Below are 57,671 nucleotides of genomic sequence, written 5' to 3' on the forward strand. Positions count from 1 at the left end.
ACTGGAGACAGGTTGTAGAGGACTTCAGCAAGGTCAGGTTCTTTGTAGATGATATGGAAGAAAGAGGGCTTGTAAAGAACGTATTCTGGAATGTGGAAGGAATCGTTACGTTCGATATACCGGATAATTTCGGATATAGAAATTTCATTTATTGCAGGATCAAAAGCTATCTTGAGAAACTGTATGCCCCGGAAAAATAATATAATAACTGATCCAACAAGCTTGTCAAACCAGTGAAGTTACTGCTTCAACAACGCCAATAGCTACAGAAAGGGCAGTATAGTAGAGCGGGCCTGCCGGGAATCGAACCCGGGTTCTAAGCTCCGGAGGCTAAAGTGATATCCACTACACTACAGGCCCACGATAGGAGCGTCTTAAGCTCTCATCAAGTGTTTTCAATTGTAACTGGTTCTAGGATAAACCAGTTATTATATTATTGTTTTGGAATACGCACTTAAAGGACAAACAAGAAGATTCAAAGTGAAGATCTTGAAGATGCATCCCGAAATTAGTTCAGTAATATAACTTTATTCAATCGAATACCATAGTTTATTGATATAATTTTATTGTTGAAAACATATTAATACGCAATTCAATACATTAAAGCATGGATATAATGGAGTCATTGCCATACAATATTTACAAAAACGACCTAATTCATACAAAAAATGACAATGAAAAAAGAAGAACAAGCCTCTGAAAATTCTCAACAGATTGCAGAACTGCAACAAACTATAAGGGAACTCAAAGATGAGATGGACCTTGTTAAAAGAAGGTCCACTGAGAAAGAAGAGTTCTACAAACTGCATCTTGAGAACCTTAACGATGTTGTTTTTAGTATCAACAATGAGGGCAATTTTACATACATCAGCTCTGCTATTGAGCACTTCACCGGCTATCTTCCAGAAGAAGTGATCGGTACTTCTTTTTCAAAATACATCTATCCTGATGACCTTCCGGGCCTTATTGAAGATATGGACAGGACAATTAAAGGTGAACATAAACCTTACATGTTCAGGGTGATCGCAAAATCCGGAAAGATAACTCACGTACACACATCTTCAAAAGTGATGATCAAGGATGGGGAAATTACCGGCCTTAACGGAATAATGGTAAATATTGATCGTCTCAAAAAGGTCGAATTTGAGCTGATGAAGGAAAAAGAAAAAGCTCAGCATTATTTGAATGTGTCAAATGTGATTTTCGTCGCTATTGACAGAAACCAGAAGATCACACTCATAAACAGGAAAGCTGAGGAAATCCTTGAGTATTCTGAAAATGAGATTCTTGGAAAGAACTGGTTTGATCTGTTCATATCTGAAGACATCTCAGAAGAAATGAAAGATATATTCAATAAAATAATGGCAAAAGATGCCGAAATTTTTGAATATCACGAAAATCCCATCATCGTAAGATCAGGTCATGAAAGAATCATTTCCTGGCATAACTCTTTGCTTTATGACAGTAAAGGGTATATCACAGGAGTACTTGCTTCGGGCATCGATGTTACTGAGAAGAAGATCGCAGAAAAGGAACTTATATCTGCAAAACTTGAAGCTGAGACTGCAAATCAGGCAAAGACTACATTTATTGCAAACATGAGCCATGAGCTGCGCACACCTCTTAACGCAGTTATTGGTTTTTCGGAGATTCTTCTTGAAAGAAAATTCGGAGATGTCAATGAAAGGCAGGAAAAATACCTTTTAAATATAAATTCCAGTGGAAAACGATTGCTTGATGCATTTAATTTAATGCTGGAGCTTTCAAAGATCGAATCCGAAGTTTTTGAACTTGAATACAACACAATTGAAGTAACCGAATTTATCAACGGGCTAAGGGAACACTTCGTACCAATAATCCGGGAAAAGCAGCAGGAACTGTCATTTGTCATCAACACAGATGTAAAATATATTATAATCGATATTGAAAAAGTAGAACATAGTATCACCCACCTTATCGAGAACGCAAGTAAATTCTCACAAAATGGCGGTTCTATTGAGGTAGAGGTCCACGATACCGGTAAAGATATTGTTTTCGAGATCTCAGACAAAGGTATCGGAATATCTGAAGAGAACATCGATAGGCTTTTCAACCCATTTACTCAGATCGATTCATCTTCAACAAGAGCCCACGGAGGAATGGGTCTTGGACTATGCCTTGCAAAAAAGCAGTCAGAACTGCATGGTGGATCACTCAGTGTAAGCAGTGAGTTGAATAAAGGTAGCACTTTTACTTTTACGATACCAATAAAACCTGAGATCAAAAAGTAAATCGGTCTGAAAAAAAGAAGATATAAAAAAGGATCATTCCTTTGAAACATCGTAGTAGCATCTTTTAGGAGAATATACCAGGCCTTTCTTTTTCAGGGATGCAATTGTTTTACTAACAAGTTTGCTTTCAAGACCTGTGGACTCTGCAATGTCACCTGGTCTTAAGGATTTGTCTGAGCTTTCCAGAGCATTCAGTACTGCAGATTCTGTTTCAGTTAATGTTTCTTCACTCATGATTCAACCTCACACTGATATGGAAATGTGATGATATAAACGTTTTCTAGAGATGATAAAACCAAACGATAAGGATAGCTTGAGCTCACACTCAGAATTTTAGAAAATAAATTAAGAAATAGGGAGGAGAGATGTTACAGATAAATATCTGTAACGTTGTTCCATTTCGTTTTGAACAATATCGATGTACTTAGTTCTGAAGTACGATCTCGATATTGATGTCTTTTGGAACCTGAATCCTCATGAGCTGCCTTAATGCGCGCTCATCAGCTGCGATGTCAATAAGTCTTTTGTGGACACGCATCTCCCAGTGGTCCCATGATGCTGTACCGTCGCCGCTAGGGCTCTTCCTTACAGGAACTACCAATTTCTTTGTTGGCAGAGGTACTGGACCGGATATGCTTACTCCAGTGCGGTTTGCGATGGCTTTCACCTGCTCACAAACACCGTCCAGATTCACAGGACTTGTTCCTGATAATCGTATTCTTGCTTTCTGTGCCATTTTAATCTCCTCTAAAAAGAAAGAGAAGAGTGTTACTGCTTATCTTTAACACTCATGCACATACCGGCAGCGATTGTCATACCCATATCACGGATAGCGAATCTGCCGAGCTGTGGAATCTCTTTTACAGGCTCAATGCACATTGGCCTGGTTGGTCTGATTGTAACGATTGCTGCATCTCCAGCCTTGATGAAGGTTGGGTTCTCTTCCTTGACCTGACCGGTCTTTGGATCGAGCTTCTTGTCAATGGACATGAGAGTACATGCAGTCTGGGTGGTGTGGCAGTGGAATACAGGTGTGTATCCGACTGTGATAGCGGATGGGTGCTGAAGGACAACGATCTGTCCGGTAAACTCTTCAGCTACCGATGGTGGCTTCTCTGCAGGACCACATACGTCACCTCTCCTGACATCGTTCTTTCCGATACCTCTGACGTTCCAACCGATGTTGTCACCAGGTACAGCCTGATCGACTTCCTCGTGGTGCATCTCAATGGATTTTACTTCACCGGTTGCGCCACTTGGCATGAATGCGACCTTCTGGCCTTTCTTCATGATACCGGTCTCTACCCTACCTACTGGAACGGTACCGATACCGGAAATGGTGTATGCATCCTGTACTGGGATACGGAGTGGAAGTGTGTCTGGCTTTTCTGGTGTCTTAAGATCGTTAAGGCAGTCAAGAAGGGATGGGCCAGTGTACCATGGGGTGTTTGAACTGGATTCTGTAATGTTGTCACCCTCGAATGCAGATGTTGGGACGAATGGAACTTCGTCTGCCTTGAATCCTACCATACCGAGAAGCTGACTTACTTCGTTCTTAACCTCGTTGTACCTGTCTTCGCTGTATTCAGCTGCATCCATCTTGTTAACAGCAACGATAAGCTGGTTGATACCAAGGGTCCTTGAAAGGAACACGTGTTCCTTTGTCTGAGCCATTACACCATCAGGTGCTGCTACGACAAGAACAGCTGCATCTGCCTGGGATGCACCGGTGATCATGTTCTTTACGAAGTCACGGTGACCTGGACAGTCCACGACTGTGAAGTAGAACTTGTCTGTGTCGAATCTCTTGTGGGAGATATCGATGGTTACTCCTCTCTCACGCTCTTCCTTGAGTGAGTCCATAACCCATGCGAAAGCGAAGGATTCTTTTCCTTTCTCTTTTGCTTCTGCCCTGTATTTCTCGATAAGGTGAGCAGGTACTGCGCCTGTCTCGAACATTAATCTGCCGACAAATGTTGACTTACCGTGGTCAACGTGACCAATAACTGCTAAGTTCATGTGTGGTTTCTCAGCCATAATATATTCTCCTTTATTTTTTGATTGTTAGATGCAATATCTATAATTTTGACCTAAATTGTTGTTTCTGCTTTTAAACCTTTCCAACGGATAGGACATTTCATAGCAAAAAGATGGATTTAGTATCCATCTTACATGCTCATAAAGTCCTGTGCCTGTGGAAGATCCTTCTTGAGTCCTTTGCGCTCACGGATACCTGAAACTACTTCAGTGATCATATTGGTTGGGAGTGGTTCAAATCCTGCGAACTCTGTGCTCCACATTGCACGACCCTCTGTTGCAGACCTGATGTCACCGGCAAATCCGAACAACTCGGATACTGGTGCCTTGGACTCAATGATGGTTGTGTCACCCTCGGAGGTCATGTTGATGATAATACCACGACGTCCCTGAATCTCCTTTGTAGCTCCACCCATCTGTTCCTGTGGGGTCTGGATGAATACCTTCTGGTATGGCTCGAAGAGTGTATCTTCTGCCATGAGCATTGCTGCCTGGATTGCCTGCCTTGATGCAGGAATTACCTGTGCAGGACCTCTGTGGACAGCATCCTCGTGGAGCTTTGCGTCCATGAGCTTGACCTTTACACCCATGCATGGTTCCTTTGAAAGTGGACCGCCTTTCATAACTTCGACGAATCCTTCAAGTACAAGCTCCATTGTTTCGTTCAGGTGCTGGATACCTTTGGTCATGTCAAAGTAAGCGTTGCTCTCAAAGATGTCAGCAATCCTCTTTGCTTCTTCTTTGTCCATACCTGCTGCAATGAGCTTCTCCCTTCTTTCAAGTTCAGGCATTCTCATGGAGATCTCGCCTCCACGGATAAGCTCACGTACTTCAGGCTCAAGTGGTTCGACAACAACATAGAATCTGTTGTGTCTGTTAGGGGATTTACCCTCAACAGGACCTGCTACACCTGTAATAGTTTCACGGTATACCACAATAGGTGGTGTTGTTGTGATCTCTACACCCTTGTCACGCTCGATCCTGTGAGCAATGACCTCAAGGTGAAGTTCACCCATACCTGCCATGAGGTGTTCACCGGTCTCTTCGTCCAGTGTGATCTTAAGTGTTGGGTCTTCCTTTGCGACCTGACGCAGAACCTCAACGAGCTTTGGAAGATCTTTCATGTGTTTTGCTTCCACAGCTACGGTCACTACAGGTTCACTTGCGTGTCTGATACTCTCAAATGGAGACATGCCTTCAAGAGAAGTTACAGTAGAACCTACAATAGCATCTCTGAGACCTGTTACTGCAGCAATGTTACCTGCAGGGATCTCGTCCACTTCAAGTCTCTCAGGGCCCATGAAAACACCGACCTGCTGGATCCTGTTCTGCTTTGCTGCACCTGTTACGTAAACTTCCATTCCACGTGAAAGTGAACCACTGAAAAGCCTGCCTGTTGCAACTTCTCCTGCGTGTGGGTCCATGGAAATATCAGTAACCATGAATGCAAGATCGCCCTTTGCATCAGCATCAGCCATCTGCTTTCCAATACCGGTCTCAAGATCGCCGTGCCAGATGACACCGACCCTGTCTTCCTGAGCATCGATAGGACTTGGAAGGAACCTGATGACCATGTCGTTGACAGCTTCGTGGAGCGGACATTTCTCTGCAAGTGCTTTCATATCTTCAGCACGGCAGAAGTCATATACCTCACCAAAACTGACACCGGTCTTCTGCATCATAGGAACACTGATAGCCCAGTTGTAAAGAGCTGAACCGAATGCTACTGTACCTTCTGCAGCATTGACCTTCCAGCCTTCGTTGTAGCGCTCTTCGTTCATGCCTTTGATAAGCTTGTTGACGTGGTCAATGAGCTTACCGAGCCTGATCTGCATTTCCTGTGCATCTACCTGTAACTCGTTGATAAGACGGTCGACCTTGTTAATGAAAAGTACTGGCCTTACGTGCTCTTTAAGTGCCTGTCTCAGAACGGTCTCGGTCTGAGGCATGGTACCTTCCACAGCATCAATAACTACGACAGCACCATCTACTGCACGCATTGCACGTGTAACGTCACCACCAAAGTCAACGTGACCTGGTGTATCAATAAGGTTGATAAGGTATTCCTCGTCCTCGAACTCGTGAACCATTGATACGTTCGCGGAGTCGATTGTGATACCTCTTTCCTGTTCCTCTTCATCAGAGTCCATGAACAACTGGCGACCTGCAAGATCCTTGGAGATCATTCCAGCACCTGCAAGAAGGTTGTCTGAAAGTGTGGTCTTTCCGTGATCGATGTGAGCGATGATTGCGATGTTCCTTACCATTACCGGGTTGCTCATCAGCGCTGTTACACGCTCAACCATTTTTTTCCTTCGTCCCATAATAAAACCTACAATTGAATCTTTATGATAAAATAAAGAACAACACGATTAACGTGCTGCCTTTGCGACTCTTTCCTTTCCGTCCTTTCTGTTAATAGAGAAGCACTTTGCATCACGGTTTGAAGCTGCAATGAGCTCAGATGCAAGGCACTCGGAAGCAGAGCGCTTTGATTTGAATGATGCCTGGTTTGCACCCATTGTTATGTATCTCAGTGCGTTGTCAACACGCCTCTGTGGTGCGGTATCTACTGCTTTCGGTACGGAGATACCACCGTATTTGAGCCTGACGACCTCTTCCCTTGGACCTGCATTAGCAATAGCTTCCACAAGTACCTGAACAGGGTTCTTCTGGGTCCTCTTGTTGATGATATCAAAGGACTCGTTCACAATACGAAGAGCGAGCTGCTTCTTACCGGTGTTCTGCTCATTGCGCATAACGTTGTTGACGAGACGCTCAACAATGCAAAGATCGGATTTGTTGAACTGCTGCCTTGCGTGCTTACCTGATGTGTGTGGAATGACAACAGGGTCAAGATTTACATATCTCTGGATACCAGCATCAGCAACCTCTACCTCTGTAAGGTCCCATTTTCCGAATAACTTGTACATGGAATTATCTCCTTGGCTTTTCCTTTCTTCCAATGACCATTTCCCTAAGGCTGACATTGTTAACTGCAGTGACCTTGAAGCGCACTCCTGGAATATCACCCATTGCACCACCCATACGGCCACCGATCCTTTCTACGGTCACTTCGTCGTGTTCATCGATGAAGTTGATAGCACCGTCACCAGGACAGAATGCTGTTGCCTGACGACCGTTCTTGATCAGCTGGATCCTTACACATTTCCTGATAGCAGAGTTTGGCTGTTTTGCTTCCACACCTACTTTCTCAAGTACTATTCCACGACCCTGTGGTGCTCCGCTGAGCGGGTCAGATTTTACATCCAGACCTAAGGTACGCCTGCTGTAACCGGTGTCTTTCCACCTGGCGTCTTTACGGACCTTTTGAAGTCTGTGAGCTGCATATTTTCCATTTGGCATATATTATCCTCCCAATAATGTTCCGTACATAATGAGTTGAATTTATTATAATCATATGTGAACGATGTTCACTGTAAGATCACATCATCGATATCGTGATGGCGACTAACTACCATTTTTACTTTTTCGATATTACTTCCGTTGCGTCCGATAGCAAGACCTTTTTCACTTGCAGGCACATCCACGTAGGCGACCTTCTTGCCACCTTTCTCAGATATATTAACGGACTTGACAGACACTGTACCGAAAGCATTCTTTATAAATGTAACCGGCTCATCTGCGTATTCGATGAGCTCAATGTGTTTGTCAACGGATTTTTTAACCCGATTTATGTTGTCTCCACGTTTTCCAATAGCAGCACCCATGTCACCAGTGTTCACGACATAGATGACTCTGCCATCATCGATAATACAATCCTTAATTGCGGCGTGAGTCACACTTTCGAATAAGGCAATATACCTTACACATTCTGTTGAAAGCCTGATCTCGCCCAATTAATACAACTCCTGATCTTAAGCCACTGCAAGTATGTCTGATTCTCCTGCATCCATTATAGCCATTGCTGCAATTGTGAATGGCTTACCACATGCAGGACCAAGATCTACACTTGTTCCACCATAGTTCAGGACCGGCACGCTTGTTGCTTCGATCTGCTCTCTCACATCTGCAGGACAGTTGGATGCAAGAACTATCATCTTTGCCTCGTTCTTGACAGCTGCATCAATGGTGCGGTTAGCACCGATGATAACAGACCCTGTCCTGATAACTTTGATAAGTGCTTTATCAACATTAATATCCATTTTACATCAACTCATATATTTGTAAATTTGAGATTTGTATTCTAATAACTGATTCCTTATATCTACTTTCTGGTTGTGCTCATTGCTCCCCAAGGTCTTCAAGAGGATTCCTGGCCACCAGATGAACGTCACCGGTACCAAGTTTTATTGGCTGGCCAACAATGATGTTCTCAGTGACACCATTAAGTTCATCCACATCACCGCGCATTCCTGCATCAAGCAGGTGGTTCACAGTAACCTCGAATGCTGCACGGGCAAAGACACTGGCCTTTTCTCCGGAAATACCATGACGACCGATCTGTTTTACTTCACCATCACAGGTCATGATATCTGCCACAAGCATGATGTGACGAATATCAACAGTAAGACCCTGCTCACGCAGAGTGTCACTTGCTTCCTTTATGATGGAATTACGAGCAGCTTCGATGCCGAACACCTCATAGATCTCACCAATGTTGTTGGTGTAGGTTCTTGTGATATCAACACCCTCAACGTTGAGAACTTCCCTGAGCACGGAGCCTTCCGTATAAAGAGTATACTCTTCGCCATCTTTCCTGATAACTACCCTCTTGATACCTTCAATACCTTTGAGAGTAATAGTGTGGATCTTCTTGGCGAGCTGAAGTAATTCCCTGTATGATGGCTCATTTGGCTGGACAATGATCTGATTGCTCACAGCACTTGAGATCTTGACAGCAACTCCAAGCTCATCCTCAAGCTTCTCTGCAATAGAATCTACAGAGATGTCCCTCTGAATGAGCATTTTCTCGTTCAGGTCAACGACAAGGTTCATGTTTGCAAGATCGGTGGTTACATCTGCAAGATGTGCAATGTGAGTTGCTTCGATCTCCCAGGCAACCTTCCTTGCAAGATCCCTGTCAGTTGCATATCCTTCTTCAAGAGCAACGGTCATCATAGGAGTACTTGGTGTTTTCCTGGCATCCACAATCTCGATCAGACGTGGAAGACCAAGCGTAACGTTAATCTCTGCGACACCAGCGTAGTGGAAAGTACGCATGGTCATCTGAGTACCCGGCTCACCAATGGACTGTGCGGATACAACACCCACAGCCTCACATGGTTCGACACAGGCATAGTTATAGTCTGCCATTACACGCTCGATGATCTCTTCGAGCTCTTTCTTGGTAACACCGACCTCCATCACATCTTTCTTGAGGGTCGCAAGTGTGGTCATCGGAAGTGGGAGACCACCTATCATGGAATCAATAGTTGCTTCACTGATGGACATCATGCCACCTCCTTTCCTGTAACAGCCCTGACAACACGATGTATCGCCTCAGGCTTACTGTAATCACTCTTTGTGGAGTCGATACCATCTTCTCCATACTTGAACTGGACAATGACACCTCTGGTCTCACGAACAGATCCGTCATACTGGACCTCAAGATCCTGAAGTGCGTTCACAAGACGCCTCTGCAGGTAACCTGACTGTGAAGTACGTACCGCAGTATCCACAAGACCCTCACGACCTCCTATTGCGTGGAAGAAGTACTCGGTCGGGTTCAATCCGCTCTTGTAACTTGCCTTGACGAAACCGTGCGCATCTGCACCAAGGTCACCCTTGTCAAAGTGAGGCAGTGTCCTGCCGGCATATCCTCTTCTGATACGCTCACCACGAACAGCCTGCTGTCCGACACAGGCAGCCATCTGGGTCAGGTTCAATATAGAACCACGAGCACCAGACCTTGCCATGATAACCGCAGAGTTCTCAAGACCAAGCTGGTTATCTGCGATCCTACCAGTGTCATCCCTGGCCTTACCCAGAGTTTGCATGATCCTCATCTCAATTGTTTCTGCAAGGGTCCTACCGGGCAATGGTTCGAGTTCCTTTGCCTCATATGCCCTGATAAGTGCAGCCACTTCGTCCTCAGCTTCCTTGAGCCTTGCTGCGATCTCGATCTTGGCATCCCTTGGAATATCCTCATCACTGATACCGAAACTAAGTCCGGTCTTCATGACACCCCTGATGGCAAGTCTTGTGAAGTCATCCACAAACTTGGCACCTGCAGTGGTTCCGAATTCCTTGACAACCTTATCAAGGATCTTGCCCTTGAAAGCACCAATGGACTGTTCATCGATAGTACCTTTGAGAAGTTCACCATCTTCAATAACAACATAAGCGTCATGCTCACATTCTCCCTTCTTGCAGGTATCACACTTGTAACATACCTGTGCAGGGAACTCTACGTAAAGTCCCTTAGGAAGGATCTGACTGAAGATCTGCTTACCGTTCCAGTATGGTTCACCATCTTCAAGGTGTCCTGCAGGTTCCGGCAGCTCACGCAACTCGGACTTACGAAGAAGTTCCAGAGCATCGTTCTTACTGATGAAGTTCTCATTCCTTGTAAGAAGGAAAAGACCAGAGATGTGATCGTGGATACCACCAATAATAGGACCACCGAAACGTGGGGACAGGATGTTCTCCTGTACCTGCATGAGGATGCTTGCCTCTGCACGGGACTCCTCTGTCTGAAGAACGTGCATGTTCATCTCATCACCATCAAAATCAGCATTGTATGGAGGACATACTGCCGGATTGAGCTTGAAGGTCTTGCCAGGAAGTACCTTTATACGGTGTGCCATGATACTCATCTTGTGAAGGGAAGGCTGCCTGTTGAACAGAACGATATCCCCATCCTGCATTTGCCTTTCAACGACCCATCCGGGTTCAAGTTTCTCCACAAGTTCCTCATAGTTGAGATCTGTTACCCTGATACGGCGACCGTCATCACGGATGACATAGTTAGCACCCGGATGGACCATCTTTCCACGACGGACATATTCCTTCATCAACTCAAGGTTCCTTGAGATAACCCTCACAGGGACAGTCATATGCTTTGCAATTTCAAAAGGTACACCAACCTCATTGATACTGAGGTTAGGGTCCGGGGAAACTACCGTACGTGCAGAGAAATTCACACGCTTACCGGATAGACTGCCTCTGAAACGTCCTTCCTTACCCTTAAGACGCTGGGTAAGTGTCTTCAGCGGCCTTCCGGACCTGTGCCTTGCAGGTGGTACACCTGAAACTTCGTTGTCGAAATAAGTTGTAACGTGATATTGCAACAGTTCCCACAGGTCCTCAATGATGAGCTGTGGGGCACCAGCATCCCTGTTCTCCTGGAAACGCTGGTTGATACGGATGATATCTACAAGCTTGTGCGTCAGGTCATCTTCACTTCTCTGACCGGACTCAAGTGTAATTGAAGGTCTCACTGTCACCGGTGGGACCGGAAGTACTGTGAGGATCATCCACTCAGGACGTGCAGTGTCAGGGTTCATTCCCATAACACGGATATCATCATCTGAAACGTTCTCGAACCTGTCACGGATCTCAGTAGGAGTCAGCTTGTGACCATCTTCGATGTACTCACTTGGCTTCTCGAACTTGATGTCAAGCTGAGTTTCTCCACAATAAGGACAGACCTTTGACTTTCTTGCCTCCTTAAAGACATCATTGATGACATCATCAGGGAGATGGCCCATGTCCTTGTACTTGGACAGCTGTTCGAGGTAGTCTCTCTTCTTGCCTTCCTCGAGCATCAGAGAGCTGCATTTGCAACATACTGAACGTAAGATCTTACGGATAGTCTTGTTAAAGCCCACGTGGATCACAGGGGCTACAAGTTCAATGTGACCGAAGTGACCGGGACATTCTCCGGCGCGACTTCCACAACTCTTACATTTGAGACCGGGGTCAATAACACCAAGACGCAGGTCCATAAGTCCCATATCGATAGGGTAACCATCGTCATCATAGGTGTCCGCAGTTATGATCGATGTGACACTCATCTTCCTAACTTCACGAGGAGAAATCAAACCGAATTTGATCGCACCGATCCTTTTTGGTATTGAGGGTATCATATTATCCATCTTCATCACCATCAGACTGCATCATCAAGTCTAAGTCTAGGAGCAACTCCCAGAGATTTGATCTCATCAAGGAGCAACTTGAAAGCATAGCTCATTTCCACCGGGTGAATATCTGTTTCCGCACCACAGTTCGAACAATATCTTATATTACGTGTCCGGTCAAAGGTAGCGACCATTCCACAGTGTCCGCAGACAAGCTCGACAACCTTGTCAGATTCATCAAGCAACCTCTCCTTCAGAGTCATTGCAGCACCGTGACCGATCAGTACATCCCTTTCCATTTCACCAAACCTGAGACCTCCTTCACGGGCACGTCCTTCTGTTGGCTGGCGAGTCAATACCTGTACAGGACCTCTTGACCTGGCGTGTATCTTTGATGCAACCATGTGATGCAGCTTCTGATAAAGGATAACACCTACGAAAACATCTGCCTGGATCTTCTTTCCTGTCACACCGTCAGAGAATACCTCCTTACCGGTGTGTGAGAAACCGTGTTTCTTAAGTCCGTCACGGATATCATCCTCAGTCTCACCTGAGAAAGCGGTTGCGTTGATACGGCGTCCCTCAATGGAACCTACCTTACCACCGATCATCTCAAGAACGTGAGCAACGGTCATACGTGAAGGGATCGCGTGTGGATTAATTACAAGGTCAGGAACCATTCCGCCTTCTGTGAATGGCATATCCTGATATGGAACTATCAGACCGATAACTCCTTTCTGACCGTGTCTTGATGCGAACTTGTCGCCTATCTCAGGGATCCTCTGATCCCTTATCTTCACCTTTGCAAGACGGGTACCATTAATGGATTCGGTCAGAATGACAGTGTCCACGATACCTTTCTCGTTGGAACGCATGGTAATTGCACTTTCCCTGCGCTGCTCAACGGTGATACCGAAATCGGACTGCTCTTCAAGGAACCTTGGAGGACTGGTCTTTCCGATAAGTACATCGTTTGGACCTACAATGGTCTCCGGGTTCACAAGACCGTCAATATCGAGGTTTGCATATGCTTCTGCACTGCGGGCACCTCTGAACTCGGAGTCAGGGATCTCGAACTTGTCTTCCTGTCCACCAGGATAACGGCGTTCTTCTCCCTCGAATGTCCTAAGGAAGTGGCTTCTTCCAAGACCCCTCTGGATGGAGCCTTTGTTGAAGACCAGTGCATCTTCAATATTGTGTCCTTCGTAGGACATGACAGCAACAACGAAGTTCTGTCCTGCAGGACGGTCATCAAAGTGAATGGACTCACAGGTGTGAGTACGTGTAAGTGCTTTCTGCGGATAGTGAAGTACGTGTGCACGTGTGTCCGGCCTGAGCTTGATGTTAGAGGTGGAGACACCAATACACTGCTTGATCATCGCTGCACCCATAGTGTTCCTTGGAGATGCGTTGTGCTCAGGATATGGGACCATTCCGGTACAGATACCAAGCATAAGTGAAGGGTCGATCTCAAGGTGGGTGTGATTTGGAGTGAGGTCTTCTTCATAAAGACCAATGAAAGCATTCTCCTCTTCCTCAGCATCCAGATATTCAACATATCCCTGTGCAATAAGTTCAGGGAAAGTAATGTCACCGGAATTCAGTTTTTCGATATGTTCGCCTGTTACCAGAGGAACACCATCCTCAACTACGACCAATGGCCTTCTTGCACGGCCCATGTCTGAGTTTATGATCACTTCATGAATGTCTTCATAAAGGGTCACGTTGAGCTGGGGTGACAACATACCATTGCGGCGCTGCTCTCTGATATCCTTTACGAGCTCTACCGGGTTATTATGTGTTCCGATAAGCTCCCCATCAAGGAATACCTTTGCTTCAGTCATTCAATAACACCTCCGTTTTATCATCACCGATAGGGTCAACGTTCTCATCCATAAGCTCATGATATTCATCCTCTTTAGGAGTCTCAGCCACAGTTTCCTCAGGTGCTATATCAAGTTCTTCTGCATAGATGACATCGGCAGAATAATCAAGTATCTTTTCAGGTACATACAGTTCAACAGGAGCCACACCGATACCATGCAGGATGTTCTTAATGGAATCCACATCTTCTGCACCTGTTGAGAGCTCGACCATCTGGGCAAAGTTCTTCACAAGACCACAGTTAGGACCTTCAGGGGTTTCTGAAGGACAAAGACGACCCCACTGTGTTGGGTGCAGGTCACGGGCCTCGAAGTGAGGCTGTGCTCTTGACAATGGAGAGATAACACGTCTTAAGTGTGAAAGGGTTGAAATGTAGTCTGTACGGTCAAGCAGCTGTGATACACCACTTCTTCCACCTACCCAGTTACCTGTAGCAAGTGGGTGCTGGAGCCTGTCAGTAAGAACATCTGCACGCACAAGGGTTGCCACGTTCAGTTCCCTGTTCCTCATGTTAGCTCTCTCAAGCTGGTATTTTACATCACGTGCAAGACGGTTGAAAGCCACCCTGAACAGGTCCTCCATCAGGTCACCTGTCAGCTTGAGCCTCTTGTTGGAATAGTGATCCTTATCATCGCCGCTCCTCCTGCCAAGTGCAAGTTCGAAGCATGACTCTGCCATCCTTCCAAGGAAGTGTGCTTTTGCGATCCTGTCTGCAGGATCATTTCCAAGGTGTGGGAGCAGGTAGCGGTCAATTACGTAATTTGCACGCTTCATCTGGTATTCCCTTGCCTGGCCTGATGCCACACGGCCACCGATCTTCTCGATAGCATCCTCAATAGTGTGTACCTCAGCTTCCTCAAGGTTCTCGAACATGAACTTCATGATCTCCTGATCGGTGGAGACCACCTTCACGACATCCTCATCGGTCTCAATTCCAAGAGCACGGAGCAATGTGATGAAGTTGATACGTCCGGATATGGATGGGAAAGATACTTCCAGAAGGGACTTCCTGCCTCTTTCTACAACTACCAGTGCCCTGTAACCTCTCCTCTGGGAGAAGACCTTTGCGACCTCGATAGTATCACCATAGCGTTCACCAAACTCTGCAAGGATCTTGTTAGGTGCAAGGTCCTCAAGGGTCATGACAACACGCTCGGTACCATTGACGATGAAATATCCTCCGGGATCGAGTGGATCCTCACCATGCTGGATCATTTCAGAATCATGAATCCCAACCAGATTACAGATATCCGATTTGATCATTACAGGAAGCTGGCCGATCTTGGCCTCCCTTGGTTCCTGTTCCTCACCATTCTGTACAACAGACATCTCCAGGAAAAGGGGAGCTGAATAGGAAAGGTTACGTAACCTGCCCTCGTTCGGATACAATTTTTCAATTGCACCGTCGGCTTCCTTAACTACCGGATTTTCCACCCTTATCCTGCCAAGTTTTACATAGATATCCTCAAGATCGGTCTCGATTATACCCTGCTCATCAATGATCTTCTGGAGACCAGATTTGAGAAACTTGTTGTAAGAGTCAATGTGATGCTGCACAATCTTGTCCTTTGTGAAATAGGCCTCTGATAATATGCTTGTATCTAATGCGATGATAGCACCCTCTTTTAGTTAATTGGATATTTTGGAGTAATAAAGCGATTATAATCATATGATACGGCATCCACCGGAATGGACACAGTACTAACTAGCCCTGCTGCAATGTGATAAAATTTCATAATGCTGCGGCCAAAAAAAGTAGAGAAAGAATAAACGGAATGTCTCAAATTTGAAACCTCGTATTCACTCTATTACATATCTGTAATACAGTGCTTCGCCTGCAGTCTGACTGTTGCGGGTAATCTTAACAACGTCGCCAGGTGCCGCATCAATTTCCTGTGCGATAGGATCTGTTACTTTCAATTTCGGCAACTGCTCCCTCTCAACATTAAAATGTTTCAGGACAGTTCTCAGTTCATCCTCATCCATGATCTCATGATGAGGGATGAATTCGTGGTCAAGCAGGCTGAACGTGTTCAAATTTACTCCTCCTTAAAAACATGCAAGCAAAATCTTCCCGGATTGCTGGCGGGCTCGTAGGGATTTGAACCCTAGACCGTCTGGTTAAAAGCCAGACGCTCTGCCTGACTAAGCTACGAGCCCAGTGTGTTACGTTGTCGGTGCCACATATAACATGCCTCACACGACGGGACTACAAGGGAATGATGATATATAAGCGTTTCTACATGTCAGCCTTTGAAACTTATACACAGGACTAAGAGGCACTTAACATATAAAAAATATAGTATTGTAAAGACAAACAGAATAAATACAGTTCAATAGGTATATATAATATAATTTATCACTTTTACAAAGTTACAGGTTTGAATATAGAAGAAAAAATCCCGGACCTTCTTTTGAACATAAAAAACAATCCTCCCCAGAGTTAACTTCTAACTAAAAAGATATGCAGGACAATTATGTCCCGCACTCCCAGCCTTCCATATATTCGGTCTGGTGGGATTCAAGTTCATCAATTTCTATGCCCATTGATTTGAGCTTCAGTTCAGCAACATACATATCAAGGTCACGAGGTACCGGATGTACTCCTGCCTCAAGCTTGTTCTCTGCGATGTGCTTAACACATAATGCCTGGTTTGCAAAGCTCATGTCCATGACCTCTGCAGGGTGTCCGTCACCTGCTGCAAGGTTAACAAGCCTTCCATCAGCAAGAACGTTGATCTTCCTGCCACCGACATTGTACTCCTTGATGTTGTTCCTGACGATCTTGATCGTATCTGCCATTGCAGTGAGCTCTTCAAGGTTGATCTCCACATTGAAGTGACCGGAGTTTGCAAGGATCGTACCGTCCTTCATGACCTCAAAGTGTTTCCTGGTAAGGACATCAACGTTACCAGTGGTTGTCACGAATATGTCACCATACTTTGCAGCTTCTGTCATTGCCATTACACGGTGGCCGTCCATACGTGCCTCAAGTGCCCTTATAGCATCGACCTCTGTCACGATCACATCAGCACCGAGTCCTGATGCGCGCATTGCTGCGCCTCTTCCACACCAGCCATACCCGCCGATAACGACGGTCTTTCCTGCAACAAGCAGATTGGTGGTCCTCATGATACCATCCCAGGAGGACTGGCCGGTCCCATAGCGGTTATCGAAAAGGAACTTGGTCATTGCATCATTGACAGCAATTACAGGCATCTTAAGAGCACCGTCCTTGTCCATTGCCTTGAGCCTGTGGATACCGGTTGTGGTCTCTTCACAGCCACCAAGGATCTCAGGGATCATGTCCTGGCGTTCTGTGTGAAGCTTGAAGATAAGGTCTGCACCATCATCAATGGTTATGTCAGGCTTCATATCAAGCACTTTGTCAATAGCCTCATAATATTCATCGCCGCAGCAATCATATTTAGCATAGCATTCGATGTTATCCCTTGTATTAAGGGCAGCTGAAACGTCATCCTGTGTGCTCAGTGGATTACAGCCGGTAATAGCTACCTCTGCACCACCAATTGCAAGGGTCTCAACAAGAGCAGCGGTCTTTGCCTCAACGTGAAGCGCCATTGCGACCTTATGCCCTTTAAGAGGCTGATCGCGCTCAAAGTTCTCCCTGATGATAGACAGCACGGGCATGTGGTTGCGTACCCAGCCGATCTTCATATCACCGGATTCTATCAATTCTTTTTCACTCATATTTGGATCTCCAACTTAAAGCGTAATATATAGTAACATACTGTATAACGTAATCAATTCAATAGATGAACAGCCATATTATTTCTTCGCATCCACACGGGATATCAGTTCAGCTGCTGCATCACGGGCCTCATCGATGACCTTCTGCTCATCCATGCAAACGACCCTGTAATCATCCATAAGCACCTTACCATTCACAATCGTGGTCCTCACATCACTGCTTCCTGCAGAGTAAACAAGGTGTGAAGGAACATCATACAATGGATTGAGATGTGCTTTGTTCATGTCAACAATAATGACATCTGCATTATAGCCTTTCCTTATCATTCCACTATTAATATCAAGCGCCTTTGCACCATTAACGGTGCCCATCTCAAGCACCTGCCTTGCAGGAAGTGCCATCGGATCCATTGTATCAACCTTCTGTAACAGGGCTGCCGCTTTCATTTCCTCGAACATGCCAAGATTGTTGTTGGAAGCACAGCCATCAGTACCAAGACAGACATTAGCTCCACGGTCAAGCAATTTTGTTACAGGAGCAATGCCTGATGCAAGCTTCATGTTGCTTACAGGATTGTGAGAAATGTTCACATTGTTGTTGCGCAGAATATCCATGTCACCATCGGATAGCCAGATACAATGTGCAGCAAGCACATCGGGACCAAAGAAATCAATGCTGTCCAGCATGTTCACAGAACACATGCCATATTGCTCTTTCATCTGGTTCAGCTCGGCCTCGGTCTCAAGCACATGGATGTGGATCTTCGCATTGTCCTCCGTAGCCTGCTCCCTGACCTTCATGAGGAACTCCTTTGAACAGGTGTTCGGAGCATGCGGACCATACATAGCAGAGATCCTGCCATCTGCCTTACCGTTCCACTCATTAACGAAGGACTTGCCTTCCTTGAGTTCCCTCTTGCCTTTCTCCTCGTCCCACAGTTCGATCATACCATAGGAAAGGGCAGCTCTAAGGCCTGAGGACTCGACAACTTTACCGACCTCATCCATGAAGAAGTACATGTCTGCAAATGCAATGGTACCGCTCTTGATCATTTCAAGACATGCAAGACGAGTACCTGCATAGACATCTGATGCTGTCAGTTCTGCCTCTGCAGGCCAGATATGATTCTCAAGCCAGTCCGAGAGAGCAAGGTCATCTGCATATCCCCTGAAAAGGGTCATTCCCGCATGAGTGTGGGTGTTAATAAAACCGGGCATCACAACACTGCCCTGTGCATCAATTACAATGTCAGCCGCCTCTTCTGTCTTCTCGCAAACATCTGTGATCCTGCCATCCTCAATAACAACAACACCATTCCTGATGTTGTCCACGGACGGGTCCATTGTAAGAATATAACCGTTCTTTATTATGATATCAGCCATTTTGATCCCTTATACCTGTGATCAGAAGGAGGTCTCTTCCTCCAGCGCATCAAGATATTGATGCATTATCTTAAGTCTGTCCTCTGCGATCTTCTTTGCCGCGCCAGTATTTAAGCGCTCCATTATTTTAAAAGGTTTCATTTCCATGTATTCGGCAAAACCATCCAGAGGATCTTCTGCATACGCGTTCCTTGAAGATGCCTTCTCCACACCACTGGAATGTTTAAGACACCTCAATGCACCCATGGACATGACAGCCCTGAAAATACCGATAGCACCAAGAGCATCGATACGATCTGCATCCTGCAGAATCTCACCCTCAAGAGACTCAGCTTTATGCCCGCGACTGAACCTGTGAGTTCGTATGCACGAAACAATATGATCAACTGAAGAAGCATCAACCCCTTCATTTAAAAGAAAATCGCGGGCGATCTCCGCACTATATACGGAGTGATCCCCACCTTCGCGGTGCTCCCTGACAACGCCAACATCATGAAGCAGGGCAGCAAGACGGATCACCTGAAGATCACCGCCTTCTTCCGCCTGTATTTTCATGCATGTGGATTCCACACGCTCGATGTGTGACATCTCATGAGAACTGGGTTCGTCGGCGAGAACACCCGCAACGAATTCCCTGGTTCTTTCTATAAGGCCCATGAGATACCTCACAGACCTGAAAGTTCTTCAAGTTTTCTTATCATCTGCCGAACTGCATCGGAAAGAGTATGAGAGTTGTCATACCCTTCAACGAGTTTACGCAGTTCAGCTTCTTCAAGCCCTTTCATCTCATGAGAAAGGGCTATCATATTTTCTAAAGTTCGGATCACGTTGTCCACGATGGTCACCGTAGCTGTACGTGACGTACGTGATAGGGGGTTCAGGTCGATGGTAATGACCATCTTTCCCATATCAACAAGTGCCTGACACCTGTCGCCGTCCTCGAGGGGAACAAGTACAACATCCGCATTGTATATCCCGTCACTATCCACAATAGCCCTGCTGTGTTGCAGGTCAAGGCGTGCATCAGCATTGCTGCCAAGAACCTCCAATGCACCATTGGTTTTCAGATGTTCGATTATCCGGTTAACACGCTCTTCGGTCCTGTGGAACAGGTTAACCTCAAGAGGAGCACCTGTAGCCTCAGACAATCTTACAAGGGAATCCGGAACTAGAGCTGCTGCATTGCCATTTACAGACAATACAGGGTGCTCTGCAAGAAGCAACATGGCAACAGCCACTTTCTCTGCCATAAAAGCAGAGGCAGTTGTCTGCTCGCCGATCAGGTAGTCGAAGCATTCGCCCCGACCCTGTGCGACCAGACCCTGCTGACTTGTTATTCCCAGTTCTACGCCTTCAACTATCTTCTCCCGCGTCATAAGGGACGCATACCTTGGATGATCTTTCGGGATCTCGCTCATATTATATACCGCACTTATCAGTTAGTAGCATCCAGGATAATTCCCTGATCAGCAGGAACTATCAATGTCTGGACCTCCTGTCCTTCTAGCATCTGGATATACTTATAGTTGATAAGTTTAGGGTTCTTTGCAAGTTCCACGTTTATCAGACGCAAGGCCTCAGCCTCTCCGGTTGCACGTACAATGGTCGCATTAGCAGCACCATTGGCCTCAATGATCTTCCTTTCAGCCTCAAGCTGTTCTTTCTGCTTTACAAAGACCATTCTCTGGGCTTCCTGATCTGCCTGAAGCTTGGACTCGATAGCATCAGCCACCTTTTCCGGCAACCTGACGTTCCTGAGAAGGACCTCTTCGACGATTATACCATCCTCAAGGAGAGCAGCTTCCATTTCCTCACGCATCTCGGTTGCAACCAGTTCCCTTTGTTCACCATAGACTTCCATAGCAGTGTTCCTGGAAACAACTTCCCTGATCACTGATTTTATCGTAGGCCTGATGATCTTTTCCGCATATCCCGTACCGAGGTTCTTGTGAACCACACTTGCATCCTCTGAAACAAGCCTGTACCTTACACTGATATCAAGACCAAGGGTCAATCCTTCGTTCGTCAATGCATTGATCTGGTCATCACCTACAACTTCACCTTCGGAAGTTCTTGCACTCATGGTATAGACCTCACTTCTTACGGAATACTTGGTCACAGACACCCATGGAGGTACAATATGCAGACCTTCACCAAGCTCATCGTCCTGAACACCACCAAACTGGCTGAACTTTACACCCACCTCACCGGCACCGATCGAAACGAAGATCGACCCGAATACCACTGAAAAAATGATCAATATCGCCAGAACAATAGCGGCACCTCGAAGAATTACCCCTGCCATTGGAGGTATCTTGATCTCAGGTATAGGCGGTCTCCTTTCATCATCGGAATCTTTGATGTCCCAATCATCTTCCATTACCATAATATTTTACTCCTTTTTATGATGTAATAAACTGAATGAATTAAGAAGTACGTTCTTTTTATTAATATTTGTTTCGCATTATTACGAACTAACGTGCGAATCTATATACAAATTTCAAGGATGTTGATAAGACGACGTAACTCTATAAGTAGTAACCTTTCCAAAAGTTGAGAGAACTTCAATAACATCTTCTTCTGCATCATCGAACGAGCAGGCAAAGACAGTCTCCCCCAGCATTGCCTGGGAAGCCATACCACCTGCAGAATCTACTGCTTCTATTGCCTCCATTACACGATCGCTCGCAAGACCGCACTTTAGAGTGAACTGCTTTGACAGGACCATGAAATTCTCAACAGTAGGACGGGACAACAAATCACGCAATGCTGAGCTGCCTGCAGAATTTACGTCCTTCATTATCACAGGATCACTAAGCACAGAACCCGTGGAAAGCTCACCAAGAACTATACAGTGTACATTAAATGAAGGTGATGGAACACGATCAAGAACTCCGTGAGGAGGACATCCGGGAGACCTCCTGATAGGAATGCCGCCAAAATACTGCCCCTCCACATCCCCCATGCCGCTCCCGTTGGTAACTTCCGCCACATGCACAGCCTCCACGATCTGATTGGAGGTCATACCAAGCGAGAAAGCATCATTAAGAGCATAGGCTGTGCTCAGAGCACCTGCTGCCGATGCACCAAACCCGCAACCGATAGGTATTGAGGAAGTGCATTCCACGCGAACGGGAAAGTCCACGAGCTGTCCTATGACAGAGCGGGTAGTCTCCGCCCGAACAGGAATACCATCAAGAAATATCTCGGTGTTTTCCGTGTCACCTGTAACAACGGTATCGATGCCACCATCAATAACAATGCCACAACCTGTTGACCCCTTGTGACGTGGGTCCGGGTCATCATGTATCTCAAAAAAACCTGTGATATGACCAGGTGCAAAGGCCCTGCCTGCAGAACTCTCAGTTAACATCTGATCAGTTTTTCCTGAAGATTTCTTCCACATTGTCTGCCAGCGTCTCGGCTATCAGCCTTTTGTTACCGCTTACATGTGTGATAGCATCATCTCTTGCAGAGATGATATGAACATCGTTCTCCACAGTACCCATCCCTGTAATGCTAACCTCGTTTGCAACTACCATGTCAAGATCAGCAGCCTCAAGGGACTCTCTTGCACGTGCAATAAGCTCATCCTCTGTGATGCCTGCTTCTGCCTTGAAACCAACAATGGAAATCTCAGGGTATGCATTACGCACTTCCCTTATCAGCTTGCGGGTGCTCCTGAACTTAAGGGAAAGGTCTTCACCAGATTTTATCTTACTTTCACTGGCATCAAGAGTGTAATCAGAGATCGCTGCTGCACTTATCAGCATATCATACCCATGCTCGAGCTCTCTTAGAGTTGCATCGATCATCTCACCTGCACTTTCAACAAGGATCTCGTTCACACCTTCGGAGTCAAGTCTGCCATTGTGGACAACCGTGACCTCGGCACCACGACGATAGAATTCCATGGCGAGCTCCCTGCCGGTGCGACCTGAGGAACGATTTGTGATCACACGAATAGGATCTATAGATTCTGCTGTTGCACCGCTTGTGATCAGTACCTTCTTCCCCGAAAGTGTGCTGCTGCCAAGGGAACGTTCCACTTCAAGCAATATCTGATCATTGGATGCTATCTTCGCAATCCCCTCTTCAAGATGCGGCCCCACAAATGTGACATCCCAGTCCTGAAGCTTGTTAATGTTCTCCATCACAGCAGGATGCTCATACATGGAATTGTGCATTGCCGGAACAACGATCACAGGTGCACCTTCCCCCATTGCCGTGGTCGCAAACGTCGTAACAGGAGTATCATCGATACCATATGCCATCTTACCGATCGTATTGGCAGTCGCCGGTGCCACAAGGAGAAGGTCTGCACAACCTTCGGAACCAAAGAACTTCACATGTTCGACCTCACCGGTGATCTCAGTGATAACATCATGCCCGGTAGCATAATGCAATGCATAGGGATGAAGGATATGCTGTGCCTCTTTGCTCATCACAGCATAGACCTCTGCTCCGTTGCGTATAAGCTCACGTGCCAGTTCAACAACACGTACTGCAGCTATGCTGCCGGTAACAGCAATGACAATGACCTTTCCGGAAAGGGAAGCACTGCTCTGACCCTTTATCCACATAGTAGGATGACGTGACATATTCATCAAATCCACTTTGTGTTCTAATGATAAGTAGCTTACTGAAATTCTTCTTAAAAACGGTATTCTTTTTATTCCTGAAACGCTTAAATTGAGACGAATGTCCGGAAAAAAGAAAGTCGCAGGAAACCTGGGCTCATTGCTTAACAAATATTCAGGAAAGGAAAAACTGGAGGACGAGATCGACAAGCTCCAGTCACACATCCTTGAGCTGGAGATCGACAGGAAAAGGTTCGAGAAGAACGAGAACACTGCAAAACGTGCCCTCGCTGCAAAGCAGGAAGCTGAAGAAAGCCTTAAGGCAGCGAACGTGAAGATCGAAACGCTCACACACCAGCTTGAAGGAAAGAAAGCAGAGGTTTCAGAGGAGATATCATTTACACTTATCGAGGAGATCGTGCTGCCGCAGATGAAAAACTATACATCACAGGCAGCATCCATCAGATCGGACCATGATTCACTGATAACTGCATATATTACTAAAAAGGAGATGAATTTGAATGCAGGAATCTCAAAAGACGTCATGAAAGAACTGGACCAGAACAGCCAGTACCTGCTTCAGAAGATCAGGTCTGACACAGGATATGTAATGTTCTATGACAGGATGCAGATGATACAAGAAGTCATAGTCCCCCCTCTTCCTTTCGAAAGAAGTTCTATAGGAATATCGGATTCATTCATTACTGAGCAGCTAAATGAAACCCTCACAAAGGACATCAATATATGTGTCCTGGCAGCCCACGCCGGAGAATCGCTCATAGGCATCTCCTCTGACAGGACAGTATTTGACGAGGACATGGTCATCAGAAGCAGTGTCAAGGCCAAACATACAAAGGGCGGATTCAGCCAGAGACGTTTTGAAAGGCTCCGGGATGAGGATATCGATCACCATGTTGAGAAGGTCAGGAACGCTCTGAAGAACATGCTCGAGCAGTCCACAGTTGAAATTGATATGATCGTTGCATGCGGGGATACCGTACTGGCAAATTACATCCTTGAGAACATAGATACTGATATTGCTATCCTGGAAAGGAACATTGATGCCAGGATCGAGAAACACGATACGAACAGTATATTAAGAAGTCTCTTCAGCTGTCGCCGATATAAACTTTGAAAGGAGAGAACATGGTACAACCGGAAGAAATAGAAGGTATGGTTGACGCACTTGGGGCTGTCACATATAAAGAAATAGTAGAGTTCGTTCAGGAACTTGCATACACCAGAGAAGAGGATGTGCCCGAAGAGGAAGAGATCTCAAAGTTGCTGGAAAAAGCAGTTTCCGAGCATCTTCTTGAGACAATAACTTCCGGGGAGCTCATGGGATCGGATCCGGAAGAAGGGCACGAAGTAGAAAAAGAAGAGGAAGGAAAGGAAGAGGCAGAGGTAGAGGTAGAACAAGAACTGATCAACTACTATATAGTGGGACCAAATGCATTCCCGGACTTTCCATTTGACCTTAGCGAAGTGATCGATATCCTGAAACTGGACCGCCGAGAGGTCGATCCGGATAAACTGACCAGGAAGTTCTCCAGAAGGCTGAAAGCCAGGATCACAAAGCTCGAGCACAACATAGAGGCATTCGCTAAAGGGGAGGACACCGCCATTGACATCCCCACCCTTGAACACAGGTACAGTGACCTGTTAAACGTTTACTATGATTATGACTCATGGATCGAAGGCGGCTTTCCGGAGATGGAGGACGAGGTGCTGTCCATCAGCAAACAGATCGATGCCCTGGGAGCAGCACAAGATATTTGATGTTTGTATGCGATGAGAGGTGAAGATAGACATGGCAAGGCATAGAAGAGATACCTATTACTGGCGTGCAAAAGATGAAGGGTACCGTTCAAGGGCAGCCTATAAGCTTTTCCAGATCAATGAGAAATTCAATGTTATAAAGGAAGGCGACACAGTGGTAGATCTTGGTGCCGCACCTGGCGGCTGGCTTGAGGTCGCAAAGAAGCTCACAGACGGGAAGATCGTCGGAGTAGACCTTCGCCGCATCAAGGATATCGAAGGCATAGAAACGATCAAAGGGGACATAACCTCCGATGTGACGATCAAGAAGATAATCGACCTGGTCGGCGAGGACGGAGCTGATGTTGTCATCTGTGATGCTGCACCGAACCTGTCCGGAAACTGGAGCCTTGACCATGCACGATCCATAGACCTTACCACATCTGCACTGGAATGCGCAAAGAAGATCCTCAAACCCAACGGACACTTTGTTGTGAAGGTATTCCAGGGAGATATGTTCAAGGATTACATGGATAAAGTTCGTAAAAGCTTTTCATTTACCAAGGCATACTCACCGCATGCCTCAAGATCTGAAAGTGCAGAGATCTATGTGATCGGCAAGAAGTTCCTCACTGCACCCTTGCACAGGGATGACAAATTTGATGTCGTTATCAAGGAAATGGGAGCCAGCGGAGATGGCATTGCCTATGTTGAAGATTTCGTTGTGTTTGTAAAAGAAGCTGAAAAAGGCGAATCTGTGAAGATCCAGATCACTGACGTCAAGCCAAATTTTGCATTTGCAAAGGTCATTGAACGTAAAGAAGAGACGGCATCAGACTGAATGATCCCGTAAATATCCTATTAAAAAGCAAAATATACCCTTCAGCGATCCTGAAGGGTTGGCACTTCTTCTACAAGCCTGTTGCCTGCAGCCACTTCATCTATACTGTGTACAACTGCACCAAGCTTTTCAATGGCTTGCCTGACCACATTATAGTCGATCTGATCACCTTCGATAGTGATCTTAATGTTCTCTGTTTTCTGGTCGACCTCATACAGCCCGATGTTCACACCGGTAATACCATCAATAACACTCAGGGTTTCCGCCAGTTCAATAGTAGAGGGATGGTGAGGTTTCAACACATCCAGAACCAATCTTCTTATTCCTGTCAATTTATTCATCCTTCCCAAAATTTCCGATAAGCTACGAAGAGCTATAGAGATATAGATCATTTAGATTATCAGAAATTAGTTTTTCTCAGCAAACCTTATATAGATATTGACATTAAAGAATGTTCGTACACAAACGATTTATATTGGAATGACGTTTTAAGGACCATTCTTTTTATAAAATGTTGCAGGTGAGCAAATGATAGACCTACACACACACACCGTTTTCAGTGACGGAGAACTCATACCAAGCGAACTTGTGCGTCGTGCGGTTACTTTTGGATACCGTGGCATCGGAATAACCGATCACGTTGATTATACCAACATCGAGCATGTCCTCTCATGCGTAAAGAAAGCAAAGTATATGGAAGAGGTCATGGACATAAAGGTACTTTCCGGAGTTGAGCTGACACACGTTCACCCTGCAAAGATAGCCCCACTTGCAAAGATGGCAAAGGAACTGGGAGCAGAGATCATTGTGGTCCACGGAGAGTCACCGGTGGAACCAGTCGCACCCGGAACAAATGCTGCAGCTGTTGCCTGTGAAGATGTTGACATCCTCGCACACCCCGGTTTCCTCACAACAGAGGAAGCCCAGATGGCATTGGATAACGATGTCTGCATAGAGATCACTGCAAGGAACGGACACAACAGGACAAACGGACACGTCGCAAGGATCGCTAACGAGGTCGGCGCTACAATGGTAGTGGATACCGACACCCACAGTCCGGATAATCTTATCACAAAAGAGACGGCCCTGAAAGTGGCAATGGGAGCCGGACTTACAGAAAGCCAGGCAAAGCAGGTGCTTGAGAACTCAGTACGCTTTATCCAGTGATTTCAGGAAGATCCCATTGCAGGATCTGAAATGAACACACATGAGTGTCGGCATGTTCCGGCACGTAATTCTTTTTTTATTTCATATATCTACAAGAGTATTTTCATTTTTCAAAAGACACTAACCTTAAAAATGACTGAGGGTCTTCTTGCCCTCATCGAAAACAAGCTCAAAGGTAAACTCCCCGCTGATCGGCCCTTCTATCATAACGCCTTCACTGGTGTTGCTATTCGGATAAGCACTTTCGTGGAAGATCCAAAGCCCATTTTCCTCCTGAGCGCCTTTCCTGAAATGTACAGTTTCACCACTGATAAGTACACGTGTTTTGAAACCGCTGGCATATCCGCAGAGGATGATATTGTCTTCCACAGACCATTCGGTATTCGAAATATTACCATCACCATCAGGGTCGGGATCAACACCAAAAGCAACATACATGACATGCTCAGGCAGGGAAAGCTCCACAGTGCACATCGAACCGTCCGTCCCCTTTGAAGAGACATCCCTGGCATAACCATGCTGTATGGAGGAGATCTTCAGGGCAGCTTCCTCCAGCTGCCTGTCAATATCAGTGTCATCCACCACAGGAGAAATGTTGTTCCATGCAGCAGTTGCGAGCAGGATGACCAGTGCAGTAATTGAAAGATAGACAACCATCTTCAGCGGAATGGTGTCCACACCACGCGTATCCTCGAGAAAACGTTGAAGGTTGCTCACGATCACCACAACTGCTCAGATCACAATTACTTGCTGGACAATCAATCCAGCCACTCGAAGAACTTGTCAAGTGCCCTTCGCCTGTGGGAAAGAGTATTCTTGATATCGGTTCCGAGCTCACCGAAGGTCTTGCCCTCGTACTCGAATATAGGATCATACCCGAACCCGCCTGTGCCGCGCTCCTCAAATGCGATCTGCCCTTCCACAGTACCTGCGAACACAGAAGGTTCCTCCCCGGGTTCGCAATAGCCGATCACGGACTTGAAGACGGCAGTCCTGTCCTCCTCATCTTCCATGAGCTTGAGGACCTTCTGATTCCCGAGATTATCCTCAACAAATGCAGAATACGGACCAGGGAATCCGTTCAGTGCCTTGATGAACAGGCCGGAGTCATCAACCATTACAGGATGTTTCAACTTCTCAGCAGCCCATTTTGCACCGTATGCAGCGATAGGCTCAAGGTCGTCTTCCTGAAGTTCCGGATAGCCATCGGTGTTCTGTATCAGCTCAATGTCCTTTGCAGCCAGTATCTCCTTTGCCTCTCCGAACTTACCCTTATTTCCAGTAACAAATACCATTTTACGCATAACGACCCCTCTTCTCGATCTCTTTTACCCGGAGCAGTACATCATCCGCCCCTTCGAGTTCTCTTCTGTAACCGCGACAGAATGCATCAATTAATTCTTCATAATTTGCATGTGTGCTTTCAAAGGTCTGGAACAGCACATGGATATCCACACCTCTGGATTCCACCGAACTGTCAACGAATGCCAGACCAAAATCGATCAGGTAGATACGATCATCCTTCACGACCATATTGGAAGTGGTAAGATCACCATGGATGATGCCACCACTGTGAAGCCGACCGATCACTTCTCCGACCATTTCACACATGTCAGCATCCACCAGATACTTCAGTGGCTTCCCATCAATAAATTCCATTTCAATGGTGAAATCATAGATATCATGAATAATAGGCGTCGCGACACCACATCGCCTTGCTTCCGACATCAGGCGTGCTTCTGCCCTTGTCCTTTCCTTGCGGATCCTCTCATCCAGTTCCTGAACCCTGTACCGCTTGGGTATGCGCTCCTTGACCACGAAACCGTCTTTAAGAGCAACATTGGCCTCAGCACCACTTCGCAGGTACATCAAAGAACCTCCTGATGCTTATCTGCAATCCAGGTTACATCCACAGTATCCGGCCTGAAGCTCGGATCCACATGTGAGTTTTCAATCGGAGTGGTGGTTCCTGACTTGAACATCAACAGGCCCGTATATGCGATCATTGCACCATTGTCACCCATGAACCTTCTTTCAGGAACATAGAAACGTGCTCCACGGTCATCACACATCACATCAAGCATCTCCCTGAGCCTCATGTTCGCACCCACACCACCTGCAAGCAACACCTCACTCTTGCCGGTATGTGCAAGTGCACGCTCAGTGACCTCCACAAGCATTGCAAAGGCATTTTCCTGGAAAGAATAACATACATCCTCAAGGGAGTTGTTGCTTAACGCATCCTTGGCAGCCGTTGAAAGTCCGGAAAAGGAGAAATCCATCCCTTTGACGACATAAGGCATTTTGACATAGCCTGTGGCTTCCTTTGCATATGCTTCCACCTTTGGTCCACCGGGATGGCTTAAGCCTGCACTCCTTGCGAACTTGTCAAGAGCGTTACCTATGCCGATATCAAGGGTCTCCCCGAATATTCGATACTTACCGGCCCTGTGAGCAAGGACCTGGGAATTGCCACCACTTACATACAGTACCACCGGATCAGTTGCCGGCGTCTTCCACCTGCCGATCTCGATGTGGGCAATACAGTGGTTCACGCCCACCATAGGGACATCAAGAGACATTGCAAGTGCCCTTGCAGATGTGGCAACGGTCCTCAGACAGGCACCAAGACCCGGGCCCTGAGAGAAAGCGATGGCATCGATATCCTGAGGATGATGACCTTTTTCCCGAAACTCATTCAGGAGCCTTTCAATAACATCAGAGGCATACATTGCATGGTGCTGGGCAGCTTCTCTGGGATGAATACCACCAGTAGCCGGACGATAGGTCTCAGTGACCTCTGCGATAACATCATCTTCGTCAACAATAGCTGCACTCAGGTTCCATGCTGTGCCTTCTATACCAAGAACTGTGGTCAATAGGTAATTCTCCTTGAAAAGTAATGTCGCTTTTTTGTGTGTATTAACTTTGCTTCCTTACATATAACTTACCAGTTGAGAAACGTTTTAGTAGTTAGCAAGCCAATCCACCATCATGGAAGAGAAGACAAGAGCAGAGCGCAAAAATGAAAACAGACCGGAAATAACAACCGAGGAACTGCTTCATAACATCGGCAAGCCAAATCTTGGAAGCCACGTACCACCATCACTGAGCGAGGAACTTCCTGCTATGGATGGAATTGAGTTCATGCCTCACAAGACAGCAGGATTACAGTCACCTGCAGACATGTGGATCGACAGGCCAAGGATGACCGAGAACCTTCACAAAAAGGCTGTTGTTGAAAATATCCTGAAAGGCAGGACACTTTAAGGTCTAATTTTTAAGTAAGATGATTTGAACAAAAAATCATCTATAACACATCCCCGGAAATTTTCCAGTTGGAAGAGGACTTTTTCTGTCTGAATCCAATGAGGAACTGGCATTGGGACAAATTTTCTTCTTTTACTTTTTGCCTTTTACTTTACGTTTTGCTTTTGCTACAAAACATTCCGTATTTTACATCATCAATTCATTGACATGATAACTACACAAAAAATAGCATTATGTTAAAATAACATTATGAAGTTAGTTATTGTAATAAATTTGATTTTCAACATCGAGAAGCGGTGGTCTTAGAAATGTGAGACGTCCTGCCTTCCTGTCAAAGTCAAATTATATCATTCGTTTCACACTTACATAATTTTGTAGAAAGTGAGATGGTGTAATTGATGAAGTCCAGAATCAGAACAACATTGACAGCAGGGATCTTCATAATATCAAGTATAGTTGTGATCAACGTACTTCTGGTAAACAATCCTGTTGTCATACAAATTGAAGGCGATGCTTTCAAGATAATTGATATTCCCTACAAATATACGGTTAATGAAGCATACATGCTACTGTTCTCTGCCTTCCTCTGTGGATTTAGTCTTGCCCTAGTACTCCTTGATATTGGTGTATTTCAAACCGAACCGCAGGAGAAGGAAACCATGAAGGAAAGGTCAATGGAGGATACAGCATTGAAGGACAGAACATTGGAGAACTTTCAAGAACCAGAGAAAAGGGACATCTCAGGCATCATATTGAAAGCCCTTACCGGCGATGAAAAGAAGACCGTTGAAATTATCCTGAATAACGAAGGCCGTATCCTTCAGAATGAACTTGTGAACTCTCTTGATTTTTCAAAGGCCAAAGTATCAAGGATCCTAATCAATCTTGAAAAGCGTGGAATTGTCAGGAAAAGTAAGTATGGACTTACCAATTGCATCTCACTTGCTGATGATATAAGGGGTGAAACGAAATGAGAAAAGAATTTCTGATCATTGCATTGGTCATTTTCATACTGATTTTTGCAGGGATCTTTCTGCATAAAGGGGATCGCGATGATGTCAGTATTGTTGCTTTAAACGCTCCCCCTACAGTGGGTTTGAATGTGGTAAATCAGTTAGAGCTTGTTATCCAGAACAATGAAAGCCACATCGTCAATGTCGATCTCGATGTGAAAAATGCTTTTGTTGATGAGAACGGAAAAGGTCTTTCGACCTCGAGAATAATCATATCCAGCATACCTGGTGAAAACCAGAATGCCTATGACCAGGGCGCCATATCCGGAAAAGTAGCACTGGTTCCTGGAGAAAACAGAATACAGGTACTTGTTGGCTACGAAGCAACCGGAACTTACGATGTTGAAGTTAAACTTTACCAGAATGAGCAGGTTGTTGATGAGAAAACAACATCAATTAAGGTCCTGCCACCAGAATTGTCGGTGGAGCTGGAGTATACTGAAAAGAGATCAGATGATGTGCTGGCCTATATGATAGATGGATACATCCGAAATGAAGGTCCGGGTAGAGCAGAAGATGTCGATGCAACTATAATAATATCGGATCTGGAATCCGGAGAAGTCCTATCCTCGGAAAACTACCAATACGATGTAGGAGGCAATACGAAAACCTTGTTGAGGGAATGGAGAGACCTTCCAGCAGCGGTTATTGAGCTATCTCCGGAAGGAGTCACCGAGGAATTATACAGACCCCTGGAAAGTGTTGTTAAGGGGAAAACAGGAGAAGCGTATCTCGTAACTGTAGAAATCAAATGGAATGACCAATTCGATTCAACAGAATTGATCATTCCGGGTAGTAATGAGCAAACGGGGGGTTTGTTATGAGAAGATCATCAGGATATTCATTCGATCATGTATTGAACTGCAAAAAAATAATACACCTTTGTCTGCTGGTCATTGTGGTAACCGGATTTACTCTCGGTTGTGTTGATACGGACAAGGCCCAGCACAAAAATCTTACCTTTGAGGACATTAAAAGTGAGAACGAATCGATCCGTCAGGATGCTATCGGGAATCTGGGAATCATTGGTGATGATGAATCCACGGATATTCTGATAGGAATATTACTGGACAAGAACGAATCTGACGACATTCGTATCAGTTCAGTGAAAGCTCTTGAAGAAACAGGAGATGGAAGGGCGATAGAGCCTCTTATTTCAGTTCTGGAAGAGAATAATCCTGCACTGTTGATAGAAGTATCAGAAACACTTGTACAATTTGGTGATCCTGCAACAGAAATGCTCATTCACTCATTCGCTGATAACAGTAAACCAGAATTCCGGGCAAACATGATGTATGTACTTTGCATGATCGCAGACGAGGACATTGATTATTTCATTGAGAAACTGAATAGTGAGGATGCAACCACTCGAGGAAATACTGCACTCTTTCTTGCCGAGCTGGGAGACGAAAGATCATTGGATGCCCTTATCGTTGCCCTTGAGGACAATACCCGGTATGTCAGGAGACATGCGGCCAGAGGTCTCGGGAACATTGGAAACAAGAAGGCTGTACCTTCCCTTATCCAGGCCATGAGTAATACTAGCGAATCACGGGAAGTTCGCAGTAATGCTGCAATTGCTCTTGGTCAGATCGGAGACGATGAGGCAGTGGAGCCCCTTATACAGGCATTAGAGGATGATGATTGGCTACTCCCAAGAAGTGCGGCAACCGCTCTTGGAGAGATCAGTGATACTAAAGCTGTACCCGATCTTACTGCCGCACTAAAAAGAGATGAAGATCTCACTGTACTCAATGCCGCTATGGCTCTTGAAAAGCTGGATGGAAGCGGAGTAGACAAATTAATTGACCTATTGAAAGATGATGACAAACATGTCCAGAAAAATGCAGCATATGCTCTGGCCGGAATCGGTGGTGAAAAAGCAATAGGTCCATTAATAGATCTGCTGGAAGATGCTAACGAGCATGAAGATGCAAGGGCAGCTGCAGCAAGTTCATTGGGAACAATAGGTGATAAGGATGCTGTCCTGCCACTTATCCGGGTACTCGAGGATGAAACTGAACCCACCGCTGTCAGGAAATCAACAATAAGTGCATTAAGACGGATCGGAGACGAAAGAGCAACGAAACCGATAATTGAGGGTCTGAAAGATGATGACCCGCAGATCCGGGAAGCTGCAGCATTCGCTCTCGGAGAGATGGGGGATGAGAGTGCACTGGATGCACTTATCCTGTCAATGGAAGATGAGAACTGGAGGGTGAGGATATCCGCAATAAAAGCTCTTCAGAACTTTGATGAAGACAAGACCTTACTTCCAATTAGCGATCTGCTGGACGATGATTATTGGGCCGTCAGAAAGACAGCAGCCCAAACACTTAGCACAATTGGAAGTCAGCAGGCAATACCTCCACTCATTGAAGCGATTGGTGTAGAAAAGGAGAAAGATGTAAAGACTGCCATGGTGAGGAGCCTTGGGGACATTGACGATGGTTCATCAATAGATCTGTTCATCCAGCTATTGCAGGACAAGTCTGAATTCCAGAGTGTCCGGGAAGCTGCAGTCATAGCTCTTGGAAAAACCGGGAATGGACAGGCGTTAGCTCCGTTAATTCAGGTAATGCTGGACGAAACGGAAGCATTCGAGCTTAGGTTAGAAGCTGCAAATTCGCTAGGTAGGATCGGAAGTCATGATGCAATCGACCCACTTTCCCGGATATATCAGAACCCGGGAGAGCATTATGACTTAAGAACTGCTGCGCAAGAAGCCATTGCGAATATAGGAAGTGTTCCATAAGCAACGCTTGTAAATTATTAAAGAAAACAGGAACGTTCTTAGTTGTGTTTGGATCGGGTAGAATTCAAAAGCAACTAAGAACAAGCACTTTTTTAAACAAAATGACAAAAGGTGGATGGATCAGATAATATCCATCTCACTCAGCCTGTTCGGAAGATACGTATCCGTCACGAAATCCAGACCCTTTCCTGCAAAAGCTTGTTGTTCGGCCTTTTTCTTAATGTTAAGCTGCAGGCTTATTTGTTCTTTCCAGTAGTCGCTTGCAAACCTCGGGTCAGTCATCTCACTTCTCAATGCATCGATATCCTTGTCGGTGAGCTTGTCGGTGGAAAGTTCATATTCCACGATATCGGATGGCTGCACCCCAATGAACTTTGCCGCAGGTGTTGCCATGAACTCAGAAAGGTGAGCACTCTTGATAGCACCGTAAGCAACAGATGCGAAGATCCTGTAGGACCATGGATCACCATCAGTAAAGACCACTACTGGTATACCGAGCTCTTCGTTCATCCTCTTGATAAGACGACGTGTTGACCTGGCAGGCTGACCTTTCAGGTGTACAAGAATGGCATTGTACTTTTCATCAAAGCCATTTTCGATAAGTCTCGCATACATACCACCAGTCTCTATCGCAATGATGAACTTGGCATCATGATCAAGGAACTCGATGTTCTCAACGTTGAACGGAATCTGATAACCGCTCTCACCGATATCCTCCTGGCAGTGTATGACACGTGCACCACGTTTTGTTTCCTCGCGTATCCTGATCGGACCGAACATGGTAGCTCCGTCCTCTTCCGGACGCATGTGGAAATATTCCCTCTGGAGCGCTGTTATGATCTCAAGGTCTTCGATCAGCCTGTTACTCTCGGCCTGCTCGCGGAACTTGGCGATATCCCAGTTCTCTGAGATATAGTACAACTCCCTCAAGGTCGAACCACGGTCCTGTGCAAGGTGGTTCTTTACCAGGAAATCCACAGAATGTACGGTCTTGAGCAACTGGAAAGCACCCTTGACGGTCTTGGCGGTCCTCTGGGTCTCACGGTCGCCATATACCCAGACATCACTATCTTCACTGTACTCGATGTTGTTCTTGGTACGGCTTGAAATGCTGACATTCGGGACGACCTCGTCCACGAACTGGTCGTAAAGACTCTCGGTCAGACCGAGCAGGCGGTTCTTTGCCAGCAGATCATGCTGTTTTTTCTGTTGTGAATATCTTGATTCTACATCGTCTGCCATTTCAGATCACCCCTTTGATAGCCTTTGCACCGGTCACAAGTTCTTCCTCCATACCCTCCACGATCAGTTGCGGAAGTCTGGATATGTCAGACTCAGTGACTGTCTCCAGTTTGTAGGTCACCGCTTTGGAAGCATCAGGAGAAAGCTTGAGGTTCCAGACATAATCATAATCGCTGCCCATTGAGATGATCTTTGGCTCAGGTACAACATCCCTGATCTCATACGGGAGCATGTCATGAAGTTTGAAATCGGCAAGTTTGCTTCCATGGTTCTTCACGGTCACAGATACATTGGCACCACCATTTCCGTCAAGCTCGACCCTGCGCATGACAAGAAGGTTACCCATTACCTTTGCAACCACAGGGTTGATGTCGGGAACATCTCGCTCAAGGGTCTCAGCAAGTTTTTGTGCCATCTTTGGCAGCACTTTGGTGATTATGACCTCTTTCTCACGCCTCTTCTTCAGGGTACCCTGACGTTTCAAATAACGATTCAGTTTCCTCGATACTTCCTTGACGGCCAGTTCAACCTCGTCCCTGATCTCAGGGATCTCAGCAATGGCATCCTTGGACTCGGAAGTGAAAGGAACATTGGTGGACGCAACATGGATAAGGATCACCACAGGACCGGTGGGCATGCCACCTCCCGGCTGGTTCAGTCCGTACTGTTTCCACTTGATGCCCTCTACCGCATGAGTTGTAACGCAGCCACCCTGCTGGTAGAGCAGCGGAACACGGTTGGCAAATCTCATTATATCCACACGGTCGTCCTTCTGGAGGTCACCGCCGTATGCAATACCTACTTCCACAACGAAAGGATTTCCTGAGAAAACGGAAGCCGACCTTGTGGTGGTCGCAATGAAATCAACATTGAACTCCTTCTCAAGCCCCTTATAGATCAGTTCTTCACCGATAGGAGAGAGACAATCGGTTGGAGGAGACATGATCTTTACCTTCTTGAAGGCATCAAGCAATTTCTTTGACATATCCCTTGAGATCTCCGACGGAGGCATCTCAGGGTCGAGTCCTGCTGCCTTGCAGATCTCTTCGGCTGTGAGCAGGCCAATCTTGGAGAAAGAATAACGTAAGAACGGTGCAAGCTTCTGGCGCTCTGTATAGCGAAGCATCTTCATGAGCGTACCGAGCTCAATGCCGTGAGGATGTGGCAGGATCTCCTTTGCAGGAACAGGGAGCTTGTCTGTTGCCCTTTCAAATATGACCTCATTACCATCCGGCTCGATAAGTGTGATCCTTGCATGAGGATTGACGATGGCAGTCGCCTTCAGGTACTCATAGATGGACTGCCTGCGACCCTTTACATAGGAAGCTTCCATCTCCATCTCCACGCGTGTGCCGTGAGGACGGTCCCAGTCAATGACCTCATCAAGAAGGATCTCCGGGTCATTGGTACTGGTATTGATCATGAGCTCATAGTGGTGAGCAGGGGAACCACTGCCGATCTTGGAGATGATCTTTGTGGGGTGGCCTGCTGTGAGCTGGGCGTAAAGGACAGAAGCTGATATTCCGATACCCTGCTGTCCACGACTCTGCTTCAGTGCATGGAAACGTGAACCGTAAAGCAGCTTTGCAAATACCTTGGGGATCTGCTCCTTTATGATACCGGGACCATTATCCTCAATTATCACCGAGACATTGTCCTTTCCCACACGCTCAATATGAAGCAGGATATCCGGTAGGATCTCTGCTTCCTCACATGCATCAAGGGAATTGTCCACTGCTTCCTTTACGGTAGTGATAAGACTGCGTGGTGCCGAATCAAAACCAAGGATCTGCCTGTTCTTCTCAAAGAATTCCGCAACGCTTATCGCCTGTTGCTTTTTTGCAAGTTCTTCTGCAATTGGGGCTGCCATAGAATATTCATCCTGCTCTGTAAAAACTGATAGGAATAACAACTGTACAATTCCTGATAATTTCAGGACCTATTGACTGTAATCACTAAAAAATGGGATACAAGATATTTATTAGTTTTCAGCCTCACAGGTTTCAGAGTGACTGAAAAGGATTAAATTTCTCTAAGATCAAAACGAAAAAGTGACCAACGCAAAACCGCATCTAATGCAGATGGTACATCGGTCCAAAACGACAAAAAAATAATTTCCGGAGCAGAAGAAGTTATTCCCCAATATCTTCGTTCCAGAGTTCCGGATTGCTTCTGATGAAATCTTCCATCATAGCCACACATTCATCGAGATCAAGGTCTACCACTTCAACACCGTGGGATTCCATGAATTCCTTTGCACCCGGGAAGGTCCTTGACTCGCCAACAATGACCTTTTTGATCCCAAATTGTACAACCGCGCCAGCACAAAGATAGCATGGCATCAAAGTGGAATAGAGAATCGAGCCCCGGTAATTCCCGATCCGTCCTGCATCCCTGAGGCATGATATCTCAGCGTGTGCCATGGGATCGTCCTCCTGTACACGTAAATTATGGCCCTTGCCAATGATAGTATCATCCCTTACGAGAACTGAGCCGATGGGAATTCCACCATCACTGCTTCCGGATCTTGCTTCGTCTATTGCTGCTTCCATGAATTTGTCCATTAATACACTTCCTAAATATTAAAATAGATTAATGGTAGAAATAAACTTCTAATTTTGATCGGATCGGTAATCTATAATTATTTAGAAGAATCCGGCACATCAAGCCTGTAAACCCTGTCATTCTCACGTACCTTGCCCTCAACAGCAAGGCCGATCTCTTCCCCGGGTTCAGCCCTCTGAACTGATCCGTCATCATTCCGGATCTCGGTCACTTTCTGCTCAAGGTATGTATTCTTACCTTCGATGATGATCTCATCACCAACCTCAATTCCGGATTCCAGAAGCTTTACCTCTGCAGCACCTTGTTTACGATAATAGTTGGTCACAACACCTACAGCCTGCCTCTTTACAACAGAGATATTCATATCCTGCTCGATATACATCCCATCAGGACCCGGAACACCGAAATAAAAGCCTGTGGAAAAGCCCCTGTTGAAAACCGATGCCATCTCTTCCTTCCAGCCGGCAGCCTTCTCCTGAGTGTAAGTACCTTCCCTGTACGCATCAAGTGCTTCGCGATAGCACCGGGAAACCGTTGAAGTGTATCTTGTATCCCTCAACCGCCCCTCAACCTTGAATGCATCCACGCCTGCATCGATAAGCTCAGGGATGTGTTCGATCATGCAGAGGTCCCTTGCGCTGAGCAGGTACTTGCCTTCAAGGTCAACCTCGCTCCCGTCCTCGCCCACCAGTTTCCAGCCCCAGCGGCATGGCTGTGAGCATTCCCCGCAATTGCCGGACTTGCCAAGGATATAGGCTGAAAGATAACACCTGCCGGATATGGCCTGGCACATGGCACCATGTATGAAAACTTCCAGTTCGGTATCGGTGTTCTGCCGGATGTCCTTTATCTGCTCGAGGCTCAGCTCCCTTGCAAGCACCACACGGGAAGCTCCGAGGGATGCATAGAAATTGACCGTCTGCCAGTTGGACACGTTCGCCTGTGTGGAAATGTGGACACGCAGACCTGCATCCACCGCTTTTGTGATCGCAGCAGGGTCCCAGGCAATGACAGCATCAACATCTGATGATGCCACTGCATCGATCACTTCATCAAGCTCGGGAAGGTCATCGGGATAGATCACGGTATTCAGTGCAAGGTAAGCATTCATACCCTGCTCCTTAACATCAGAAACAAAAGAGTTCAGGTCATCAAGAGTGATATCACAGGCCCTTGCCCTGAGGCTGAACCTGTCAACTGAAAAATAAACGCCATCTGCATGATCCTTGCATGCCGAAAGTGCTGCACGGTTCTTTACACCCATCATAAGTTCCGGGATCTTGCCGGATTTTTCAGGCTGGTCCATGAGGATAGCATCGTAAGTGATGATTTAAATCAGTTATTGTCAGGAACAAACAATCGCATAGACAGAAAAAGAAGGTGGATCAGTCCACCGGTGCGTATATCTCGGTGAGGATCTCCTCAGGAGGAACTTCCATAGGATCGTTCAGGTAGATCTCCCTTGTTGGTCCTGTAATGGTCAGTCCTTTTTCCTCGATCCAGGCAAAGAATTCCCTATAGGTTTGTGTGCTATCTTCATACGGACCCTTGTGGATGGTCTTTACCATCTTTCCGCCGGGAAGTTCGTAGCACTTTATCGTGTCAGTCCCATCTACCTTATTGGCTATCGGGACAGCTACCTCCACATCCGCATTCCCTTCACGATAGGCCTTCATAGCCGCCTCTTCACCGATTTCATGACAGATGAATGTCGGACCTCCTGTGATCTCAAGACCATTATCAAATGCATAATGGAAAAGATCGGGAAGCATCTCTGCGATCAGCTCATACTTTCCAGTCTTCCTCATTCCAATGACCAGCTGTGGCCCAACTTCAACAATATCTATGTCAGACATTACAATACCCCAAAAGGAAATTGAACTGAAGCTATTTATAGGCAACCAGATCCAATTAATTAGGCCTTTTCCGGATCATTCCTCGATGAACGGAAGAGAGACCCTGATAATGATCACGGAGACCAGACCCCAGGCAAATGGGAGCCAGAGAGGAATGTTCATGAACAAAGGAGCAGAGTAGGTCCAGACACCAAGATGGGTACCTATGAACTCGGCGGTACATCCAAGAATAATGCCTGAGACATAGATGATGTTGTCTCCTTTTGCAGACCATTTGAACTGTCTTGCACCATAAACGAGGATCATCAGGAAGGTCAGTAGAATGTTGTTCTGCCAGAACATCACTGCAAGCAATAATGCAATGGCAAAGATCAATAGCTCCCTTAATATATCATAGTTCACGACTTTTTTCATTCTCTGCTTAAAGTAAGTCTTTATATAAGTAGTATATGAAAACAAGCACTGCCTACTAAATAAATTTATGACTTTGCCGAAGAATAAATTTCAAAATGGAAAAAGTATATCTTTGATTGTGGTTATATATAAATATAGAAATACTGCGAATCAGGATTTCAATATTTAAAATACGCATATCCAGATATGTTCGGAATGGTGGGGAACATGACCTATATTGAGGATATCGGACTTAGTGACAGTGCAAAAGCTCATGCACTAACTTACCTGCGAAATGTAGAGATTACTGAACAGTACAGAGCACAGCTTTTCCAGTGGGTGGGGACCTATCTTGATGAAAGCACACTGGAAAACATTATTGCCTACAAGAAGTCCTCACACTGGGACCAACCCTTTGAATCGATCAGGTCAGAAGCTGAAAAGGACCTCGAACTGACAACACTCTACGCTTCCAGAGGAGAACAGTACGACATCGACCTGATGGTCTTTGAAGGAAACCTGCTGATACTTTTCAATGAAGTACTTTCAAAAGCAAAAGAACATCTTGAAAAGAAGGTAGTAGCCCACTAAAAATGAGAAATAGGGATTGTGGCCAGAAATCAGTTTCAGACCTTAACCCTCTGGCTGCTGGAACTTCTCTTGTAGTTGCCGAACTCTGAATCCAGCAATAAGGAACCGTTCAGTACAGGACCGTCCTTGCAGACCCTCAGCCCTTCGTGGTCCATGCAGCAGGCACCACACACCCCGATTGCGCATTTGAAATACCTGTGGAGACTAAACTCTGCCCGATCATGTGCACCCTTTTCCTCTAACATCTTGAGGACATTGAACATCATGATCTCAGGGCCACATACGCATATGCGGTCGTATTCGGAAACATCCATTTCTGCAAGTACAGTTGTGACAAAACCACAGGTTCCGGCAGAACCATCGTCTGTTGTCACAGTTATACCCCCTGCCTCTGAGAACCTTTTCTCAAAAACAAGCTCCGATGCATTCCTTGCACCGAGTATCGTGGTAACTTTTGCACCTACGGAAGCGGCCTCATCAGCAAGCGGTCCAAGTGGAGCAACGCCAACTCCGCCGGCGATTATCAGTATGTTCTCATCCTTTGCAGGTAATGTGAAGCCCTTTCCGAAAGGACCACGAAGACCGACGGAATCGCCTTCCTTCATCTCAAAGAGACGTGATGTAGCATCACCTACTTTCTGTACGGTGATACCGTTCTTGAAGGAGCAGCCCATTGGGACCTCGTCCACGCCACGTACCCAGACCATTACGAACTGGCCTGGCTGGGCATCATCGAGGGACGTGTCAAAACGGAATGTCCTGATAGAAGGAGTTTCCTCTACGATCTGTGTTATTTTAGAATTAATTGGACGCATCAGATCACCTCGTGGGCAAGGCCGGTAATATCTTCGACACCGGCATAACCATTGTTCTGCAGGAACTGCTCGATACCTGTTGCAATGTCTGCAAAGACCTCTACGCCTTCATGAACAGCTGAACCGATCTGGACAGCACTTGCGCCTGCCATTATCATCTCAACTGCATCTTCCCATGAGGACACTCCACCAACACCTATCACAGGGATATCCAGTGCCTCATAAAGGTCATAGACACACTTGATAGCAACCGGTTTTACCGCTGAACCGGAAAGTCCTCCGAACCGGTTTCCAAGTATGGGATACCCGGAATTGATGTCAATAGCCATTCCACGCAGGGTGTTGATAGCCACAACAGCAGCAGCACCGCCGTTCTCAGCAGCTTTGCCTATTGATTTAATATCAGTAACATTTGGTGTCAGCTTTACCCATACCGGGACATCCACGGCATCACAAACGGCAGCGGTGATCGCTTCCACCATACAGGAATCGGTTCCTATTGTAGCACCGTAACCTTCCGCATGCGGACAGCTGACGTTAAGTTCAAATGCATCAGGTTTGGCATCAGCCAGACCTTCAGCAACCCTGACGAATTCCTCCGCATTTCCGCCAAAGATACTTGCGATCACAGGAACATCAGCGCCTTCTTTTGCGATCTTTATCTCATTAACGAAATCCGCATAGGAAGGATTTGGCAGACCCATTGCGTTCAGGAAACCGCAGTCCAGCTTGACCATACTGGGATTCGGATGCCCGATCTTCGGCTCCGGCCCGATGGATTTTGTAACCACCGCACCTGCACCGGAATTTGTCATACGTACAAGGGAAGCACCTGTGGTACCCATGATACCCGATGCAAGTATTGTGGGATTCCTGAATTCAATGCCTGTGATCTTTACCATAATATATCACTCCGATCAATTCACTCATCTTCACAGCCGGAAAGCTCGCACACAGCATCCCGGACGAGTTCCTTGCCACCCATTTCAACAAGCATCCTTCCGATGCTGGCTGCATGTTCACGGTAGTTCTTCATCGGGATCATCTCATCGATGCGCACTTCACGTGTGCCATCAAGGGACAGCACTTCCACGAGTACGTGGATCTCATCGCCGTCATCACTGATACGTGCGAACGAGCCGATAGGAACAACACAACCGCCTTCGACATCCGTAATTAGTATACGTTCGACCTCGGTTTCGATCCTTGACTTCTCATGGTTAAGTTCAGAACAGATCTTCTCTGCCTCACTTCCAGATCTGGTAACGATCACAATGGTTCCCTGGTTGGCAGAAGGACAGAATCCTTCAGGAGGAAGGCGATGGACGTTCATTTCCCAACCCATGCGCTGCAGGCCTGCTTCTGCAAGCAATATACCATCATACAATCCGTCTTCAAGTTTCTTTATACGCGTATTGATGTTGCCTCTCAGGTCCTGTATGTTGAGGTCAGGACGGAAGCGCAAAAGCTGTGCACGCCTGCGCATAGAGGTCGTGCCGATAATAGCACCATCAGGAAGCTCATCCAGTGTTGAGCCGTCCTGTGTAAGGAGAACATCATAAGGAGAATCTCGCTCCAGAACTGCTGCAATAGCAAGCTCAGGAGGTCTTATTGTAGGAAGGTCTTTCATGGAGTGGACTGCAATGTCCACTTCACCGGCGATCATCCTGTCATCAAGTTCGCGGACAAATGCTCCCACGCCTGCAACCTCATGAAGGGGGCGGTCTGTGAAAACATCGCCTGATGTCTTGATTATCTCTCTTTCCAGTTCATGCCCGCGTTCTTCGAGCATTTTAGTAACAAGGTCTGCCTGAGCAACGGCAAGAGCACTTCCACGGGTTCCCAGTATCATACTGTGATCTCTCCTGGAATTATTTCAGGTTAGCTGCGTATGCATCAAGGGTCTTCTCGATATCATCCTCAGTGTGAGCTGTTGAAAGGAAGTTTGTCTCGAACTGGGAAGGTGGTACGAAAACACCGCTGTCCAGCATGTTGTGGAAGAACTGCAAGTAGCCTTCCTTGTCACATTTGAGAGCGTCCTGATAGTTCAGAGGCATATCCCCGAAGAACACCTTGAACATTGAACCAATACCACTGACATTGTAATCGAGTCCCTTGTCTGCAATGATATCCGTAAGGTTGGAACGCATCATATTACCAGTTGCTTCAAGCTTTTCATGGACCTTTTCCTTCTCAAGTACATCAAGGGCTGCAATACCGGCTGCAACTGATGCAGGACTTCCGCTAAAGGTTCCTGCCTGATAAACTGAACCTGACGGTGATATCATATCGATTATCTCACGCTTACCACCGAAAACGCCGATAGGAAGACCGCCACCTATGATCTTTCCAAGGGTTGTCATGTCAGGTGTGACACCGAAGTACTCCTGTGCACCACCCATTGCAAGCCTGAAACCGGTGATAACTTCGTCAAAGATAAGGACAACATCGTTCTCTTCAGTGACCTTTCTGACCTCTTTCAGGTAATCGCCTTCAGGAAGTATAGGACCAATGTTACCCAGTACAGGTTCCATAATTACCGCAGCCATGTCATCCTGGTTGGCCTCGATGACCTCTGTCATTGCCTCGATATCGTTGTAAGCGACCTGAAGGGTGTTCTTTGTGAAATCTGCAGGAATTCCAAGGGAATCCGGCTCACCGTGTGTGGTTGCTCCGGAGCCTGCTTTCACAAGCACAGCATCGTGAGCGCCATGGAAACCACCTTCGATCTTGATGAATTTATTCTTACCTGTAAAACCACGGGCAGCCCTGAGAGCACTCATGGTAGCTTCGGTACCTGTTGAAATGAACCTAAGCATATCGATGCTTGGATAGAGGGATGCGATCTTCTCTGCAAGGGTAACCTCAAGCTGGGTCGGGGTTCCGTAAAGCCAGCCTTTGTCAAGCTGGTCAATGATCGCCTGCCTGATTACAGGGTTTGCATGCCCCAGTATCTTGGGACCGTATGCAAGACAGTAATCGATGTACTCGTTGCCATCAACATCAGTGATATGAGAACCTTTCGCGGACTCTGTGTAGAACGGATATGGCTTGATTGCACGTACCGGACTGCTCACACCGCCTGGAAGTAGCATTTTTGCTTTGTCGAATAGATCCTTGGATTTGTCTAAAGTAACCATTATAACACCATTTGGAATTTGATCTGTGATTATGTTAAGATGAAATTATCAAGTTGAATAAAGCTGTCAGCATTAAATTATTTCAACATCCTTGCAAGGTCCTTTGCGAAATACGTCAGTATCATATCAGCACCTGCACGCTTGATCGACATCAATGATTCATACATGACCTTATTCTCATCCAGCCATCCCTTCTCTGCTGCTGCCTTGAGCATTGAGTACTCACCACTGACATTGTAAGCAGCAGTAGGCATCTTGAACTCATGCTTGATACGATAGATGATATCAAGATAAGGCAAAGCCGGCTTGACCATCACCATGTCAGCGCCTTCGAGTATGTCCAGTTCGACCTCGCGGATCGCTTCATCGGAATTTGCAGGATCCATCTGGTAAGCTGAACGGTCACCGAACTGGAAACCGGAATCTGCTGCATCCCTGAAAGGACCGTAGAACGCTGAAGAATATTTAGCTGCATAGGACATGATAGGAATGTTCTTGAAGTTCTCCTCATCAAGAGCCGTACGCATTGCACTGATCATACCATCCATCATACCGGAAGGGGCCACAATATCAGCACCTGCCTTTGCATGGCTCACAGCGATCTTGCCAAGTATGTCAAGGGTAGGGTCATTTAGAACTTCCTCGGTCTCAAAGTTCACGATTCCGCAGTGACCATGGCTTGTGTATTCACACATGCAGACATCGGTCATGACCACCATGTCCTTACCAAGGTCTTCCTTGATGGCACGGACGGCCTGCTGGACGATATCCTCCTCGCCGTAAGAGGATGTACCGGTCTCGTCCTTGTGCTCCGGAATTCCGAAAAGGATCAGTGCAGGAATTCCAAGATCTGCTGCATCCTTTGCATCATCGACGACCTTATCCAGAGGCAACCTCTGGACACCTGGCATGGATGATACTTCCACAGTAGAATCAATGGTCTCATCCACGAACATAGGATATATCAGGTCGTTCGCACTAAGTTCGGTCTCCCGAACCATATCGCGTATCTTACCACTTCTTAACCTTCGCATTCTAACCTGTGGGAACATAGTATCAACTCTTATTTTGTAGATTCATTATTCTTCTTGATCGGACTTATATCAAATAAACGGGATACGGAATCCAGGAATTCCTCGTCATCATACTCCGCAGCATTGCGCAATTTCTTGGTCGGCTCTGCCAGGATCTTATTGGTAATTGCACGCGTGAGGTCCACGAGCACCTTGCGTTCAAAGTCACCCATCGTATGATAGGCGCTCAACTTGTTAATGGCATGTTCCATCTCGGTCTCTCTCAGACCATAGGAATTGCTGTAAAGTTCTGAGATAATGACATCTGCTTTCTGGCGTTTGTACTGTGCTCCAAGAAGTTCCAGTTCCTGTCCAACTATGACCTCAGCTTTCTTGGCCTCTTCCAGCCTCATCTGAAGGTTCTTCTCATTGATAACACGCAAACTGTCAATATTGCGAAGGATCACATGAGGAATATCCTCCACCAGCGGGTCAATGTCCCTGGGACTTGCAATATCTATGAGAAGAAGTTCGTTCTCCCGACCGTCCATTACCTTTTCCACAAGATCCTTCTTCACAACATAGTGTGGTGCGGAAGTTGCAGTTATTACCACATCGGCGGCTGAGATATATTTCTCAAGCTGGTCGAACATGACAGCTTCGCCACCAAGTTCCACAGCAAGATCCTTTGCTTTCTCATATGTACGGTTTGCAATGTAGATGACATTCATGTCCCTGTGTGCAAGAGCCTTTGTGACCAGAGTACCCATTTCACCGGTTCCGACAACAAGGATGTTCTTGTCCTTCAGACCATGTAGGATATCCTCGGCAAGGTCAACAGCTGCGGAAGCAATGGAAACCGCACCTCTGTTGATAAAGGTCTCAGTTCGCACCCTCTTGCCAACCTGTATAGCCTTACTGAAAGCTGTATCCAGCACCTTTCCTACTGTGCCTGCCTCTTTTGCAATAAGGAACAGGTCCTTGATCTGGCCCAGGATCTGGTCCTCACCAATGATCATTGATTCAAGGCCTGATGCAAGCCTGAGAAGATGTCTTAAAGATTCATCATGGTCATAGAACTCAACAATATTAGCTGACACACCCATCTCTTTTGCAAAATGGAACAGTACGCTGCTACCCTTTGAGGAAACAACATAGATCTCCACACGGTTGCATGTCTTGAGCACTGCACATTCATAAACAAGTTCATTTGAATACAGCTGGTTCAGAACACCATCGAGGTCCCCATGCCATGAATCTTCCATTTCCTCGACTGTAGCCTTGGCATGTGTAATGACCATACTGGATATTTCTGTCACAGTGAACCTCCACAATGAACGTGCATTAGATGTAGCATATCTTCATGAACACGAACATCGAACTTAAATCTAATGTAATATCCCATGATAATATCAACCTTTCTTGCTTATGTGCTCCTGAACTATATCATATGCTGCATTATACCCTTTTTCATATGAGATCTCAAGAGCATCCCAGACAGCCCTATCCTCAAGTATCTCCCAGAGGATCGCTTTTCTGTCCTTCTGGTCTTCAACTTTGGTTTTCAGGATATTGCGGACCTCGTCCTGCAATCGTATCATATCCCCATACTGAGGAGTTATAAACGTTTCTATTTTTCTGCGCGTGTATTTTGACATTGCAGGACTCGAACCAAAAGTGGATATTCCGATGGTCAGACCTCCCCTCTTGATAACAGAAGGAATGACAACATCATCCGCCATATCGACACGGTTCACCAAAGCACCTGACATGCGTGCAAATTTTTCGATCCTGTCGTTGAGCTTAGCTATATTCGTTGCAGGAATAACAAGGAAAGCATCCGACACAAACTCTTTGAGCTTCTCATCGGGTGCGGACATAAGGTCCATGGAAACCAGCTCCACAGAAGATGAAGATGCAAGATCCCGAAGCTCGGGAACAAAATCCGCACTTACTACCAGCGTTTGTGCATACTCCGAAAAGAGGGATGCTTTGCGAAGACCAACAGAGCCTCCACCGAAAATTACCACTTTCTTCTCGCTCAGGTCAATGAAAAGCGGCAGATAATTACGGCCATCGGTCTGTTCTGCCATTCACAACCTCACACCTGTCTTTTTGAATTCACGAACACTGTATAATAACTGATAATCACTGATTCCGGTAGCCCTGGATATCTCCGAAGCGACGTATTCACAATCTTCCTTTGTATAGGAATGGACCATTGTGAACAGGTTGTATGGCCAGTCAGGATAACGAGGCCTTTCATAACAATGGGTCACTTCCGTAAATCCTGCCATTACGGCACCCACCTCTTCTACAAGTTCATCAGGTACATTCCATGTGCACATTGCATTTGCAGTGATACCTATAGCACGGTGCCCGATAGATGCCCCAAACCTTCGGATAAAACTGTTTTCCTGGAGTTTTTCTATCCTTTGGACAACTTCTTCCTCAGTGATACCCAATTCTTCAGAAATCTTAGCAAAAGGCGAATGCGTGAATGGGATTCCATCCTGAGTAAGTTTCAAAAGTCTGGTATCGCATTCATCCATGACAATATTGTCACAGGAATTGTTGCCAGAATTTTCATTTGACATCGAACTTCACCCCAATTTTAAAAAGGCGTTTTGTAGGCAGGTCGATCAGAGGACACCCGGTCTCTTCCTTAAGGTCATTGATTATCTGCTCCAGCCTTTCCCTATTAGCAGCAGATACTGTGAACCATATATTATAATCTGCCTGGCGCAAATAATTGTGTGAAACTTCCTGATGCTGATTGATAAGCTCCGCAATCTCATCGATCCTTGATTCAGGAGCTTTCAATGCAACAAGAGTGCTTATCCCGCCTACTCTCTTCGTGTTGATAACCGGACCTATCCTGCGCACTGCACCTTCTTCTTTCAGACGCTCCATGCGTTGCAGCAGTTCCACTTCAGAGATGCCCAGTTGGGCACTCAGTTTTTCAAAAGGATGAACATCAAGCGGAAAATCCAGCTGGATCAGGTTAAGGATATCCTTGTCAATTTCATCAAGTTGTATCATATGAATGAACACCAAATGTTTTTTAGGAGACTGTTTTTAGCAGGCTCCCGGATGCCATGCAGACTTCATGCCATCATTAGATTATAATGTTTTCCTGCAAACACAGCTTTTACCGGATACTTGCCCCAATTATCTGGGCACATATATGCAGTAAGGCTCTTCGGCCATGTAGTCACCTGTGGCAGCATATGCACGGGCACGACATCCGCCACATACTCCTTTGTAGCTACATTTTCCACACTTGCCGCCCAGACTGTCAAAATCCCTTAGATCATTGAACAATTTGGAATCTTCCCAGATCTCCTTGAAGCTCTGCTCTTTTATGTTTCCCGCAACTACAGGCAGATAACCACATGGCTGGACATCGCCGGTGCTTGAAACAAAACAGAAGCTTGTACCTCCGAGACATCCACGTGTCATTGCCTCATAACCATGGGTCTTTACAGAGACCTCGATCCCTTCCTTTTTAGCACGCTGGCGCATTATCCTGAAATAATGTGGAGCACAGGTTGCTTTTAGCTGGATACTGACATTCTTCTGCTGGTCATAGAACCAGTTGAGAACGCGCTCATATTCCACCGGAGGGATCTCCTCTTTCTCGAGGTTCTTTCCCCTGCCAGTAGGAACAAGCAGGAATATATGAAGAGCTTCTGCACCGATCTCGGTTGACAGCTCAAGTATTGCAGGGATCTCATCAAGGTTTCTTTTTGTGATGGTGGTGTTGATCTGGAAACCGAGACCACCTTTTTTGAGATATTCGATCCCACGCATGGCACCCTCAAACGCACCGGGAACTCCACGGAACTCATCATGGGTCTTTGCGGTAGAACCATCGATACTGATGCTTACCCGCTGGACACCGGCATCCTTGAGCTTTTTCACAACGACCTCATCAAGAAGGGTGCCGTTTGTTGCAAGAGCAACACGTAAGCCTTTATCGGTTGCATACCTGGCAACCTCAAAAACGTCTTTCCGGGTGAGTGGTTCCCCACCGGTGATAATGAGGATAGGATCACCAATTTCAGCGATCTCGTCAACAAAATGCTTTGCTTCATCCGTAGAGAGCTCACCTTCAGGTATCTCAGAGGTGGATGCACCCCTGCAATGGACACAAGAAAGATTGCAACCCCATGTCAGTTCCCATGCGATAAGTCTTGGAGGTTTTACCATGTCAGACAGTTCTCCTTTATGCCCTATATATAATGTAAGAATACAATAGAACATTCGTTCAATTTACTTAAATAGTATGGCAATATACTACACAGAACCCATATTAAACCGTGTCGTCAAGACACGGATAATAACAAAGGAAACCAGATTTTTCCGGCAATTAAGATCGATGAAGGGTGAACGGGCATGGTATTTGGAATACAGGCATTTCAGGCAGCTTTTGTCATCACATGGATAGTAGTATTATCATACATCTGTTACCTGATCTATAACCGTTCTAAGATGGAATCCCTAATTCTGAAGCTTAAAAAATGAAGGTATTTGCATATGGATAAAAAACGAAAGACGATCCTGACAACAATTGCCATAATAGCAGTGGTTGCGATCGGATTCTGGGGCGTGGATGTCGAACAGGGATATTACATGGTATCCGACATCACTGCCGACCCAACTGAGCATCTGGGACAGAAGGTCAACACCATGGGAGTTGTGAAGAATGGTAGCCTGAGCATCTCACCTGAGATAACCACCTTCACGCTGGTAGATGCAGAAGATGAGAACTACGAGATCGATGTGGAATACTCTGCTGACCTCCCCGCAAACCTCGCAGAGGGAAAAAGCATCAGTCTGACCGGAACCATGGTCTCTGAAACCCTTATCGATGCAGAGCAGATCGTGATGGGATGTCCGTCAAAGTACTCTGAATGAACTAAACATCAAAACAAAACAATAATTCCATATTATGAGGGCATGCGATGAACATCGAAGAATGGGAAGAGTACCAGCACATCAACGATGCAATGAACGATATGATCAGCAGTATGGATGATTCACCCCAGATGCAATCAGTGGTTGGCCACATTTGCAGATCCGGCGGTAAAAAGGTCAGGCCGATAATACTGATGCTTGCTTCCCGGATATGCGGAGGCAACTACGAAAAAAGCGTTAATGCCGCACTCGCCATCGAACTTATCCACTCGGCATCCCTGATACATGACGATATCCTGGACGAGGGTGTTATAAGAAGAGGCGTGGAGTCCGCCCATAAGAAATTCGGCCCTGCAGCTGCAATGCTTGCAGGAGACTACATGATATCAAAGTCAATAGACCTCATCTCATCATATGCTGCCCCCGTGGTAAGAGAGTTCGGACGTGCAGGAATGGCTATGGCAGAAGGCGAGACCATTGACATAAAAAGCACGAACGGAACCTTTGAGGACAGCAACTATTTTGATTGTATTAATAAGAAAACAGCTTCCCTTTTCGCTGCGAGTGCAGCCATGGGAGCATATATCGCAGATGCGGATGAAGCCACCGCAAAAATGTTGAAAGACTATGGGGAAAAGCTGGGGATAGCTTACCAGATAGTCGATGACCTTCTGGAATACACAGAAACTTCCGGAGATAAAAGATCAGACCATGAGTCGGTCTCCATTCTTCAGATATACCAGAAGGACATGAGCCGGCAGGAATCCATACAAAAAGCAACCGATGTCGCGATAGAGTATGTGGATATGGCAAAAGAAATCCTCGAAAAGTTCGGACCATCAGATGCAAAAGACAAACTTCTTAAGGTCACCGACTACATAACCATCGAAATGATCCCAGAATATTAAATCATAGAAACCCAGGTGAAGATATGCGGGTATATGAAAAATCAGTAATCAAAGTAAATGCCAGTACAGAGAACGGCAAAGTGGTCCTGGATACAGAAGGTCCGCTTTCAGCGGTTGCAAGCCCTGTCATCAAGAGGATCAATAAGATCTTCCAGGAAGAGAAACCTATCCGGGCAGATGACGAGAACATAATTTTTTCCACATGGTCACCACCGATACCCAGTACTGCCTTCAACAGGCTAATAAGTGCACAGATCGGGGCCATTATGAAGAAAAGGATACCCGACCAGTTCTCAATAGGAATTACTGATAAGTGTCCCTACAATTGCATCCACTGCGGGGCTGCAGGAATTGTTGCGGATCCTGAGATGACAGTTGAGGAGATCAACAGGGCAGTTGAGGAAGCTATCGATCTTGGAGCATATTCGATACAGTTCGATGGTGGTGAGACAATGCTCCGAGGCGACATAGTGGACATGGTTGCAAATGTCGATAAGACAAGAGCCATTGCCACATGTTTTACATCCGGTTTCAGGCTGACACCGGAAAGGGCAACGGACCTCAAGAACGCAGGGCTTTTTGCAACACACATCAGTATTGACAGTCCTTTCGAAAGCGAGCATGACCGTGTCCGTGGAAGAGAAGGTGCTTACCAGAATGCAATGGATGGAATTAAGAACAGTCTTGATGCAGGTATGCTGACGGATATGTTCGTAGTCGTTTCCCCTGACAATATCGACGACCTGGAAGATTTCTATGGACTTGCAGAAAGCCTTGGAATGCATGAGATGTCAATCTATGAGATCATTGCTGTTGGCAGATGGCTTGAACGTGAAGATGAAACGATCAGTCAGAAGGATGTCGATAGGCTTGAAAAGTTCCAGAAAGAAAAGAACAGGACAGTTGGCGGACCAAGGGTCACTGCATTCCCATATTTCATGGGACCTGACCAGTTTGGCTGTTTTGCCGGAAGGAGATGGATACATGTATCATCCGGTGGCGACGTCATGCCATGTGCATACACACCACTTGCTTTCGGTAACATAAGAGAGGACAGTCTTGAGGATATCTGGAAGCGCATGGGCAAACATAGCGCATACAAAGGCTCTGCAGAATATTGTATGATGCGCAACCCAGAATTCAGGAAGAAATACATACACACGATACCAAAGGATGCGATCGTACCTATAAGGGTCGACATTCAGGAAAGGAACTGACCTGATTTTTTAGTGCCCGACAAGTAAGACAATTGTATTAATAAAGTTCTGAACTGCCAAACAACAGATAATCGACAGTCAGAACTTGATTATATTATATACCTTTCGCAAATAAGTCATGATAAATTATTAACATTTCCGCAATCAGAAAGGTGGAACCGAATAACTTATATGCATGTTTGCTATAGGGGTGGGTAAATCACGCGCTAAGTAAACAGTTTATCGACATATTGAGGATTTATATGGCCAAAGATAAAATATTATCCGAAATAAAGGAAGCAGAACAAAGTGCGGCCAAAATGGTGGAGGAAGGGCTTAAAAGTAAGAACGAGCGCATTATGAATGCTCGTGCTGAAGCCAGAGAGATCATCAAGGAGGCAGAATCTGATGCGACAAAATCCGCACAGAGTGCACTTAGATCTGCTGAAGAAACAATAAAACAAGAATCTGACAAAATTATCAGCAACGGTAACAACGAAGCTTCATCCATCGGTAAGAATGCTGAAGCTAACATTGACAAGGCCGTTGAGAACTTAATCAGCGAGTTTGAGAGGGCAATTCATGCTTAAGCCAAAAGAGATGAGTCGTGCCATCATTGTCGGTCACAAGGAAATCATGGAAGAAACAATTGAGGCTCTCCATGGCACCAATTTATTCCACCTTGAGGACTACAATGAGGATGGTTCCGGACTCAAACTTGGCAGACCTTTCGAAAACGCAGGTGAAGTTTCCAAAAAGATTGTACAGTTAAGATCCATTTCATCTTTCCTTGGCATCTCTAAATCAGATGCACCAAAGCAGAAAGAAAGCACTGTTATAAGCGACCTTGATTCCAAACTTGAAAAGCTGGATACAGAGGTCACTGAAAAGACAGAAAAGAGATCAGAACTGGAATCTAAATTAAAGGAACTTGAAACACTGAAAAAAGACCTTGCCCCATTCTCAGCAATTCCGATCGACATGGAATTGTATCGTAACTACGAGAATATAGCAGTCTTTGCAGGTACTGTCAAGGAAGATGTAGGTCCTGCCATTTCAAAGGTAACATCTGCCTACGAGATGGAATATGACCACAATTCCGGAACTGTAGTATTGTTTGTCAAAAAAGAGGATGAAGCAAAGACCTCAGAGGTACTTTCAAACTTTGAATACAGAGAGCTTAGAATCCCTGAAATCAGTGGAAAGCCGCAGACTTTGATCGCAGGCTTTGCATCTGAGGAAGCAAACATCCAGAAACAGATCGATGCACTGGAAACAGATATGCAGGCGATCAAAGATAAATATTCAGAATTCATACTTGCCAGTGACGAAGTACTTTCTATTAAAGCCGAGAAAGCAGAAGCTCCAGTCAAGATCGCAACATCCGAGCACACATTCATCGTTGATGGATGGGTTCCGGCAGACAGCGTTTCAAAGCTAGAGAATATTGTAAACACTGCAACTAACGGACGAGCTTATGTATCAGTACAGGAGATCGAAAAGAAAGATACTGACATCATACCTATTGAATATGATAATCCAAAGGTAACACGACCATTCCAGGAGATTATGGACCTTTATGCACGTCCAAAATACAAGGAAATTGATCCAACTGCCCTGATATTCTTATCATTCCCACTTTTCTATGGTATGATCCTTGGAGATATCGGATATGCATTGATCCTTCTGACACTTGCAGTTGCGATCAAGAAGATGGTAAATTCAGATGCAGTGAAACCTCTGATGAACGTACTTATCTACTGTCAGATATCAACATTGATATTTGGAATCCTATATGCTGAATTCCTTGGATTCCCACTCGCAAGCCTGCACACAGACCATGGCTCAATACCTGGACTGATCGCAGGATTTGAAACAATAACACTGTTCACAACCCCTATCGCAGGAGAACCTATTACATATCCAATACACCGTACACATCTTGTTATGACAATGATCATTGCAACAGCACTTATTGGTCTGCTTCATATCAATTTTGGATACATACTTGGATTTATAAACGAGAAGAGAAACCACGGTTTTACTGCAGCGATGCTTGAAAAAGGAAGCTGGATTGTAGTAGAACTTGGAATAGCTCTGGCAGTGCTCGGTTACACCGGTATTGCACCTACACAGGTAATAGGAATCATAGTGTTCCTCATAGGATTAGTCATGCTCATAAAAGGAGAAGGCGCAATAGCAGTTATCGAATTACCTGCACTTTTAAGTAATGCACTTTCCTACACTCGTTTAATCGCAGTAGGATTGTCATCAATTTATATTGCATCAACTGTCAACCTCATAGCATTTGATATGATCTGGTCCCAGGGTGGGATCGTGGCAGCTATTGGTGCAATACTCGTATTCATATTCGGACATGCTTTAAACACAGTCCTGAGTATAATAGCCCCCGGATTACATGCACTCAGGTTGCAGTATGTAGAGTTCTTCGGAAAATTCTACGAAGGTGGCGGAAGAAAATACAACCCATTCGGATATATAAGAAAATACACGGAGGAATAAACAAATGGTAGACGCAGCAACAACAGCAACAATGATGGACCCAGCAGGATTAAAGGCAATCGGAGCAGGACTCGCAGTAGGACTTACAGGACTTGCATCCGGTATTGCAGAAAAGGATATCGGATCAGCAGCAATCGGTGCAATGGCAGAAAACGAGAGCCTGTTCGGTAAAGGTTTGATCCTTACTGTAATTCCAGAGACAATCGTCATTTTCGGACTTGTCGTCGCACTGCTTATCAGCTAAGTTAATTTGAGAGCATTTTTTGCTCTTAAATTCTTTGAAGGTGTCAGAGCATGGGACTCGAAACAGTTATTAAAGATATCATGGATGCCGCACAGGCAGAAGTTACCATGATCAATGCAGATGCTGATGCAGAAGTATCTCAGATACTTGATGAAGCAAGGCAGAATGCAAAGAACATCATGGGTGACCGTCTGGCAAAAGCAGAAGATGATATTGCAAGATTACGCCAGCAAGAGACATCCAGCGCAAACCTGGAAGTCAAACGTGCAATGCTTAATGCCCGCAAAGAAGTCCTTGACAAAGTATACAACAATGCAGAGGAGTCTATAGTATCACTTCCTGAAGCAAAACAGGAAGAACTGTTAAAGGCCATCATCGAACAGAATGAAGCCAATGGCAGCAAGATATATTCAAACAAAGACTCTGAAGAACTTGTCAGAAAGTTGTCCTCACTTGAATATGCCGGCAATATCAACTGTATTGGCGGAGTTGTCATTGAGAACGACGATGGAACAGTTCGTCTGGATTATACATACGACATAATCCTGAAGAACGTTAATGAGCAATCATTGAAACAGACATCTGATATCTTGTTCGGGTGATTTTTAAATGCGGCTTTTGCAAAAATTCAGAGGAAAAAGTAGTCCGAAACAGGGCGGAAGTGGTGGCTCTAACTACGCTTACGTGACTGCACGTGTTCGGGCAATGAAGAGCAATCTTCTTCCAAAGGAAACCTATCCCCGACTTATGAACATGGGTATCGACGAGATCACCCGTTTCATTGAAGAGTCACAGTACAAACAGGATGTCGATGAACTGGCAAGAGTATACGACGGCGTGGACTTGTTCGAGCACGCATTGAACAGGAACCTTGCAGTCACATTTACAAAGCTTATCAGTATCTCAGAAGGGGAACTTAACTTCCTGATCTCTGAATATCTTAAGAAATATGATATCTGGAGCATCAAGACAATCCTGCGTGGAAAGTACTGTGGTGCATCAGTAGAAGAGATCAACGATAGCATTGTTTCCGCCGGACAACTGTCTTATTCATTTTTGTCAAGCCTTGCAGAAAAAGAATCCTATGAAAGCGTCATCGATGCTCTCAGTGGAACCGATTATTACCCGACATTGAAAGGTTATGATGGTACAAACCTCTCTGCTATTGAAAACCAGCTTGACAAGATGTACTATGACGGCTTGTTCTATGCATTAGGAAATCCAAAATCAAAGGATAGTAAACTGTTCGCAAAGCTCATTCGTACTGAGATCGACAGCAAGAACCTGAGCACTCTTTTCAGGTTAAAGAATGCCGGTGTCGAAGAGGATGAAATTGCAGAACTTATACTTGATGGCGGGCTTCATATAAGCAAGAAAGAGATCGAAAGGCTATTGCCACTTTCATTTAGTGATTTTGTACAGTCACTTGAGAAGTATCCTTGTTGGGAGGACATTTCCGACATTGTGAAACCTGAAATGGAATCATTGGTGGAGCTGGAAACCCAACTCACAAAGTACAACATCAAGTCAGCTACAAGCTTTTCACATATGTAT

General features: G+C 45.8%; 61 protein-coding genes and 2 tRNA genes (2 of these 63 only partly in view). 20 read left to right on the forward strand and 43 right to left on the reverse strand.

Translation table 11 applies throughout. The features are described from left to right. Positions 1 to 200 carry the final stretch of a hypothetical protein gene (locus tag WOA13_RS06275; protein ID WP_342127095.1) on the forward strand. Its footprint begins 214 nt before the window's first position, so the window shows 200 of its 414 coding nt (coding positions 215-414); its start codon lies off the left edge, out of view; it ends in the stop codon at positions 198 to 200. An 88-nt stretch (positions 201 to 288) separates the two neighbouring features. Here WOA13_RS06275 and WOA13_RS06280 read toward each other — a convergent pair. Then, positions 289 to 360 (reverse strand) — tRNA-Arg (locus tag WOA13_RS06280). A 308-nt stretch (positions 361 to 668) separates the two neighbouring features. On the opposite strand from WOA13_RS06280, the gene WOA13_RS06285 reads away from it, so the two are divergent. Further along, on the forward strand, positions 669 to 2,270 hold the full coding sequence (locus WOA13_RS06285; protein ID WP_342127096.1) for a PAS domain-containing sensor histidine kinase: 1,602 nt from the start codon (positions 669 to 671) through the stop codon (positions 2,268 to 2,270). Positions 2,271 to 2,303: 33 nt separating this feature from the next. On the opposite strand, the gene WOA13_RS06290 is transcribed toward WOA13_RS06285, so the two are convergent. The 21 genes from WOA13_RS06290 to coaBC all read right to left on the reverse strand — a co-directional run bounded on the left by WOA13_RS06290 (position 2,304) and on the right by coaBC (position 23,934). Beyond that, positions 2,304 to 2,504 carry a MarR family transcriptional regulator gene (locus WOA13_RS06290; RefSeq protein ID WP_048205751.1) on the reverse strand — a complete coding sequence of 67 codons (201 nt, stop codon included), beginning with the start codon at positions 2,502 to 2,504 and terminating at the stop codon, positions 2,304 to 2,306. A 190-nt stretch (positions 2,505 to 2,694) separates the two neighbouring features. Then, positions 2,695 to 3,006, reverse strand: coding sequence for a 30S ribosomal protein S10 (rpsJ, locus tag WOA13_RS06295; RefSeq protein ID WP_048205752.1), 312 nt, complete (start codon positions 3,004 to 3,006; stop codon positions 2,695 to 2,697). Positions 3,007 to 3,038: 32 nt separating this feature from the next. Continuing rightward, entirely contained in the window at positions 3,039 to 4,310 is a 1,272-nt protein-coding gene (gene tuf / locus WOA13_RS06300; protein WP_342127178.1) for a translation elongation factor EF-1 subunit alpha, read from the reverse strand. Positions 4,311 to 4,438: 128 nt separating this feature from the next. Further along, positions 4,439 to 6,631 (reverse strand): elongation factor EF-2, encoded by a 2,193-nt coding sequence (locus WOA13_RS06305; protein WP_342127097.1) that lies wholly within the window; start codon positions 6,629 to 6,631, stop codon positions 4,439 to 4,441. 48 nt (positions 6,632 to 6,679) lie between these two features. After that, entirely contained in the window at positions 6,680 to 7,240 is a 561-nt protein-coding gene (locus WOA13_RS06310) for a 30S ribosomal protein S7 (RefSeq protein ID WP_342127098.1), read from the reverse strand. Positions 7,241 to 7,244: 4 nt separating this feature from the next. Continuing rightward, positions 7,245 to 7,673 carry a 30S ribosomal protein S12 gene (locus tag WOA13_RS06315; RefSeq protein WP_048205756.1) on the reverse strand — a complete coding sequence of 143 codons (429 nt, stop codon included), beginning with the start codon at positions 7,671 to 7,673 and terminating at the stop codon, positions 7,245 to 7,247. A 68-nt stretch (positions 7,674 to 7,741) separates the two neighbouring features. Continuing rightward, complete coding sequence (locus WOA13_RS06320; protein WP_342127099.1) at positions 7,742 to 8,167, reverse strand: NusA-like transcription termination signal-binding factor; 426 nt, start codon at positions 8,165 to 8,167, stop codon at positions 7,742 to 7,744. An 18-nt stretch (positions 8,168 to 8,185) separates the two neighbouring features. Next, the gene (locus WOA13_RS06325) at positions 8,186 to 8,473 is read right to left on the reverse strand and encodes a 50S ribosomal protein L30e (protein ID WP_342127100.1); all 288 of its coding nucleotides are present in this window, start codon (positions 8,471 to 8,473) and stop codon (positions 8,186 to 8,188) included. Positions 8,474 to 8,552: 79 nt separating this feature from the next. Continuing rightward, positions 8,553 to 9,722 (reverse strand): DNA-directed RNA polymerase subunit A'', encoded by a 1,170-nt coding sequence (rpoA2, locus tag WOA13_RS06330; RefSeq protein WP_342127179.1) that lies wholly within the window; start codon positions 9,720 to 9,722, stop codon positions 8,553 to 8,555. Next, entirely contained in the window at positions 9,722 to 12,367 is a 2,646-nt protein-coding gene (locus tag WOA13_RS06335) for a DNA-directed RNA polymerase subunit A' (RefSeq protein WP_342127101.1), read from the reverse strand. The genes rpoA2 and WOA13_RS06335 overlap by 1 nt, the downstream gene beginning before the upstream one ends. A gap of 11 nt (positions 12,368 to 12,378) precedes the next feature. Beyond that, positions 12,379 to 14,193, reverse strand: coding sequence for a DNA-directed RNA polymerase subunit B (rpoB, locus tag WOA13_RS06340; RefSeq protein WP_342127102.1), 1,815 nt, complete (start codon positions 14,191 to 14,193; stop codon positions 12,379 to 12,381). Continuing rightward, positions 14,186 to 15,790 (reverse strand): DNA-directed RNA polymerase subunit B'', encoded by a 1,605-nt coding sequence (locus tag WOA13_RS06345; protein WP_048205761.1) that lies wholly within the window; start codon positions 15,788 to 15,790, stop codon positions 14,186 to 14,188. The genes rpoB and WOA13_RS06345 overlap by 8 nt, the downstream gene beginning before the upstream one ends. A gap of 243 nt (positions 15,791 to 16,033) precedes the next feature. Further along, complete coding sequence (locus tag WOA13_RS06350) at positions 16,034 to 16,270, reverse strand: DNA-directed RNA polymerase subunit H (protein ID WP_342127103.1); 237 nt, start codon at positions 16,268 to 16,270, stop codon at positions 16,034 to 16,036. A gap of 46 nt (positions 16,271 to 16,316) precedes the next feature. Then, positions 16,317 to 16,393: transfer RNA gene (locus WOA13_RS06355), tRNA-Lys, on the reverse strand. Positions 16,394 to 16,708: 315 nt separating this feature from the next. After that, positions 16,709 to 17,944, reverse strand: coding sequence for an adenosylhomocysteinase (locus WOA13_RS06360; RefSeq protein ID WP_342127104.1), 1,236 nt, complete (start codon positions 17,942 to 17,944; stop codon positions 16,709 to 16,711). 78 nt (positions 17,945 to 18,022) lie between these two features. Further along, a complete protein-coding gene (locus WOA13_RS06365; RefSeq protein ID WP_342127105.1) occupies positions 18,023 to 19,327 on the reverse strand; it encodes an amidohydrolase family protein in 1,305 nt (434 codons plus the stop codon). Positions 19,328 to 19,348: 21 nt separating this feature from the next. Beyond that, positions 19,349 to 19,984 (reverse strand): HD domain-containing protein, encoded by a 636-nt coding sequence (locus tag WOA13_RS06370; RefSeq protein ID WP_342127106.1) that lies wholly within the window; start codon positions 19,982 to 19,984, stop codon positions 19,349 to 19,351. A gap of 8 nt (positions 19,985 to 19,992) precedes the next feature. After that, positions 19,993 to 20,745, reverse strand: coding sequence for a 4-phosphopantoate--beta-alanine ligase (locus WOA13_RS06375; protein ID WP_342127107.1), 753 nt, complete (start codon positions 20,743 to 20,745; stop codon positions 19,993 to 19,995). A gap of 17 nt (positions 20,746 to 20,762) precedes the next feature. Next, a complete protein-coding gene (locus WOA13_RS06380; protein ID WP_342127108.1) occupies positions 20,763 to 21,713 on the reverse strand; it encodes a prohibitin family protein in 951 nt (316 codons plus the stop codon). A 114-nt stretch (positions 21,714 to 21,827) separates the two neighbouring features. Next, positions 21,828 to 22,700: a pantoate kinase gene (locus tag WOA13_RS06385; protein WP_342127109.1), complete on the reverse strand. Its 873-nt coding sequence runs from the start codon at positions 22,698 to 22,700 to the stop codon at positions 21,828 to 21,830. A 4-nt stretch (positions 22,701 to 22,704) separates the two neighbouring features. After that, complete coding sequence (coaBC, locus tag WOA13_RS06390) at positions 22,705 to 23,934, reverse strand: bifunctional phosphopantothenoylcysteine decarboxylase/phosphopantothenate--cysteine ligase CoaBC (protein ID WP_342127110.1); 1,230 nt, start codon at positions 23,932 to 23,934, stop codon at positions 22,705 to 22,707. Between the two features lie 94 nt (positions 23,935 to 24,028). Here coaBC and WOA13_RS06395 point away from each other — a divergent pair, with 94 nt between their 5' ends. Genes WOA13_RS06395 through WOA13_RS06405 form a run of 3 tightly spaced genes read left to right on the forward strand, consistent with a single transcriptional unit; the run spans position 24,029 to position 26,506 of the window. Further along, complete coding sequence (locus tag WOA13_RS06395) at positions 24,029 to 25,042, forward strand: Vms1/Ankzf1 family peptidyl-tRNA hydrolase (protein WP_342127111.1); 1,014 nt, start codon at positions 24,029 to 24,031, stop codon at positions 25,040 to 25,042. Positions 25,043 to 25,053: 11 nt separating this feature from the next. Further along, a complete protein-coding gene (locus WOA13_RS06400) occupies positions 25,054 to 25,686 on the forward strand; it encodes a DUF7109 family protein (RefSeq protein WP_342127112.1) in 633 nt (210 codons plus the stop codon). A gap of 31 nt (positions 25,687 to 25,717) precedes the next feature. Further along, a complete protein-coding gene (locus WOA13_RS06405; protein WP_342127113.1) occupies positions 25,718 to 26,506 on the forward strand; it encodes a 23S rRNA (uridine(2552)-2'-O)-methyltransferase in 789 nt (262 codons plus the stop codon). Between the two features lie 41 nt (positions 26,507 to 26,547). Here the strand turns inward: WOA13_RS06405 and WOA13_RS06410 are convergent, their stop codons facing one another. Next, positions 26,548 to 26,847, reverse strand: a complete 300-nt coding sequence (locus tag WOA13_RS06410; RefSeq protein WP_342127114.1) for a DUF211 domain-containing protein — start codon at positions 26,845 to 26,847, stop codon at positions 26,548 to 26,550. A 187-nt stretch (positions 26,848 to 27,034) separates the two neighbouring features. Here WOA13_RS06410 and WOA13_RS06415 point away from each other — a divergent pair, with 187 nt between their 5' ends. Continuing rightward, positions 27,035 to 27,673: a histidinol phosphate phosphatase domain-containing protein gene (locus WOA13_RS06415; protein ID WP_342127115.1), complete on the forward strand. Its 639-nt coding sequence runs from the start codon at positions 27,035 to 27,037 to the stop codon at positions 27,671 to 27,673. Between the two features lie 126 nt (positions 27,674 to 27,799). Here the strand turns inward: WOA13_RS06415 and WOA13_RS06420 are convergent, their stop codons facing one another. From WOA13_RS06420 to WOA13_RS06435, 4 genes are read right to left on the reverse strand one after another with little or no spacing between them, the layout of a single operon-like run. Further along, entirely contained in the window at positions 27,800 to 28,390 is a 591-nt protein-coding gene (locus tag WOA13_RS06420) for a hypothetical protein (RefSeq protein WP_342127116.1), read from the reverse strand. 41 nt (positions 28,391 to 28,431) lie between these two features. Beyond that, a complete protein-coding gene (locus WOA13_RS06425) occupies positions 28,432 to 28,977 on the reverse strand; it encodes an XTP/dITP diphosphatase (protein ID WP_342127117.1) in 546 nt (181 codons plus the stop codon). Beyond that, on the reverse strand, positions 28,970 to 29,542 hold the full coding sequence (locus tag WOA13_RS06430) for a Kae1-associated kinase Bud32 (protein WP_342127118.1): 573 nt from the start codon (positions 29,540 to 29,542) through the stop codon (positions 28,970 to 28,972). Before WOA13_RS06430 ends, WOA13_RS06425 begins: the two co-directional genes overlap by 8 nt. After that, positions 29,542 to 30,552 carry a bifunctional N(6)-L-threonylcarbamoyladenine synthase/serine/threonine protein kinase gene (locus tag WOA13_RS06435; protein WP_342127119.1) on the reverse strand — a complete coding sequence of 337 codons (1,011 nt, stop codon included), beginning with the start codon at positions 30,550 to 30,552 and terminating at the stop codon, positions 29,542 to 29,544. Before WOA13_RS06435 ends, WOA13_RS06430 begins: the two co-directional genes overlap by 1 nt. A 115-nt stretch (positions 30,553 to 30,667) precedes the next feature. Between WOA13_RS06435 and WOA13_RS06440 the strand changes: the two genes are divergently transcribed. The 4 genes from WOA13_RS06440 (at position 30,668) to WOA13_RS06455 (ending at position 34,711) form a co-directional block, all read left to right on the forward strand. Next, complete coding sequence (locus tag WOA13_RS06440; RefSeq protein WP_342127120.1) at positions 30,668 to 30,943, forward strand: hypothetical protein; 276 nt, start codon at positions 30,668 to 30,670, stop codon at positions 30,941 to 30,943. A gap of 398 nt (positions 30,944 to 31,341) precedes the next feature. After that, a complete protein-coding gene (locus WOA13_RS06445) occupies positions 31,342 to 31,917 on the forward strand; it encodes a helix-turn-helix transcriptional regulator (protein ID WP_342127121.1) in 576 nt (191 codons plus the stop codon). After that, positions 31,914 to 32,780 (forward strand): hypothetical protein, encoded by an 867-nt coding sequence (locus WOA13_RS06450; RefSeq protein WP_342127122.1) that lies wholly within the window; start codon positions 31,914 to 31,916, stop codon positions 32,778 to 32,780. Before WOA13_RS06445 ends, WOA13_RS06450 begins: the two co-directional genes overlap by 4 nt. Continuing rightward, positions 32,777 to 34,711, forward strand: a complete 1,935-nt coding sequence (locus WOA13_RS06455) for a HEAT repeat domain-containing protein (RefSeq protein ID WP_342127123.1) — start codon at positions 32,777 to 32,779, stop codon at positions 34,709 to 34,711. Before WOA13_RS06450 ends, WOA13_RS06455 begins: the two co-directional genes overlap by 4 nt. 120 nt (positions 34,712 to 34,831) lie before the next feature. On the opposite strand, the gene WOA13_RS06460 is transcribed toward WOA13_RS06455, so the two are convergent. From WOA13_RS06460 to WOA13_RS06485, 6 genes are all read right to left on the reverse strand, one after another. Beyond that, positions 34,832 to 35,953, reverse strand: a complete 1,122-nt coding sequence (locus WOA13_RS06460; protein WP_048205781.1) for a DNA topoisomerase IV subunit A — start codon at positions 35,951 to 35,953, stop codon at positions 34,832 to 34,834. 1 nt (position 35,954) lies between these two features. Next, complete coding sequence (locus tag WOA13_RS06465) at positions 35,955 to 37,823, reverse strand: DNA topoisomerase VI subunit B (RefSeq protein ID WP_342127124.1); 1,869 nt, start codon at positions 37,821 to 37,823, stop codon at positions 35,955 to 35,957. Positions 37,824 to 38,085: 262 nt separating this feature from the next. After that, positions 38,086 to 38,517 carry a nucleoside deaminase gene (locus WOA13_RS06470; RefSeq protein WP_342127125.1) on the reverse strand — a complete coding sequence of 144 codons (432 nt, stop codon included), beginning with the start codon at positions 38,515 to 38,517 and terminating at the stop codon, positions 38,086 to 38,088. A gap of 77 nt (positions 38,518 to 38,594) precedes the next feature. Next, a complete protein-coding gene (locus WOA13_RS06475) occupies positions 38,595 to 39,824 on the reverse strand; it encodes a peptidase U32 family protein (RefSeq protein WP_342127126.1) in 1,230 nt (409 codons plus the stop codon). Between the two features lie 79 nt (positions 39,825 to 39,903). Continuing rightward, entirely contained in the window at positions 39,904 to 40,374 is a 471-nt protein-coding gene (locus WOA13_RS06480; protein WP_342127127.1) for a GyrI-like domain-containing protein, read from the reverse strand. Positions 40,375 to 40,449: 75 nt separating this feature from the next. Next, on the reverse strand, positions 40,450 to 40,788 hold the full coding sequence (locus WOA13_RS06485; RefSeq protein WP_342127128.1) for a hypothetical protein: 339 nt from the start codon (positions 40,786 to 40,788) through the stop codon (positions 40,450 to 40,452). 207 nt (positions 40,789 to 40,995) lie between these two features. On the opposite strand from WOA13_RS06485, the gene WOA13_RS06490 reads away from it, so the two are divergent. Then, on the forward strand, positions 40,996 to 41,358 hold the full coding sequence (locus tag WOA13_RS06490; protein ID WP_342127129.1) for a hypothetical protein: 363 nt from the start codon (positions 40,996 to 40,998) through the stop codon (positions 41,356 to 41,358). A 35-nt stretch (positions 41,359 to 41,393) separates the two neighbouring features. Here WOA13_RS06490 and WOA13_RS06495 read toward each other — a convergent pair whose 3' ends face one another. From WOA13_RS06495 to ahbD, 10 genes are all read right to left on the reverse strand, one after another. After that, a complete protein-coding gene (locus WOA13_RS06495) occupies positions 41,394 to 42,173 on the reverse strand; it encodes a dihydroorotate dehydrogenase electron transfer subunit (RefSeq protein WP_342127130.1) in 780 nt (259 codons plus the stop codon). Beyond that, positions 42,173 to 43,075, reverse strand: a complete 903-nt coding sequence (locus WOA13_RS06500) for a dihydroorotate dehydrogenase (protein ID WP_342127131.1) — start codon at positions 43,073 to 43,075, stop codon at positions 42,173 to 42,175. The genes WOA13_RS06495 and WOA13_RS06500 overlap by 1 nt, the downstream gene beginning before the upstream one ends. Before the next feature lie 20 nt (positions 43,076 to 43,095). Beyond that, positions 43,096 to 44,025 (reverse strand): hydroxymethylbilane synthase, encoded by a 930-nt coding sequence (gene hemC / locus WOA13_RS06505; protein WP_342127132.1) that lies wholly within the window; start codon positions 44,023 to 44,025, stop codon positions 43,096 to 43,098. 19 nt (positions 44,026 to 44,044) lie between these two features. Continuing rightward, positions 44,045 to 45,313 (reverse strand): glutamate-1-semialdehyde 2,1-aminomutase, encoded by a 1,269-nt coding sequence (hemL, locus tag WOA13_RS06510; RefSeq protein WP_342127133.1) that lies wholly within the window; start codon positions 45,311 to 45,313, stop codon positions 44,045 to 44,047. A 77-nt stretch (positions 45,314 to 45,390) separates the two neighbouring features. Beyond that, the gene (gene hemB / locus WOA13_RS06515) at positions 45,391 to 46,365 is read right to left on the reverse strand and encodes a porphobilinogen synthase (protein WP_342127134.1); all 975 of its coding nucleotides are present in this window, start codon (positions 46,363 to 46,365) and stop codon (positions 45,391 to 45,393) included. Positions 46,366 to 46,376: 11 nt separating this feature from the next. Beyond that, positions 46,377 to 47,645, reverse strand: coding sequence for a glutamyl-tRNA reductase (hemA, locus tag WOA13_RS06520; protein WP_342127135.1), 1,269 nt, complete (start codon positions 47,643 to 47,645; stop codon positions 46,377 to 46,379). Between the two features lie 93 nt (positions 47,646 to 47,738). Further along, positions 47,739 to 48,419: a precorrin-2 dehydrogenase/sirohydrochlorin ferrochelatase family protein gene (locus WOA13_RS06525; protein WP_342127136.1), complete on the reverse strand. Its 681-nt coding sequence runs from the start codon at positions 48,417 to 48,419 to the stop codon at positions 47,739 to 47,741. Beyond that, the gene (gene ahbB, locus WOA13_RS06530; protein WP_342127180.1) at positions 48,420 to 48,878 is read right to left on the reverse strand and encodes a siroheme decarboxylase subunit beta; all 459 of its coding nucleotides are present in this window, start codon (positions 48,876 to 48,878) and stop codon (positions 48,420 to 48,422) included. A gap of 34 nt (positions 48,879 to 48,912) precedes the next feature. Continuing rightward, a complete protein-coding gene (gene ahbA / locus WOA13_RS06535) occupies positions 48,913 to 49,368 on the reverse strand; it encodes a siroheme decarboxylase subunit alpha (protein ID WP_342127137.1) in 456 nt (151 codons plus the stop codon). A gap of 129 nt (positions 49,369 to 49,497) precedes the next feature. Further along, on the reverse strand, positions 49,498 to 50,538 hold the full coding sequence (gene ahbD / locus WOA13_RS06540; protein WP_342127138.1) for a heme b synthase: 1,041 nt from the start codon (positions 50,536 to 50,538) through the stop codon (positions 49,498 to 49,500). Positions 50,539 to 50,724: 186 nt separating this feature from the next. Here ahbD and WOA13_RS06545 point away from each other — a divergent pair, with 186 nt between their 5' ends. The 9 genes from WOA13_RS06545 to WOA13_RS06585 form a co-directional block, all read left to right on the forward strand. Further along, entirely contained in the window at positions 50,725 to 50,853 is a 129-nt protein-coding gene (locus WOA13_RS06545; protein WP_342127139.1) for a CcmD family protein, read from the forward strand. A 12-nt stretch (positions 50,854 to 50,865) separates the two neighbouring features. Further along, positions 50,866 to 51,246, forward strand: a complete 381-nt coding sequence (locus tag WOA13_RS06550; RefSeq protein WP_342127140.1) for a cytochrome c maturation protein CcmE domain-containing protein — start codon at positions 50,866 to 50,868, stop codon at positions 51,244 to 51,246. Between the two features lie 47 nt (positions 51,247 to 51,293). Then, a complete protein-coding gene (locus WOA13_RS06555; RefSeq protein ID WP_342127141.1) occupies positions 51,294 to 52,154 on the forward strand; it encodes a polyprenyl synthetase family protein in 861 nt (286 codons plus the stop codon). A 23-nt stretch (positions 52,155 to 52,177) separates the two neighbouring features. Further along, the gene (locus WOA13_RS06560; protein WP_342127142.1) at positions 52,178 to 53,371 is read left to right on the forward strand and encodes a radical SAM/SPASM domain-containing protein; all 1,194 of its coding nucleotides are present in this window, start codon (positions 52,178 to 52,180) and stop codon (positions 53,369 to 53,371) included. 242 nt (positions 53,372 to 53,613) lie between these two features. Beyond that, positions 53,614 to 53,940, forward strand: coding sequence for an ATP synthase archaeal subunit H (ahaH, locus tag WOA13_RS06565; protein ID WP_342127143.1), 327 nt, complete (start codon positions 53,614 to 53,616; stop codon positions 53,938 to 53,940). Continuing rightward, positions 53,933 to 55,873 carry a V-type ATP synthase subunit I gene (locus WOA13_RS06570; RefSeq protein ID WP_342127144.1) on the forward strand — a complete coding sequence of 647 codons (1,941 nt, stop codon included), beginning with the start codon at positions 53,933 to 53,935 and terminating at the stop codon, positions 55,871 to 55,873. Before ahaH ends, WOA13_RS06570 begins: the two co-directional genes overlap by 8 nt. Before the next feature lie 4 nt (positions 55,874 to 55,877). Continuing rightward, positions 55,878 to 56,117: an ATP synthase gene (locus WOA13_RS06575; protein WP_048205802.1), complete on the forward strand. Its 240-nt coding sequence runs from the start codon at positions 55,878 to 55,880 to the stop codon at positions 56,115 to 56,117. Positions 56,118 to 56,167: 50 nt separating this feature from the next. Further along, entirely contained in the window at positions 56,168 to 56,719 is a 552-nt protein-coding gene (locus WOA13_RS06580; protein WP_342127145.1) for a V-type ATP synthase subunit E, read from the forward strand. 7 nt (positions 56,720 to 56,726) lie between these two features. After that, positions 56,727 to 57,671: the 5' portion of a V-type ATP synthase subunit C gene (locus tag WOA13_RS06585; RefSeq protein WP_342127146.1), read on the forward strand. The gene runs 132 nt beyond the window's last position; the window shows 945 of its 1,077 coding nt (coding positions 1-945); its start codon is at positions 56,727 to 56,729; its stop codon lies off the right edge, out of view.

This window comes from Methanococcoides sp. LMO-2 (genome assembly GCF_038432375.1).
GTDB lineage: Archaea > Halobacteriota > Methanosarcinia > Methanosarcinales > Methanosarcinaceae > Methanococcoides > Methanococcoides cohabitans.

Coding starts and splice junctions, on each gene's coding strand:
- WOA13_RS06285 (WP_342127096.1), top strand. CDS start 669: ATGACAATGAAAAAAGAAGAACAAGCCTCTGAAAATTCTCAACAGATT.
- WOA13_RS06290 (WP_048205751.1), bottom strand. CDS start 2,504: ATGAGTGAAGAAACATTAACTGAAACAGAATCTGCAGTACTGAATGCT.
- rpsJ (WP_048205752.1), bottom strand. CDS start 3,006: ATGGCACAGAAAGCAAGAATACGATTATCAGGAACAAGTCCTGTGAAT.
- WOA13_RS06305 (WP_342127097.1), bottom strand. CDS start 6,631: ATGGGACGAAGGAAAAAAATGGTTGAGCGTGTAACAGCGCTGATGAGC.
- WOA13_RS06310 (WP_342127098.1), bottom strand. CDS start 7,240: ATGTACAAGTTATTCGGAAAATGGGACCTTACAGAGGTAGAGGTTGCT.
- WOA13_RS06315 (WP_048205756.1), bottom strand. CDS start 7,673: ATGCCAAATGGAAAATATGCAGCTCACAGACTTCAAAAGGTCCGTAAA.
- WOA13_RS06325 (WP_342127100.1), bottom strand. CDS start 8,473: ATGGATATTAATGTTGATAAAGCACTTATCAAAGTTATCAGGACAGGG.
- rpoA2 (WP_342127179.1), bottom strand. CDS start 9,722: ATGTCCATCAGTGAAGCAACTATTGATTCCATGATAGGTGGTCTCCCA.
- WOA13_RS06335 (WP_342127101.1), bottom strand. CDS start 12,367: ATGGATAATATGATACCCTCAATACCAAAAAGGATCGGTGCGATCAAA.
- rpoB (WP_342127102.1), bottom strand. CDS start 14,193: ATGACTGAAGCAAAGGTATTCCTTGATGGGGAGCTTATCGGAACACAT.
- WOA13_RS06360 (WP_342127104.1), bottom strand. CDS start 17,944: ATGAGTGAAAAAGAATTGATAGAATCCGGTGATATGAAGATCGGCTGG.
- WOA13_RS06365 (WP_342127105.1), bottom strand. CDS start 19,327: ATGGCTGATATCATAATAAAGAACGGTTATATTCTTACAATGGACCCG.
- WOA13_RS06370 (WP_342127106.1), bottom strand. CDS start 19,984: ATGGGCCTTATAGAAAGAACCAGGGAATTCGTTGCGGGTGTTCTCGCC.
- WOA13_RS06375 (WP_342127107.1), bottom strand. CDS start 20,745: ATGAGCGAGATCCCGAAAGATCATCCAAGGTATGCGTCCCTTATGACG.
- WOA13_RS06380 (WP_342127108.1), bottom strand. CDS start 21,713: ATGGTAATGGAAGATGATTGGGACATCAAAGATTCCGATGATGAAAGG.
- WOA13_RS06385 (WP_342127109.1), bottom strand. CDS start 22,700: ATGTTAACTGAGAGTTCTGCAGGCAGGGCCTTTGCACCTGGTCATATC.
- coaBC (WP_342127110.1), bottom strand. CDS start 23,934: ATGAATATGTCACGTCATCCTACTATGTGGATAAAGGGTCAGAGCAGT.
- WOA13_RS06395 (WP_342127111.1), top strand. CDS start 24,029: ATGTCCGGAAAAAAGAAAGTCGCAGGAAACCTGGGCTCATTGCTTAAC.
- WOA13_RS06400 (WP_342127112.1), top strand. CDS start 25,054: ATGGTACAACCGGAAGAAATAGAAGGTATGGTTGACGCACTTGGGGCT.
- WOA13_RS06405 (WP_342127113.1), top strand. CDS start 25,718: ATGGCAAGGCATAGAAGAGATACCTATTACTGGCGTGCAAAAGATGAA.
- WOA13_RS06410 (WP_342127114.1), bottom strand. CDS start 26,847: ATGAATAAATTGACAGGAATAAGAAGATTGGTTCTGGATGTGTTGAAA.
- WOA13_RS06415 (WP_342127115.1), top strand. CDS start 27,035: ATGATAGACCTACACACACACACCGTTTTCAGTGACGGAGAACTCATA.
- WOA13_RS06425 (WP_342127117.1), bottom strand. CDS start 28,977: ATGCGTAAAATGGTATTTGTTACTGGAAATAAGGGTAAGTTCGGAGAG.
- WOA13_RS06430 (WP_342127118.1), bottom strand. CDS start 29,542: ATGTACCTGCGAAGTGGTGCTGAGGCCAATGTTGCTCTTAAAGACGGT.
- WOA13_RS06440 (WP_342127120.1), top strand. CDS start 30,668: ATGGAAGAGAAGACAAGAGCAGAGCGCAAAAATGAAAACAGACCGGAA.
- WOA13_RS06445 (WP_342127121.1), top strand. CDS start 31,342: ATGAAGTCCAGAATCAGAACAACATTGACAGCAGGGATCTTCATAATA.
- WOA13_RS06450 (WP_342127122.1), top strand. CDS start 31,914: ATGAGAAAAGAATTTCTGATCATTGCATTGGTCATTTTCATACTGATT.
- WOA13_RS06455 (WP_342127123.1), top strand. CDS start 32,777: ATGAGAAGATCATCAGGATATTCATTCGATCATGTATTGAACTGCAAA.
- WOA13_RS06460 (WP_048205781.1), bottom strand. CDS start 35,953: ATGGCAGACGATGTAGAATCAAGATATTCACAACAGAAAAAACAGCAT.
- WOA13_RS06465 (WP_342127124.1), bottom strand. CDS start 37,823: ATGGCAGCCCCAATTGCAGAAGAACTTGCAAAAAAGCAACAGGCGATA.
- WOA13_RS06470 (WP_342127125.1), bottom strand. CDS start 38,517: ATGGACAAATTCATGGAAGCAGCAATAGACGAAGCAAGATCCGGAAGC.
- WOA13_RS06475 (WP_342127126.1), bottom strand. CDS start 39,824: ATGGACCAGCCTGAAAAATCCGGCAAGATCCCGGAACTTATGATGGGT.
- WOA13_RS06480 (WP_342127127.1), bottom strand. CDS start 40,374: ATGTCTGACATAGATATTGTTGAAGTTGGGCCACAGCTGGTCATTGGA.
- WOA13_RS06485 (WP_342127128.1), bottom strand. CDS start 40,788: ATGAAAAAAGTCGTGAACTATGATATATTAAGGGAGCTATTGATCTTT.
- WOA13_RS06490 (WP_342127129.1), top strand. CDS start 40,996: ATGACCTATATTGAGGATATCGGACTTAGTGACAGTGCAAAAGCTCAT.
- WOA13_RS06495 (WP_342127130.1), bottom strand. CDS start 42,173: ATGCGTCCAATTAATTCTAAAATAACACAGATCGTAGAGGAAACTCCT.
- WOA13_RS06500 (WP_342127131.1), bottom strand. CDS start 43,075: ATGGTAAAGATCACAGGCATTGAATTCAGGAATCCCACAATACTTGCA.
- hemC (WP_342127132.1), bottom strand. CDS start 44,025: ATGATACTGGGAACCCGTGGAAGTGCTCTTGCCGTTGCTCAGGCAGAC.
- hemL (WP_342127133.1), bottom strand. CDS start 45,313: ATGGTTACTTTAGACAAATCCAAGGATCTATTCGACAAAGCAAAAATG.
- hemB (WP_342127134.1), bottom strand. CDS start 46,365: ATGTTCCCACAGGTTAGAATGCGAAGGTTAAGAAGTGGTAAGATACGC.
- WOA13_RS06525 (WP_342127136.1), bottom strand. CDS start 48,419: ATGGCAGAACAGACCGATGGCCGTAATTATCTGCCGCTTTTCATTGAC.
- ahbB (WP_342127180.1), bottom strand. CDS start 48,878: ATGGATGAATGCGATACCAGACTTTTGAAACTTACTCAGGATGGAATC.
- ahbA (WP_342127137.1), bottom strand. CDS start 49,368: ATGATACAACTTGATGAAATTGACAAGGATATCCTTAACCTGATCCAG.
- ahbD (WP_342127138.1), bottom strand. CDS start 50,538: ATGGTAAAACCTCCAAGACTTATCGCATGGGAACTGACATGGGGTTGC.
- WOA13_RS06545 (WP_342127139.1), top strand. CDS start 50,725: ATGGTATTTGGAATACAGGCATTTCAGGCAGCTTTTGTCATCACATGG.
- WOA13_RS06550 (WP_342127140.1), top strand. CDS start 50,866: ATGGATAAAAAACGAAAGACGATCCTGACAACAATTGCCATAATAGCA.
- WOA13_RS06555 (WP_342127141.1), top strand. CDS start 51,294: ATGAACATCGAAGAATGGGAAGAGTACCAGCACATCAACGATGCAATG.
- WOA13_RS06560 (WP_342127142.1), top strand. CDS start 52,178: ATGCGGGTATATGAAAAATCAGTAATCAAAGTAAATGCCAGTACAGAG.
- ahaH (WP_342127143.1), top strand. CDS start 53,614: ATGGCCAAAGATAAAATATTATCCGAAATAAAGGAAGCAGAACAAAGT.
- WOA13_RS06570 (WP_342127144.1), top strand. CDS start 53,933: ATGCTTAAGCCAAAAGAGATGAGTCGTGCCATCATTGTCGGTCACAAG.
- WOA13_RS06575 (WP_048205802.1), top strand. CDS start 55,878: ATGGTAGACGCAGCAACAACAGCAACAATGATGGACCCAGCAGGATTA.
- WOA13_RS06580 (WP_342127145.1), top strand. CDS start 56,168: ATGGGACTCGAAACAGTTATTAAAGATATCATGGATGCCGCACAGGCA.